The organism is Actinomycetota bacterium (assembly GCA_040757835.1).
In the GTDB taxonomy this organism is placed as follows: Bacteria; Actinomycetota; Geothermincolia; order Geothermincolales; family RBG-13-55-18; genus SURF-21.
Map to the genome: position 1 here is coordinate 1 of JBFLWJ010000002.1, position 56985 is coordinate 56985.

Genomic DNA, 56985 nt, shown 5'->3' on the forward strand with positions numbered 1-56985 from the left:
TGCGGCCTTCTTCGCCTCCGGAGGCGCTGTTTCCGCTTTATGGTCCGGTTTCTCCTTGGCCGCCGCTTTCTTTCTGGGCTTTTCCGCCCTCGGCTTGGCCAGCCGCTTGACCGCTTCTTTCTCTACTCCCTCGCTGATCGATGAGAGGGGGTTCTGGATGTCCTCGCCCATGGCGTGCAGAACCTCCAACAACTCCTTGCTGGAGATCCCCAGTTCCTTGGCCAGCTGGTGGACTCTCTTTCCCGCCATACTCACTCCCCGTTCGACCTCTCTGAGGCCATATTAAACATCAATCACGCCGTCTCTGAAAGGCTTTCGGCCTCACACTCCGTTCTGGTTAACAGGGCTAAACCTCTTCTTCCCCTGGTCCATCCTCGATGGGTGCGTCCCCGCCTCCAGCGGGCTCTTCGCCCTGCGGCTCCCGCCCGGCCCCGCCTTCGTCAACCTCCTCGAGGTCCTTCTCCAGGACCACGCCGACCCCGTCCTCCTCGACGTGTGCGGTGTATCCCTCGCGCTCGTCCCTGGCCTGGGACTCGCTCTTTATGTCTATCCTCCACCCCGTGAGCTTGGCCGCAAGGCGGGCGTTCTGCCCTTCCTTTCCGATGGCCAGAGACAGCTGGCTGTCGGGCACGATCACCTCAGAGAGCTCTTCATCCTCATATACCCGCACTTCTTTGACCTTGGCGGGGCTGAGCGCGTTGGAGACGAACTCGCGTGGGTCCTCCCTCCAGGGTACGATGTCCACTTTTTCGCCCTTCAGCTCGTTGACCACCATGCGTACCCGGGAACCCCTGGCGCCCACGCAGGCCCCCACGGGGTCTATGTTTCGGTCGTGGGAGAGAACGGCGATCTTGGAGCGGTGTCCGGGTTCCCTGGCCACCGCCTTAATCTCCACGTATCCCTCGGCTATCTCGGGGACCTCCAGCTCGAACAGGCGTTTGAGCAGGCCGGGGTGGGTGCGAGATACCAGTATCTGCGGCCCCTTGCTGGTCTTGCGGACCTCCACGATGTATACCTTTATCCGCATACCATGCCGGGGCCTCTCGCCGTACATCTGTTCGGAGACCGGCAACAGCGCCTCGACCTTCCCCAGGTCCACCAGGGTGTAGCGCGCGTCCGATTGCTGCACGATCCCGGTTACTATGTCCCCCGCCTTTTCCCGGTACTCCTCGAACATGAGGTCCCGCTCCGCCTCGCGGATGCGTTGCAGGATGACCTGCTTTGCGGTCTGTGCCGCTATCCTTCCGAAGTTGCTCGGGGTGACCTCTTCCTCGGCCACCTCTCCGGTTTCGCTTTCCACCTCGGCGAAGACGTGTATGGAGCCGGTCTCCCGGTTGACCTCGACCCTGGCCTCTTCTTCCGTCGCGTAGTTCTTCTTATAGGCGGAAAGCAGGGCCGCCTCCAGGGCCAGTATGATGGTCTCCGCGTCTATGCCCTTCTCGCGCTCTATCTGTCTGAGCGCCTCGAGCCATTCAACGTTCACTCCCGTTCCCTCCGTCCCGATCCGCCGACTCTACCAGGGAGAATCGAAGTACAACCGCGTCTTCTTCAGGGCTTCGTAGGGGAAGACGATCTCCTCGCCTTCCGTGAACACGGTTATGCCCTCGTCGTCGGCCTTTTTCAGCCGGCCGCGTATCTTCTGCCTTCCCTCGAACGTCTGTCGCAGCACTATTTCGACCTCCCTGCCCAGGAAGCAGCGGTACTCGCGCGGCTTGCGCAGCACACGCTGCAGTCCGGGCGACTCCACCTCCAGGTTGTAGCTCTCGCTGAAGATGTCCTCTACGTCGAGGTGGCGGCTTATCTCCTCGCTCATCTCCGCGCAGGTATCAACGTCTATGCCACCTTCGCGGTCGAGGCATACGGTGACCACGAGTTTCTTCCCCCGCCTCTCGACATCTACCGATACCAGCCGTAGCCCCGCCTCCTCCATAAGGGGGTCTATGACCTCCTCCAACCTGGCCTCGATATCCTTCAAGGGTTGGCCGTACATGGTACCACCTCATCATCAAATAAAAAGTGGGCACTTGCCCACTCGGCTTCCCTGTCACGCTCTTTTCCATCAGAAGTATAGCATATCACCTTTTTTTCAGGCAACCGAAAGGCAGGCTCCAATAAGGCCTCTCAACAGGTAAAACCTTTGCTGGCATAAGGCGCCGGTTTCCTGCTATGGTGGCGCCCTGCACCTGTTTCTCCCCCGTTTCCAGGCGGCCAATAGGCTATGGCCTCCCGCCTGTGGCGCGCATATAATAGTTAGCGTTATCCAGAGACTAGGAAAGGAACGTGGAATTCCATGGACAGGTTCGAGATGGAGAAGATCCGCAACGTGGCCCTATTCGGTCACGGGGACTCGGGAAAGACCTCCCTGGCCGAGGCCATGCTGTTCAACGCCGGCGTGATCAAGCGCATGGGCCGGGTGGACGAGGGCAACACCGCCAGCGACTTCGATCCCGACGAGCAGAAGCGGGGGATCTCGGTGAGGGCTACTCCGCTGGTGATGGAGTGGAAGGGTTACAAGATAAACCTCCTTGATACCCCCGGTTTCGCCGACTTCATCGGGGAGGTCACCTCGGTTCTGCGGGTGATAGACGGCGCCGTCTTCGTGATCTCGGCCGTGGCCGGCGTGGAAGTGCAGACGGAACTCATCTGGAAGATGGCGGACAAATACGGCTATCCGCGCGTCGTCTTCGTAAACAAGATGGACCGTGAGAACGCCAGTTTCCAGCGCTGCCTGGACCAGTTGCAGCAACTCTACGGGTCCCGTGTGGTCCCCTTCCAGCTCCCCATCGGCGAAGAACACGACTTCAAGGGGGTCATCGACCTGGTGGCCAACAGGGCCTACACCTACGCGGAGGACGGTAAGGCCCAAGAGGTGGAGATCCCCGGCGATATGGCGGACCAGGTCCAGGAGGCCAGGGACAAGGTCATCGAGGGGGCGGCCGAGTCCAGCGACGAACTCATGGAGAAGTACCTCGAGGGCGAGGAATTGGACGAGAACGACGTCATAGCCGCTCTTCTCGGAGGCGTGTCGCAGGGGACCATCGTGCCGGTGCTGTGCGGAAGCGCCACCCACAACATCGCGGTGGAGCACCTCGCGGGCGCCATAGTCAACTCCCTGCCGTCGCCGGCGCGCCTCGCGGAGGTCAAGGGCACCAGGAAGGGCGGCGACGAGGAGGTCTCCTTCCCAGCCAGAGACGATTCTCCCCTCTCCGCTCTGGTCTTCAGCACCATCTCCGACCCCTACGTGGGTAAGCTCACCTATTTCCGCGTCTTCTCGGGCACGCTCACCGCGGACAGCACCATCTATAACCCCAACCGCGACAAGGAGGAGCGCGTGGGGCAGGTCTTTATCGTGCGCGGAAAGAACCAGATCGTAGTGCGCGAGATACCCGCGGGAGACATCGGCGGAGTCGCCAAGCTCACCGAGACCACCACCGGCGATACCCTCTGCGAGAAGGACCGCCCCATCGTGCTGCCCACCATCGACTTCCCTGATCCCATCATGTCCCTGGCGGTGGAGCCCAAGACCAAGGGCGACGAGGACAAGCTCTCGGTGGCGCTCTCGCGCCTCAGCGACGAGGACCCCACCTTCAACGTCCGCCGCGATACGGAGGTGAAACAGACCATCATCTCCGGCATGGGAGAGGCGCACCTGGACATCATGATGGAGCGCATGGCCCGCAAGTTCGGCGTCAACGTGAACACCGAACTCCCCCGGGTCCCCTACAAGGAGACCATACGCAAGAACGCCCGTGCTGAGGGGAAGCACAAGAAGCAGACCGGTGGGCACGGCCAGTTCGGCATCGCCTGGCTCGAGCTGCAACCGTTGGAGAAGGGCGCCGGGTTCGAGTTCGTGGACAAGATAGTAGGCGGCGTGATCCCCAAGCAGTTCATACCCTCCGTCGAGAAGGGAGTGCGCAAGGCCATGGAGGAGGGCTTCATCGCCGGCTACCCCATCGTCGATTTCAGAGCCACCGTCTACGACGGCAAGTTCCACCCCGTCGATTCCTCAGACATCTCCTTCCAGATCGCGGGGGCCCTTGCCCTGAGGGGAGCCATGGCGGATGCGGAGCCGTACCTCCTCGAGCCAATCATGGACGTGGAGATCATGGTGCCGGAGGCATATATGGGCGACGTAATAGGCGACCTCAACGCCAAACGGGGCCGCATTCTGGGCATGGAGGCGGAGGGCGGTCTGCAACTGGTGCGCGCCCAGGTGCCCATGGCCGAGATGCTGCGCTACTCCATCGACCTTCGCTCCATCACGGGGGGGCGCGGCACCTTCAGCATGACGTTCTCACATTATGAGGAAGTCCCCTCCCACATAGCGGCGAAGATCATCGAAGCCTCCAGGGAAGAGAAGAAAGACTGAACACCCCCGGCCTGCGTGAGCAGCGACGCGTAGAGCTGGGGCCATCATTTATACTGGCCCCAGTCGCCATCACATAATGATTGACTTTGGTTCCATGAAATACCCAGGGGCATAGCAACCCCGAACCATCAGGGCCGAAGTTCTCTCACGCTACTCGCCGGTGAGTATCTCCCCCAGCCCTTTGAGCAGCCGCTCGTAAGTCCCGGCCAGGCCTTCGGGCATCACTTTCGCCTCCCCCACCACGGGCATGAAGTTGGTATCGCCTTGCCAGCGGGGGACGATATGCATATGCAGGTGCTCGTCATAACCGGCCCCGGCGGCCTTACCCAGGTTGGCCCCGAGGTTGAACCCCTGGGGCTGCATCTGGCGCTTGATGACCGTGATCATCAGCGTGGTCAGCTCCATCAGCTCGCGCATCTCCTCGGGCTCCAGCAGCTCCAGGTCGCCGACATGGCGGTAGGGCGCGGCCATGACATGGCCGGTGTTATAGGGGTATAGGTTCATGATCGCGAATGCGGAGCTGCCGCGGTGCAGGATAAGCGCTCCCCGGTCGTCGCCCTCCTGCGGTTTGGTGCAGAAGATACAGCCCTCCTCGCGAATGCTCTCGATCTCACGCACGTAGTTTATCCTCCATGGCCTCCACAGCCTCTCCATCAGCTTCCCCAGTTGCTGTCACGGTCCTTCTCCACCACCATGCGCCGTGCCGCGTCCAGGAACCTCTCCAGCGGCACGCCCCTTTCCTCATGGCCGGCCCGGTCTCGTACGGAGACGGCGTTGGCCTCGATGTCCCGGTCGCCCACCACCAGCGTGAAGGGGACTTTCTGCATCTGGGCGCGGCGGATCTTCATGTTGACCGTCTGGCGGTCATCATCGATCTCCACCCTCAAGCCTCCACCGCCCAGTACGCCCGCGACCTGACGCGCGTAATCCAGGTGCCTGTCTGCGACGGGGACGATCACCGCCTGCAGCGGCGCCAGCCAGAGCGGGAACTCGCCGGCATAGTGCTCGATGAGCACGCCGAAGAAGCGTTCGATGCCCGCCAGCACCACGCGGTGTATCATCACAGGCCTGTGCGGCTGGTTGTCAGCCCCGGTGTAGGTGAGATCGAAACGCTGCGGCAGGTTGAAATCGGCCTGCACCGTCGGCCCCTGCCACGACCGGCCGATGGCGTCTTTCAGCTTGATGTCGATCTTGGGCCCGTAGAACACCCCTTCGCCCGGGTCCACGGTATAAGGGATGGCCAGGTCCTCGAGGGAACGCCCCAGGATGGCCGTGGCCTTCTCCCAGAGGTCGTCGCCGCCCACGGCCCTTTCGGGCCGGGTGCTCAGGAAGACCTCGAAGTCCTCGAAACCGAAGGAGCGCAGGGAGTAGAAGGCGAACTCCAGGCACTCGCCCACCTGCTCCTCCAACTGCTCCTCGGTGCAGATGATATGGGCGTCGTCCTGGGTGAACCCGCGCACCCGCATGAGGCCGTGCAGCACCCCTGAACGTTCGTAACGATAGACCGTACCCAGCTCGAAATATTTTATGGGCAGGTCGCGGTAGCTGCGCGGGCGTGTCTTGTAGATGAGCAGGTGCCCGGGGCAGTTCATGGGTTTCACCACGTATTCCGCGCCGTCTTTTTCGAAAAAATACATGTTCTCCCGGTAGTAGTCCAGGTGCCCCGAGACGTGCCAGAGCTGTCCCTTGAACAGGTGGGGCGTGACGACCATCTGGTAGCCGCGCCGCCGGTGCTCCTCCTTGAGGAAGTCCTCGATGATGCCCCTGAGGACCGCGCCCTTGGGATGATAGAAGACCACTCCCGGACCCGCCTCCTCGTGGAAGCTGAAGAGGTCGAGTTCCCTGCCAAGGCGGCGGTGGTCTCGCCTCTCAGCCTCTTCAAGGAACTCGAGGTACGAGGCGAGTTCGGATTCCATGTCAAAGGCGGTACCGTAGATGCGCTGCAGCATGGGGCGGTTTTCGTCTCCCCTCCAATATGCGCCCGCCAGCGAGAGGAGCTTGAAGAAGCGCACCCTCCCCGTGGACGGCAGGTGCGGCCCGCGGCACAGATCGACGAAATCGCCCTGGCGGTAGACGGTCACCCCTTCTTCCTCCATGTCCTCGAGGAGCTCTACTTTGTAATCCTGCCCCAAGTCGCGGAAGAGCTGGATGGCCTCGTCACGGCGGAGCTCCTCCCTGACCAGCGGCTGGTCTCTCTTCACGATTTCGGCCATGCGCTCCTCGATACGGGGCAGCTCCTCAGGGGTCAGGCTCTCCGCAAGATCGAGATCGTAGTAGAAGCCGTCGGCGATGGCGGGGCCGATAGCCAGCTTGGCGCCGGGATAGAGCTCCGTCACCGCCTGCGCCATGATATGCGACGCGGTATGGCGGTAGATGTCCGCGGCCTCCTCGTCGCCCCAGCGGACCACCTCCACGTCCCCTTCCTCCAGGGGCGCCGCGAGATCGACCAGGCGCCCGTTGAGACGGACCGCCACCGCGGCGTCAGCAGCTACGCGGTCGTGTTCGCGCAGCATGTCCAGGATGCTCTGCCCCTCCGGCGCGTCGATCTGCCGCGATCCACCCAGGATTATCTTCAAGCGTTCCTCCTATAGCCTCTCCAGGATGATCTCCAGCTCCACGTCCTCCAAATGCGTGATGGACCCCTCGCTTATGAGGTGAACCCTGAAGCGCAGGTCGTTCCCGGAAGCGCGGGCGTCCTGGCCGAGAAGGGCGATGATCTTCATGGCGTAGGTGACCGCATTGCGCCCACGGGCATGCACGCGTGGGTTCATGCCCCGCCCCAGCATGTCGGAGAGCCCGCGCATGACCTCGGCTCCGTCCGATTCCGGAGTGATGACGGTGGGCTCGACCTCGGCGCTCTTCATCTCCTGTACCTTTAGCGCTTCCGCCTCCTGCCCTATCCTCTCTACCTCCTCGGCGGAGACCATCAGCGCCTCCAGGTCCTCGAAGACGAATCCGCACCTGAGGCAGAACTGCGAGTCAAGTGGGCTCAGGTCGCCGCAACTGGGGCAGCGCAACCTCGCGCCCGCGTGCGCGTCGCGCATGTTCCTCGCGGCCTCATCTATCTCCGTTGACCTCAGCGCCTCCTGGAAGCGCGCGTAGCAAAGGGAGCAGAACTCGGCATCGTCAGGGTTGTCAGCCTGGCATTTTGGACACTTCATCGCCTACCTCCGCTGGTTGTGCCGCCTGCCGCCTCTCCGTGCGGTCCTGCGCGGTATAAGCTCGGTTAAAGCGCCGCGCGGCTCCACGGCGGACAGCCTGCCCCCGTTTCGCCGCGCTCCATTCCCGGGAGACGGTAGGTACCCCGGCCATATGTAGAAGGCCCAACGGACCTCTGGTCATGGTGGGCGCGGAGGGGATTGAACCCACGACCTCTTCCGCGTCAAGGAAGCGCTCTCCCACTGAGCTACGCGCCCGTACCGCTAATATTTTGTGCGATTTACGGTCATTTCGCAACCGGCCTTCTGTTGTCAACACCGCTAAAAGCGCGTGATGTTCATGCCGATTGAGACATATATGGAGAGAGAGAAGGCCCAGGACATATACGACAGGATGTCCCGCAACCGCCTGCGCCTGGCGGCGGCCATCGTGCTCGTCGCCGTCATCATCATGGCATTTTCCGGCCTGGCCATCTACCTGTTGCTCGAGGCGCTCTCCATCGGACTGGATTTCTGGCTGCCCTGGACCCTGTTCTGGCTGCTATGTCTGCTCTACGTGCTGCTGCGTTATGTCGCGGGCGGAAGGTGGCTGCTCAAAGGCGTGGCGATACTGCCCGAGTGGAAGGTGGACAGGCGCCTCAAGGACGCCCTCATGGCCGCGTCCCTGGCCTCAGACATGCTGGACAGCATACGGCTCTACGAGATCCCCGACGACGATATCAACGCTTTCACCCTGGCGTTGCCCGATGGCACCTTCGCGCTCTTCGTCACCCGGGGGGTATCGCGCAAGATGTCGCTGGACGGGCGCGTGGCCGTTATCGCCCACGAGATCGCGCACATGCGGTCTGGCGATACCACCATCTACACCATCATGATCCGCCTGGCTGGACGCAGGTCGCTCAAGAAGATGGTAGGGGGTATGCCCGGCGAGTTCTATGATCCGCTGAAATGGCTTCATAAGCTGGTTGTTACAGCTACATGCTTCGCTGTCGCCGCGTCCATGGTCGTCAACATCTCGAGGGGGGACGAGTTCACTCTCTCCTCGAGCGCCTTTTTCTGGACCATAATCGCCGTTCTCCTCGTTGTCGCGATGGTTGCCCTGCCGCCCGTCATCAGCTCCCTGCTCAAGGTGTTTCTTGACCGCAACCGGGAATACAACGCGGACATGCAGGCCGTATATATCACGCGCGATCCCGGCGCGGTCTACGGCGCCATCAGGATGGCGGCGGAGGACGTCATGGACGTCATCCTGCTCCCAGCCTGCTTCGATGCCCTGCTCTTCTGCCCGGTGGTGAACTACTCCTACTACAAGCCGTTCCGCACCCAGCCCACCATGGCGCAGCGCATGGAACGCCTGCGTGAAGCCTTCCCCGGAGTCACCAAGTGACCATCAAACGAACGGCCCCCCCGCCGGGGGGCCGTTTACGGACTTGGAGGCGGCGACCGGATTTGAACCGGTGATCAAGGTTTTGCAGACCTTTGCCTTACCACTTGGCCACGCCGCCGCATCTATACATCCGCCGCCTTCGCGGCAAAAAGGTAGGCGACCTCTCGCCTACCTGTATTGCTGGAGCGGAAGACGGGATTCGAACCCGCGACCCTCACCTTGGCAAGGTGATGCTCTACCAACTGAGCCACTTCCGCCTGCTTCACACCTCACGATTCTAGCATCGCCCGCCCGGTTGCTCAAGGCCGGCCGGTCTACCTCCTGGCCTCTTTCTGCAGGACCTTGCTGACGATGATCAACCTGCTCGCCCGGTCCTTCAGGGCGCGCTTGAATTCGATGACGCTCTTCTCGAAGTCCGGTTCGGGTTTGTAGGCGTAGATGGTCTCCGCGCCGTCTCCCGCCCTGAACTCGTGCGAGAGGATCCCCTTCGCCGCCAGCCTCTCCAGGAAGGGCTCGATGTCCGAACCGAGCCTGCCGATGCTCATGGCTATGCTGGCGGGAGAACCGACCGTGTAGGGGTTCTCATGGAAAAACATGATCAGATCCCAGGTGATGAACGAATCTACGAACTCCTCGACGAAGTTGCCTACTTGCTGGTCCAGGTTTTCGAAATCTAGCATCGCAGGATCACACCTCGTTAACTCCCGTTTATTTGAAGAACTCCTCCGCCTTCTTCAGGCGGCGCGTAATGTACGGGTTTCCGCTGAGGATACCCTCTCTTCCCTCGAAAACCGCTTTGATCTCTATCCCCGCGGGAGTGATCAGCATGCGCCTGATGCTCTTGTCGTGATCCGAGGCGCGGTGCTTGAGCACGAAGAGCGCGCGCTCGATACTCGAGCTGATCTCCACGTAGCGCAGCTGGATGATGGTGTCCACGATATACGAGAGACCGGCCTCCGCCACTGACATATTGCCGGTGATGAAAGCGTCCTCCTGGGTAACCAGGGCGGTGATGTCATAGCGCAGCAACCCGTTGAGGAACGTGTACATTATCTCTCGCAGCTGTACGGGCTCCTGGGTTATACGCTCCAGCTGGGTCATGGAGTCCACGAAAACCCGCTTGGCGGAGATCTCCTCAATGGTGCGGTCGAAGATCCCTCCCGGCTGCTGGATCTCCCTAAGGAACACGGCGGGGGTGGTGAAAATGGTACGCAGTTTGTCTTCGCGCTCATATGCCCTCAGGTCGAACCCTATGGAGATGGCATCGCGGTATAGCTGTCGCGGGAACTCCTCGAAGGTGATGATCAACCCCGGCTCGTCGTATTCGAGGATGCCCCTGGAGATATACTCCATGCCCACACAGCTCTTGCCGGTGCCTGGGGCCCCCTTGATGACCGCGACGGAGTTGAAAAGCAGCCCTCCACCCAGCATGTCGTCAAGTCCAGAGATCCCCGTCGGCACGCGGTGAGAGTTGCTCTTGCCTGCCTCGGATCCTCCCGCGCCCATCTGTACTCCCCTGACTCTCACAACAGGATGTCATTATTCTACAACATTCACGCCCACCCGACCTAGGCGAAATGGCCAACCTCGCGTCCCATAAAGGTGTCGGGGCGGCTGCGCGCCGCCCCGACCGGTTGAAGGACGAGATGCGATGAGGCTTTTTAATGCAGGAAACATCGATGGCAGAAGGAGTCGTCGATATCCTTCCCCATCTTTCCGCAATAAGCTTTGAACCCCCTGAGCTCCATGGTCTCCCCGTCCCTGATCTCGCGCAGCACGTGGAGTTTGTCGCACCAGAAGAAATCGTCAAGACCCAGCTTCGGCCGTTCCTTCATCCATCATCACCCCGTTTCTATTGTTAAACATTTATATAATATTTTAACAATATTAACTCTAGTATAACCTGTCAACAGGGCTTGTCAAGACTTTTTCTCGACTTTTTTCGCGCTGCCCGTTGTACTTGATAAGCCTGCTTGTGCCCGGTTTTCGGTTACGCATATAATCGATCTCGGTCCAGGACAAAGGAGGGACGATGGCCAAGGACCTCGACAGGATCTTTAATCCCGCTTCCATCGCCATGGTCGGCGCTTCAAACACGCCGGCGAAATGGGGTTCCTTTCTGCTTATAAACCTCATGGCCGGCGGCTATCCGCGTGAGCGGATCTACCCCGTAAACCCCAGGGAGACGACGATACACGGCCTGCAGGCCTATCCCTCTCTCGCATCGCTTCCCACCGTCCCCGACCTCGCCTTCATCACCACCCCTGCCACCACCGTGGCCGGCATCCTCGAGGAATGTGCCCGGGTTGGGACGGACCATATCATCGTCATCTCATCAAACTTCTCCGAGGTCGGCGAGGACGGGGCGCGTCTTGAGCGGGAGGTCAAGGAGACTGCCATAAGGCACGGCCTCACCGTCGTGGGGCCCAATACCATGGGCATCGTGAGTACGCGGCGCAGGATCTTCGCGGTCGGCGCCCCGGTGCAGCTGCACCCCGGAGGCATCTCCTTCGTATCCCAGAGCGGCAACGTGGGGGCCAACATGCTGGGGTGGACCATGAACCAGGGCATCGGTTTCGGCAAGTTCGTCGGCAGCGGCAACGAGGCCCTTCTTCACGCCGAGGACTATATAGATTATTTCGGAGAGGACGATGAGACCAGCCTCATCCTCGCCTATCTCGAGGGCGTGGACAACGGCAGGGATTTCATCGAGATCGTCTCCCGCATCAGCCTCGCAAAACCGGTGATCGTGCTCAAGTCGGGGCGCACCGAGGAGGGCGGCAGGGCCGCCATGTCTCACACCGGCTCCCTGGCCGGCTCTGACCATATCTACGATGCCGCCTTCCGCCAGAGCGGGGCCATCCGAGCCGATACCTCCCAGGACATGCTGGACCTGGCGAAGGCCTTCGAGCGCCTGCCCCTGCCGCGTGGCGACCGCGTGGGCGTGATCACCCTTGGGGGAGGTTGGGGGGTCCTGGCCACCGACGCCACGGCCGCGGCCGGGCTGAAAATGGGTAGACTCGACGCCGAGGTGACCAGGGTGTGCGACGAGATGTTGCCGCCGTTCTGGAGCCATGCCAACCCGGTGGACCTGGTGGGGACCATCTACATGGACACCCACGTGGCTATCCTGGAGGCCATGGCGAAGTCGCCGGAGATGGACGCCATCATCGTCCTGGGCTCCCTGGGGACCGGCACCATCATCGGCCTCAACGTACTGGTCTCCCAGAAGCTGATCATGGATATGAGCGAGGACGCCCTCAAGGGTTTCTTCACCGAGCTCAAGGGGCGCAATATCAGGTTGCTCGCAAGGGCCAAGGAGCTGATGGCCACTTACAACAAACCAATCGTCTTCGTCGAGATGCAGTTCATCGGGGAGGAGAGCCTGCGCGACCTGGAGGCGGGAGAGACCGTCATCTTCACCGCCCCCGAGAAGGCCGCCGCGATCATAGCGAAGATGCTGCAGTACCGCCGCTACCTGGAGAGGAAAGGCGCCATCTGATACCCCCCCATCGCGGGATCGCCGGGACGCAGAACGGCGCCTCCGGTGGAGGCGCCGTTAGACCCGCAAGCGTGACCGTCTCGCCTAGCTCTCCACGAAACGGGGCTTCATCTTCTTCGGGTTCCAAACCGTGTAAATGCCCTCGTCCGGGCAGTTCGGGAGGGGTTCGTTCTCGTCCTTATGCTCGTACTCGTACGCGCATTTGTCGCAATAGTACTTTCCGGCCGGAGCTTTCTCTCCCGTTGTCAGAACCTCATCCGCCATCTGGTTCACCTCCGTGTTTCGATATGACGGGAGGCGTTATCATCCGCCTCGTCAGCAGGCCAGTCTTCATTTTGTTCCGTGGGGCATTATTAGTCAACCCCGAAAGGACCCACGTGAACGCAGGTCGTAGCGCGGTCAGGAACCGCCGATGATGCGGTTCACGGTATCGAGGAGTTCGCCGATGGTAAAGGGCTTCACCAGACAGGCCTCGACCTTCATCTTGCCCTCCCGCTCTATCTCCTCCACCGCCCTCTTCATGGCGGATATGATTATGACCGGTATGTCGCCCATGTCCTCGCGGTCCTTTATCTCCTTGTATACCTCTATGCCATCGACGTGGGGCATCATCAGGTCCAGGAGGATGAGTTCGGGCTTCACCGACTCCAGGCGGGGTATGATCTCGCGGCTCTCGGTGAAACCGGCCACACGATAGCCATGCTTCTGAAGGATGATCGACACGAGGTCGATCATGTCCGGATCGTCCTCGATGTAGGCTATCGTCTTCATTTTTGCATGCTCCTTTTGCCAGCAGCGGCCTCACTATTTATATCGTTTTACTAGCACTTTTGCTTGAGGATGCCCGCCATAAATTACAACATATGGTAATGAGCCGGTCGCCGCTCCGCATCCTCACAGGCCCCGCATGTACTCGGGCCTCAAGAGCTCAGGCCGCTCTATGGCACTGTCTATCATCTGAATGAGCGCGTTCTTGTCCCTGGAGAGCACGCCCTTCAGGGGCAGATAGTTGGAGGCGTGGTTGGTCCTGAACACGCACTCGGACAGCTCGCTCGCCTCCAGGAACAGCCTGAGCTCCCGCAGCAGATCCGCCTGGCCGGGCAGGATGAACTTTCCCGCCTCCTGCTCCCGGTGGAGGGGTGTGCCCGGGACCACCATCAGGGTCAGGGCGCTGAGATAGTCGGGGTCCATGGCCGATACCGCCTGCGCGCTCCTCAGGGCATGGTCTCGGGAGCCCTCCTCTCCTCCCAGTCCGAGGAGGACGATGACCGAAGCCTGCAAGCCGCAAGCCCTGGCCTTGACCACTGCCCTTATCATGTCCTCGCTCCTGTCCCGCTTGCGCACCCGCTCCAGAACGCGGTCGTCGCCACTTTCCAGGCCTACGTACACGATGCCCAGCCCTAGCGCCACCAGTTCGCGCAGCTCCTCCTCGGTCTTGTCGTTGATATCCCTGCCGTTGCCGTATATACCCACCCTCTGCAGGCGGGGAAAGGCCCTGTTGAGTCCCTGCAGTATCTTCACGAGGTCCGCGAAGGGCAGGCAGAGTGCGTTGCCGTCCGCGAGAAAGACGCGGTGCGTATCCGGGACGATCTCCGCGGCCTCGGCGATGTCCGCGAGCACCTCATCTACATCCCGCGGCTCGAACCGCGTCCCGGTATAGGTGGGGCAAAAAGTGCAGGCGTTATGAGAGCAGCCATATGCTGCCTGCAGGATTAGACTGCCGGCCTCGCTGGGGGGCCGGATGACCGTTCCCCTGTATCGCATCCCTCTCCTTCAACCGGAAGTGCCCGAAGGCGACCCCGCCAAATAGTATAGCATGCGCGTAAGGTGGTGGGCGCCGCAAGCGATTACCGGGGCTCCTCCGCCCCGCCACCCCTCCGGGCAGATCCGCCCCGCTCCAGCACCTCGCCAATACTGCGTGGACGGCCGCGAAAGTCAGCCCAGGCCTGGTCCTTGAAGAGCATCTGCTCGAAGCGGTCGTACAGTTCGGCGCTTACCTCGGGGCCTATACGGGCGGTGAAGAAGTTGGCGGAATCGAGGTTGACGTTCGGCTCGTCGGTCTCGTAGTACATAAACCCCGCCTTTTCCAGATACTCGAGGAGCATGCGCCGGTAGGCGTCCTTGCCGAGTCCGCTGGCGTCCAGGTCCCAGTGCCACGCATAACCCGTGCAGATGACGATCTTGTCGTCGAAGAAGTGGTCGCGCAAACCCGTATCCATCATCCTGTTGGCTATGCCCATCCCGCGCCATCCCTTGCTCACCTCGATGGCCATGGCCTCGATGATCCCCGGGACGGCCTGCTTGCCCCACCTCTCGGCGGGACTCGGCGGCGCGATGGCAACGAACCCCACTATCCTGTCGTCCTCAGCGTGGGCGATGATTATGTTGCTCTCCTCCCCGCGCGCGATCCGCTCCAGCGCCTTCTTCTCTCGCGCCGCGGGGTAATTGGGTGCGGCGAAGGCTCCCATCCCTTCGTCCAGGCGCATAGACGCGATCATCGCTGGATCCGCCTTGGCCACGATCCAGATCCGGCCCTTGGGTGTGTCTATGTGGTCCGGCTGTAAAGCCTCGGCGTTCAAACCCGCTCTCCAGTGCTCTATCCGCCATGTCCGCTTGGGTGGAGGATACAATAAGGTTAATCTATAATATACCCGTCCGCTTATCATGGGACCTGCGAGATGGAAACGGAGTATCATGCGCAGCATCATGGCTCGCGGGGCCGGAGATGCGCTAAAGGCCCTGGCCGGGGCAGACCCCCACCATAATATCCACGCCATTAACCAGCTCGACCCTGACCTGAAAGCGCGGATCTATTCCCTGCTCGTACCCGATAAGGTCTTCGATATCTGCAAGATAGACCGCGCGAGCTGGATCAACCCCCTGGGCGAGAGGACCTTCAAGGTGGTGGCGCCGCGCCAGGCGGGCTTCGCCATCATAGAAGTGAGGAAACGCCCCACCGACCACGACTGCGTCTTCTTCCTGGAGATCGCCGATACGCCTTTCTTCAAGGTCGAGATAACCTTCCTGATCATAAACGACCCCCATTCACCCCGCTTCAACACCGACATCGACGACGCGGGACGCAGGACGAAATTCGGTACGGCCCGCCGCAACATACCCGAAGAGGTGCGTGCCATGCGGGCGGGCATGGCGCCGGGACAGGTACGCAGCGGCCTGCATCTGCTCAGGGACTTCATGCCCCTCGTCCTGGGCTTTCTGTCCGATATGGGACAGGATATGCTCGTCGCCGAACCCCTTGCCTACCATGACGCCATCATCTTCGAGAAGCACGGCTTCAATTACGTGCGCGGCAAGAAGAAGATGGAGCGGATAAACCGAGGCTTCCAGCCCGGCGGCGAGCTCTTCGCCCGCCTGGACGGCAGCACCCCCTTCCGGCAACCCGGCGCCGAGAAGACGGTACGCGGCAGGAGCTGGGCCATCCATGACGGTATCCTGGGGGAGTCATGGAGGGATATCGAGATGTACAGGCCCCTGGAGAGCCCCCCGAGCATCTCCACTTTCCCCGGATGGGTCTACTGATTGCCGGTACCTACCGGCAATACAGCAGCTATAATAACAGGATGACGGCGGCTCCGGGCGCTTCGTCGCCGTGGGATTGCCCGAATCGCGGCAGGAGACCGCGCGGGTATAAGTGGGACAGGACGGAGGTGAAGAGATGATAGTCGTCATGTCACAGGACGCCAGTCGCGAACAGATCGACGCGGTGATGAAAAAGATCGAGGAGTTCGGCCTGCAGACCCATCCCATCTACGGGGTGCAGAAGACGGTCATAGGCGTCATCGGCGACGATAAGACCAAGGTCGTGGAGACCATGGCGGGCTATCCGGGTGTCGAGCAGATCATCCCCATCCTCAAGCCCTACAAGTTCGCCTCCCGCGAGACCCACCCGCAGGATTCGGTTATCGAGGTCGGAGGCCTCAACATCGGCGGCGAAAGGGTCGTGGTCATGGCCGGCCCCTGCGCGGTGGAGAGCCGCGAGCAGATCCTCAATTCAGCGCGCCTGGTCAAGATGGCCGGCGGTTCCGTCCTGAGGGGAGGAGCATATAAACCCCGGACATCGCCTTACAGCTTCCAGGGCCTTGGCGACGAGGGCCTGCGGCTGCTGGCCGAAGCCCGTGATGAGACGGGGCTTCCGGTGGTCACCGAGCTGACCGATCCGCGCAAGATCGATATCTTCTGCGAGTATACCGACATCATCCAGGTCGGGGCGCGCAATATGCAGAACTTCGTGCTGCTCACCGAGATCGGACGCAGCGGACATCCCGTGCTCTTGAAGCGCGGCCCCAGCTCGAAGATCGAGGACCTCCTCCTGGCCGCGGAATACATCGTCAAGGAAGGCAACCGCAAGATCATCCTGTGCGAGCGCGGGATCAGCACCTTTGAAACCTATACCCGTAATACCCTGGACTTGTCGGCGGTGGCGGCCCTCAAGAGGCTCTCGCACCTTCCGGTCTTCGTCGACCCCAGCCATTCCGTGGGCATCGCGAACCTCGTCCCCGCCATGTCCCTGGCAGCGGTGGCGGCGGGGGCGGACGGCCTGATCGTCGAGATCCACCCCAACCCCAATGCAGCGTTGTGCGACGGCCCCCAATCCCTCGATTTCGAGACCTTCAGCAGCCTCATGACCAGGCTGCGCAAGGTAGCACGGGCCATAGGCAGGGAGGCGTGAGGGCGGCTCCCGCAGCACCCGGCGATCCATCCGGGATCTTCAGCGCGACTTCTCAGGCCGTATAGAAGGTCAGCCCCCCGGTCTTGAGGATGGCCCGCACGAAATCCCCCTGCAGCTCCTCCTTGACCGGGTGCCGGATCATGAACATGTTGACCTCGACGCGGGAGTCCCTCTCGTCGGTACGCAGTGGATTGGGTATGGTCATATACTCGTGCAGCCTGGAGAGGTCCTCGCTGAGCTCGTCGACCAGGTTATGGTCCTGGTCCCGGTACACCCCGACCAGCGACATCTGGGTTGCGTATTCGAAGAAAACCACCCTGGATATCCCGATGACCTTCTTCTTATAGATGAAGCAGTACACGTCCATTGGGGAGATGACCTCCGCGGCCTGCATCCCGAGGGCGTCAACGGTGCGGAAGCCGGTCACGCCCTTCTCGAAGGCACTGAGGAGCTGGGAGGCCTCCCTGCCCTCGCCGGCTAGGCAGGTCAGCCCCTTGAAGACGACCCCCCCGGCGATGATCACCCGGGACTGGGCGGGCCTGGAAGCCAGGACCCCCTCCCGCAGGAGTTCCGCCTCGCACTCCTCCTCGACGCCCTTCTGGAACCCATCCATATCCACGCCGAAGCTGTAGAAGTTTATCCTCTGCCATCCCTCTATATCGTGGTGGGCCACTATGCCCAGCCCTGGCGCATTGCCGTAGTAATAGAAGAAGGCCTTCTGTCTTATCAAGTTCGAACTCTCCCTTCCGGCGCTGTTCCGTGAGCACCTCAAACAGGTGGCGCTGGACACGCTCCCCGCTCTACTCCAGTTAACCCAATCTATGTTTCTGTGGTCTCACCCCGCATACCTTGATATTATCATTAAATAGTTGGGCACCGCTCGGACACAGAGGACTCCATGTACAGCGCCGATCCCGGTGAATGCGGCGCCCCGGCCAGGGGCCTGAGTTGACTATTCAGGAGGTGAGAACGCTGATACGCTTCTATATCGGCTGGCCGATATTCCGGGTCGTCGCCATGGTCTATCGTTTCCGTAAAAGCGGCTACGAGAACGTCCCCCGTAAAGAGCCCCTGATCGTGGTGGCCAACCACAACAGCCGCAAAGACCCGGTGGCCATCAACCTCGCACTGAGGCGGCCCGTGCGCTACATGGCCAAGAAAGAGGTGTTTGATCCCCGCAACAGCTTGTTCGAGTTCCTCATGGTGAGATTTTTCTTCGCCTATCCCGTCGACCGTGAGCGCCCCGGACCGGACGCCATCCGGAGGACCATATCCTTTCTGGACAGGGGCGACTGCGTGGGCATCTTCCCGGAGGGGACCCGGCATGACGACGAGGCCCTGCACCCGTTCACCCACGGTGCCGCTTATTTCGCCTGGAAGACCGGGGTTAGGATACTGCCCGTAGGGATGACCGAGCGCAAAGGGGAGTATTACCACGTCAACATCGGCAAACCCTTCGAGGTCCCGCAACTCAGGGGCAGACCGCACAAGGTGCTGCCTCAGATAACCGCGCTCATCAGGGAGCGTGTCCTGGAACTCCTCCCCGACGACTGGGAGGACCTCGACGAAGAACCCGCCGGCGAAGCAATACCATAGAGACCGGTCAGCCCGAGAACGACCAGGTCGGCCACGAAAGGCTCTTGCGTGGTAGTGGTGAAAATGCATTCAACCAGCCTCTTGTCCCCAGATAAACAAGCCACGCGCGCCCTCTCGCGGGTCGCAAGCGGAAGGAGGCGAGACGACATCGGGATGAAAATCTCCCCGGCCCGGGGAAATACCGGGTCGGTCTCCGTGAGGCTTTGCGAGCGGGACCGTTACCCGGAAGCCCCGGGCCGGAAGAAAACCTTTCCAAACGGCCTCTTATTCCTCCAACCCGCAATAGGGCGCGTCACACCCCTGCAGCCACAGGTCCACGATCATGGAGAAGAGCACGGGCACGTCCAGGTTGGCCTCCCGGTCCACCGCGACGTCCAGCACGGTAATACGGTCAGAGGCGGCGGCCTCTTCAAGTGCTGGCCGTATCTCTTCCGGGCTCTCCACCCTGATGCCCCTCGCCCCCATGGAGTCGGCGAGCAGGTCGAGGCGGGAATCGCCGAACTCCACCCCGCAGTACCTGCCATCGAAGGCGGCATGCTGCGCCCCCTTGATCATGCCCCAGGCGCTGTCGTTGGAGACGATGTCGATGATGGGCAGCTTCAGGCGCACCGCGGTCTCGATGTCCTGGCAGTTGATCATGAACGATCCGTCGCCGTGCAGGACATATACCGGCCTGTCGGGGTTCGCCAATTTGGCCCCCATGGCATAGGGCAGTCCCACGCCCAGCTGGCCGGTGCCCTCGGCGAAGAGATAGGAACGCGGCTCGTAGACCCTGCCCGCGATGTTCACCCACAGGGCGGTATTACCGCCGTCCATGACCATGATGCCGTCCCGTCCCAGCAGGTCAACGGCGTCAGTGATCAAGCGTAACGGGTGTATGGGTTTGGCATCGGACCTCGCCAGCTCCTCGTACGCGTTCAGCGCCTGCTCCTCCATCTCGCGGTAATCCGATATGAACCCGCGCTCCGAGACCGGACCCGATTTCTGCTTCGCCATCTCGACCATCTGGCGCAGGACCATCTTGGCATCGCCGATGATGCCCAGGTCGAACTGGCGGTTGAGGCCGATCACCCTGGGATCGATATCCACGTAGATGAACTTCTGCGCCGACGGCTCTCCCCACATGTTCGGCTTGCCCCAGAAGTCCAGCTCGGACATGGTGCAGCCCACGTTGAGCACTACATCTGAGCTGGACTCCGCCATGATCGCCCCCATGCCTTTGGGGAGGAAGAGCAGCGGGTGGTCCTCTGGCAGCGTTCCCCTCCCTGACACGCTGGTCGTGACGGGTATCTGCAGGTGCTCGGCCAGCTCTCGCACCTCGTCCCACGCCTTGGATCGCATAACGCCGCCGCCTGCATGGATGAGGGGCCTCTCCGCCGCCAGCAACATCTCCACCGCCGCCTCTACCGCCTCGGGATCACCGTACGGCCTGGTGGAGGTGCGATATCTCGCGGGCGAGATGAAAGCCTCGTCTTCTACCTCGCCATTGGCGAACAGCACGTCCACGTTGATGTCGAGGTGGACCGGACCGGGGCGGCCACTGGTCGCCTCCCGGAAGGCCCACTGCACCATCTCCGGAATGCGGTCGAAGCGGTTCACCAGGGCGTTCCACTTGGTGATGGGACGGAAGAGTGCGACCTGGTCGAGCTGTTGTTGTGAACCCTTGAATGGATAGGAACGGTTTGAGTGGATCTGGGGGGTTATCACCACCATGGGGATGCTGTCGTTGTAGGCGGCATAGACCCCCGTGACCAGGTTGACGGCACCCGGGCCCACCGTGCCGGTACACACTCCAACCATGTCCGAGGTGCGGGACACCGCGTCCGCCATGTGAGCGGCGACGGCCTCGTGGTGGGTCATCACGAATTCCATGCCTCCACGGGCGCCTACGCGCGCGATGGCATCGGTGAAGGTACACAACTGCCCGCCCGGGATGCCGAATACCCATCTGACCCCTTCCTTCAGAAGGGCCCTCACCACCGCTTCGCCCCCGTTGATCAGCGCCATGATCCCCTCCTTCCCGATGGGACGCCGTCACGCACCATGTAGAGGTGAATCGAGTGTTCGTGTATTTGACGTCCCGCCGCCCAGAACAGCAATATGATTATATCGCAAGCCGCGGGGGGTTATCACCGGGCTGGATGCAGCGGGACGCCCGCATCAGTCATTCAGGCGCGCGCCACATAGACAAGTCGCCGTGTCCGCTCCACCGCTCCGCCCAGGCCCGCCGCATCGAAGGCTTCCGCAAAGGTGAACCCCATTCGCCGGAGCGCGTCCAGCATCCAGGGCACCTCGAATGCCCTTTCGCGGTGCTCCTCTACCACGTCCAGGCCGCCTACTCCACGCGCCGTGAACACGATGGTCAGGGTATGGATCATCTCCTTCTCATCCCAGGAGCTCAGCCAGCGCATGTGCTGGCCTTCGACGTCGAATTCCCACGTCTCCGGGTCGCTACCCTCCCTCAGCTGCCACGGGGTGTTCATGTCGAAGACGGCATAGCCGCCAGGGCGCAGAGCTGCGCGGAAGGATGCCAGGGCGCTCTCCACGTCCGCCTCGGCCAGGAGATGGTTCATGGCGTCGGTGGCGCAGTTGACGAGGCTCGCCCTTACGGGCACCTGCAGGTAACGCATGTCCTGCAGCATGTACCTGATGCGGCCGTTCGCCCGCCATGCCGCCGCCTGCGCGAGCATCTGCGGAGAGAGGTCGCTCGCGTAAACCATCGCCCCCCTCTCCGCGAGATACGATGCCGCGATTCCAGTGCCGCAAGCGGCATCCGCGACCACGGAGAGGTCGAACCCGAACCTCTCCTCGAGCAGCTCGAAGTTCTCTCTCCAGTGGTCGAAGGCGAAGCAGCCGACCATGCGGTCGTAGATGTCAGCCGATGCCGAGTAAGGGGGCATTACCTTTCGCCGACGCTGGCTCTCACCGACCGGCATCGCCGCCTCCATCCCCTGCTCTTGCGGACCCCCCGCACGAAAGCCGCCGCGGAATAGTGCCTCGGCTCATCCGGGGGGCAGCCCCGTACCCAGTGATCTGCCCAGCCCGCGTGCCCGCTCGACCGCCCCCGCGACCGAGAGGATATCTCCGGCCTCGTCCACACCCGAGAAGGTCAGCGACTCCCAGTTCTTCACGCCGATGATGAAGAAGAAGTAGGCCATGGTAGGCCTGGTGCACTCAAAGGTCTCCGGTCTGTCCCTGCCGCAGCAGGAGAGGAAGAAACCCCTGCGTTCAATGGCGAAATCATCCTCCACGGGATCTCTCTCCAGCACGTAGCGGATGGACCACTGGCGCTGGCAGCGGTCGATTAACGCCTTTGCCTGGGCGCATATGTTCATAGAGAATATGGGCGCAGCCATGGCCACAGCACCCGCCTGGAAGAGATGGGGATAGATGGTCTGCATATCGTCTTCCTGAACACATTCACCTTCTTTGAAGCAGGCGTTGCAGGCACGGCAGGGCCGGATGTCCATCTGCGCCGCCTGGAAGCTCACGGCCCTGATCCCGCTCTCTGCCGCCCCTTCGACCAGCCTATCCAGGAGCAGCGCGGTGTTACCCTGGGGTCGCGGGCTGGTGTACAGCGCCAGCAGGTAGCGGTTTTCCTCCTTCACGGCCCTCCTCCTTCGCGTTCGTCATTCCCCGAATACCCTGGAGACCGCCCCGGGGTTGCCGGAGAGCTCAGCGAATACCTTGTTCAGGGCGTCAGCGTCGGCGGCTGTGACGGCCATCCCCTGCAGCGCGTCGAGCTGCGGCCCCATCTTTTCCCGCCATTTGTCGTCGTACCTGGAGAGCGATGCCTCGCTGAAGTCGTTCTCCTCCAAGGCCCGCAGCGCGGTGCGGGCGGCGTAGTTGGCGGACCTCACCGCCGATGCCACGCCCTCCAGTATGAATGGCTCCACGAAACTTCCAGCATCCCCCACCAGGAGCGCGCCGGCGGCGTAGTTCCTGCCTATCTGTCCCGCGCTGGGCACCCTCCAGCCCTTCCAGTCGGACACCTGCCTCGCGGCCCGCATCTTCTCCCCATGCGGGCTCTCGCCCACGAACCTGCGCACCATCTCCTCGGCGCTTAGCGTGGAGTGCTCGTACTGGGACATCTGTATGCCAACCCCCATGTTCACCACGTCCCCGTGGCCCGGGTGGGGTGAAAGGCAGACGAATCCAGGGTTGAAGAGAGGGTCGTAATGCACCTCCACGTCCCTCAGCGGCGGATTGCAGCCCTTATAATATGCCCTTCCCGCCAGGTAGACCTGGTCGTAGTCGTCCGCGAAAAGTCCCAGCCTCTTAGCCACCCAGGAATGCGAGCCGTCGGCTCCGATAACTATCTTGCAGCGGTACTCGCGGAACTCTCCCTGATACTTGGCTTTGACCCCGCGTACCTGCGCGTCCTCGACTATCAGGTCATATACCCAGAACTCCTCCCTGACCTCGGCTCCGAGCCGTGCGGCGTTCTCCTTGAGGATGTTGTCTCCCACGCGGCGGGGACAGGTGAGCCCCTTCTGGTTGGGGCCATGGATCACGGTGTAATCGGGGCTCGAGAGCACCACGCCCGGGTAGACGTACCCGGCATGCAGCAGCCTTTCGTATACACCCAGCTCCTCGTAGGTACGGGTGCCGAAGGGACCGTAGATATCGCTGCACGGTTTCTCGCGGGGGAACCTCTCCTTGTCCACCAGCAGGACCTCCGCGCCTGCCTGCGCCAACCTGGCCGCCGCAGTGCTTCCGCCGGGACCAGCTCCCACCACGACGACGTCCCATCGAAAACGCATCATACCTCACCCCCCATAACCGGGCCGCCCATGGTCAGCACGTCGCCGGCCGGACATACGTCCCTGCAGGTCCCGCACCCCAGGCAGAGCGCATGGTCCACCTCGATGTAGCCGCAGCGCATGCAGCGCCTCGCATCTTCCTCCAGCTCTTCGCGGGACGGCGGTAGATCGACCTCGCGAAACGACGACAGCGCTTCTGCCACGTTCAGATGGGGGAGTTCCAATGGTTCCGCCTTTTCCAGCCGTACCGGGAAGATCTTCTCGCGCAGCGGCGCCGGTCCCGGTCCGCCACGCGCCGCCCCGGTCTCCCGACCGCCCAGGTAGGCATCGACGGCCCGTGCGGCCCTCCTTCCCGAGGCCATGGCCTCGACCACCGATCCCTGCAAGGCCACCAAGTCTCCTGCCGCATATACCCCCGGAAGGGTCGTGGCACCGCTCTCCGCCACTATGCTGGGCATGCCCGACGCATCGACTCCCAGCCCCATGCGCTCCAGCAGAGCCGTATCCACCGCCTGCCCCACCGCGAAGATGACTGTGTCCGCCTCGAGGGTCAGGCCCTGGGCACGGTCGATCTCGGGACAAGGTCTTCCCGCCGCGTCGCAGGCTATCTTCTCCACACGCGCGAGTTCCAGCGCTTCCGCCTTCATCCATGCGGATGTAATGCGCACCGGGGCGTACCCGGCGATCAACTGCACTCCCTCGCGTCTGGCTTCATCGATCTCCCAGGCAAAGGCGGGCAACTCGCATTCCTGCTCGATGCAGACCATGTTCACCTCCCGGGCGCCCTTTCGCAGGGCGGTACGGGCCACATCCGTGGCCACGCTCCCCCCTCCGATCACCACGACCCGCTCCCCTGCTTCCACGGGCTGTCCGCTCTTGACCGCCCCCATGAAATCGAGCGCTGTAAACACCCCTTGGAAATCCTGGCCGGGGATGTTCAGTTTCCTTCCATACCTCGCTCCCGTCGCGAGCACCACGGCCTTGAAACCATCCGCGAATAGTTCCTGCAGGGTCGGTGAGACGCCCACGCTGGCCCCATAGGACACCTCGATGCCCTCTCCCAGAGCCCGTGCGAACTCGCCTTGCCATACCGTGTCCGGCAGCCGGAAGGAAGGCACTGCGAGGCGGAGCAGTCCCCCGGGTGCAGTCCCCGCCTCGAAGACGCTGACCCGGTATCCCAGGGACGCAAGGTCCACGGCCGCCACCAGGCCCGCCGGCCCGGCACCGGCCACCGCCACCCTCATATCTATGTTGCGGTGGTATGTCCTCCCCGTCGCCAGTCCGTTCGCCTCGGCCCATGCCGCGACCTCTCTCTTCAGGGCCCTGATGGGCAGGGGCCTATCGATGAGACCGCCGCGTTTGCATTCCTCCTCACAGGGCCGGCTGCAGATCCTCCCCAGCACTCCCGGCAGGGGGTTTAACCCGCTGACCAGTCGCCACGCGCCTTCCCAGTCTCCCTTTGCGACCAGGTTCACATATCCTTCCGGAAAATGGCCGAGGGGACATGCCGCGGCGCAGGACCTCGCGGTCATCGCGACCATATCGCCGGGGAACATAACCGGGCCACGGGCACAGTCGGGGCACAGCCTGCATATCTGCCTCTGCATCTCCCGTATGGCTCCCGTAGGACAAGCCGCGATACAGGTGCCGCAGTTGATACATCGGTCGGTGTCGACGCGGGGCGACGCGCTCTTATGCAGCCGCCGCTCAACCCCGTTGTCCCAGCGCAACATCGGGTCACAGGTCTCTTTCAACGGATCTTTCATGCCACGAACCTCCCTCTACCCCTCCAGCCGTAGATTTTAACACGCCGCAAGGGAAAGGGTTCCTCATGGCGGAAAAAGGATACCGGTGCGGCGCACGTGTCTCGGATCTTCAGGCCACCGGCCCAGATAGCGCCGCCAGGTCGCGATAGAGCTTGTCCAGTTGCTGCCGCAGCCTCTGGTAATAACGCCTCTTGTCGTCGAGTTCGGCGGAGAGCACGTGCATATCATCCAGGGTCTTTCTCTCCTCTTCCTCCAGCTCCTGGACCTGCAGGCGCACCTCCTCCAGGTGTTTCCCCCTCTCGATGGCCGTGGCCACCTGCTTGATGAGGGTGTTGAGGAGAAAGAGGTCGAACTCGCCGAAGGCCTGGTCCTTCTTGGTGTTGAGGTTGAGCACTCCCAGCAGCTCACCCTGGGCGATTATGGGAACGCTGAGTGCGTCGGAGACCTTGCGACGGGTGCGCAACCGGGAATCCATGAGATCGTCCAGCAGGAGCATGCCCTCGCGCCGCTCCGCCACCAGGCCCGCTATGCCTTCGCCTACCTTGACGGCGGCCTTGTTTACGATCTCTTTGCGCAGGCCGAAGGCGGCTTTGATGACCATGGTGTCGCTCCCAGCGGGTTCGATGAGCATTATCGAACCGGAAGTGGCCTCCATCACCTCCACCGCGGCGGCCAGTATGCTCTCCAGGAGGGTGTCCAGGTCCTCGAAGGCCATGATCTGTTCGTTGATGCGCCAGATGAGGTCTAATTCCTTGATCCTCTCGCGATAGCGTTCTTCCTGAGGTACGTCTCTCTCGTCGACCATCTCAACCACCTCGTGAAGGCCAGGACCATGACAGCCTATATATTCGACCTTACTGCAAGCCGGGAAAAACCGCTATAATGGCGTGCCGGGGCATGGCCTGCGGCAACCCTTTATCCGCTTCCTTCCTCCACCCTGCGCACGGCTACCAACGCTGCTCCAAGGGCCCCGATGACCTGGGGGTCCATACCCAGGAGCCTGACCTGGACCCCCAGCTTCTTCTCGAGAGCGGCGATGAGTCCGCGGTTCTTTGCGCACCCGCCGGAGACGGTCACCTGCTCCTCCAGGCCTACCTTGCGGACCATTGAGGCCAGGCGAGCCGCAATGGCCTCGTTGATGCCGGCCGCGATGTCGGAGATCTCCGCGCCCTCGTTGAGCAGCGTTATCACCTCGGATTCCGCGAAAACGCTGCACTGGCTGGTTATCTGGGCCGGTTCACGTGAGCGCAGGGACAGCTCCGACAAGTCGTGGAGGGAGATCTCCAGCACCCGCGACATGGCCTCGAAAAACCTGCCGGTACCAGCGGCGCACTTGTCGTTCATGGCGAAATCCACGACTTTTCCTTTGGGGCTCAGCTTTATAACCTTGCAGTCCTGACCGCCGATGTCGATGAGGGTGCGGTCCTGCGGATCGAGGTGGAAGGCCCCCAGGCCGTGACAGGTTATCTCGGAGACGTTTTCCGAGGCAAAGGGTATGCGCACGCGTCCATATCCGGTGCCCACGATATACGCGAGCTGTTCACGCGACTGCATCCCCGCTTCTTCCAGGGCTTTTTGCAGAGATGTCTCCGCCGTGACCTCGGGGCGCACCGCGCAGGGGATGATGGAGTACCCCAGCGTCTCTCCGTCCCTTATGATCAGGGCTTTCCCCGTGGTCGAACCCACGTCGCACCCAGCCACCACCACCGCACCGTCCATATCCCGCCTGGTCTCCTTTCGTGTCACGGCATGCGCACAACAGGCATGGCCCGCCTGTAATTCTACCAGAACGGGCTGGCCTGGTGAGCCTGGAGCACGTCGGGAGGACCGGCGCCATGGACGTCGGCGGGTGGTGTTAATATGATGCTTGAAGGAGTCGGCCCGTCGAGCGTTGAATAGTTTTTCCAGCGCGGCCTGAGATTTGGAGTTGAAATGGACGTGACGTTTATCGAGGCGAGAGACCTCCCGGATGCATGGTTCCAGTGTGTCTACACCATCTTCGAGAAGGGCAGGGAATACCGTATCGACCGCGGCAGTTTCCAGGGCAATCTGCGCATGGAGTACGACTTCGTAGTGGTGAAGGTCCGCTACCCGGAGACCCGTCCCCTGATACCGGATATCCCGCCCGGCATCGGTCTTCCCCCACCCACGGACATGGAGTACGTCCAGGAATACCTGGAGAAGCTCTGTTCTTCCTGCTCCAAGGCGGATAATGAGGACTACACCTACGGCATGTACCTGGAGGAGCAGGTGCAGGAGGTCATACGCATCTACCGCGAGGAGGGCTTCGGCACCAACCAGGCCTGCATGGCGGTTTGCGACCCGCAGGCCATCTATCTCGAGGACCCGCCATGTCTGCGGCAGATCGATACTCGCATCTATCCCGAGGAGCGCAAACTTCATTTCGTGGTCTATTTCCGCTCTTGGGACCTCTGGGCCGGTTTTCCCAGCAACCTCGCCGGCATCCAGCTCCTCAAGGAGTACATGGCCGACGAGATCGGAGTGGAGCCCGGCGAGACGCTCGCGCTCTCCAAGGGGATGCACCTCTACGACTATGCCTGGGACATCGCCAAGGCCCGGCTGGGAAGGGCCTGAATCAAGCCACGGCGGCGGCACTTTTTTCACTGTTCCACCCGCGCGCACTTCCTATATAATTATGGAAATCGCGGCCGGAAGGGCCGTCCCGGTAACACCGGCTGGCTGCATCCCCGCCGGTCATCTGGAGGAGGTAGCATCATCGAACCGCTTGCCATTGAGCTAAACGAGACCATAAGGGTCCGGGCGCCCCATCTCTACGACGCCCTGTCCTCGCTGGGGCGTGAGCTGTTCTTCCCCAAGGGCATCCTGACGCAGGCGGCGGAGGCTAAGCGGGACGCCGGGCGCTACGATGCGACCATCGGCATCGCCACCATGGAGGGTAAACCCCTCTTCCTCCCCAGCCTGCAGGCGTTGATCGGCCAGCTCGATCCGGAGGAGGTCTATCCCTATGCTCCGTCTTCCGGCATCGCTGAACTCAGGGGCCTCTGGCACGAACATCAGCTTGCGCTGAACCCTGGGCTGGAGGAGAAGAGCTTCTCCATGCCCATCGTGACCAACGGCCTGACCCACGGCCTCAGTATCTATGCCGACATGTTCTGTGACGCGGGAGACGTACTGCTGCTGCCGGACAAGATCTGGGGTAACTACCGCATGGTCTTCGGCACGCGGCGTGGCGCCGATATCCGTTACTCTCCCTTCTTCTCCAGCGGTGGCGGCCTGGATACGCAGGCTTTCCGGGAGGCCCTGTACAGGCTGAAGGACCGCCAGAAGGTGCTGGTCCTCCTCAACTTCCCCAACAACCCCACCGGTTACTCGCCATACCCGCACGAAGCGGCAGCACTGGCGCAGGCGCTGGTGGACTTGGCGGAGGCGGGGACGACGGTGGTAGCGTGCGTGGACGACGCGTATACCGGCCTCTTCTACGAGGAAGACCTGTACGCCCAGTCCCTCTTCACCCTCCTGGCCGATTCGCACCCTCGCCTCACGGCCATCAAGATCGACGGCTCCACCAAGGAGGACTACGTCTGGGGCTTCCGGGTGGGGTTTATAACCTTCTCCCTCCAGACCAGCGACGACCCCCAGCCCGTCTATGAGGCCCTGGAGAAGAAGGTGGGAGGCCTCATCCGCGGGACCATCTCCAAGTGCCCGACCCTGTCGCAGTCTCTCCTGGTGCATGCGATGAAATCGCCGCATTACCGCGAGGAGAAAGCGGAGAAATTCGCCATCCTCAAAGACCGCTATGATGAGATAAGAAGGGTCCTCTCGAGCCCAGACTACGCCTCCGCTTTCCGCCCTTACCCGTACAACTCCGGCTATTTCATGTGCCTCGAACTCCTGCATACCGATGCGGAACGCCTGCGCAGGCACCTTCTGGACGCATATGGGGTCGGGGTCATAGCCATCGGGGACCGCGACATACGCATCGCGTTCTCCTGTCTGGAGAAAGAGCAGATAAAGGACCTCTTTGATATACTTTATAAAGCCGTAGCCGACCTAGATAATCACGGCCTGGGAGACGGGAGGAAATAGATGTCGGAGCATTCGGTCAAATATACGCCCGGGAACAACGGCGCCGACCGCAAGCGCATATATTTCGTGGACGTCACCAACCGGGACGGGGTCCAGACCTCAAGGCTTGGTCTGGCCAAACTGGAAAAGACCATCATCAACATGCTCCTCGACGAGATGGGCATCTGGCAGAGCGAGTTCGGTTTTCCCACCACCCGGCACGAGAAGAACTACCTCTGCGCCAACCTGGAGCTGGTTGAGCTGGGGGCGATACACCATACCCGCCTCTCGGGCTGGGTCAGGGCCGTCTCCAGGGATGTGGAGCTGGCCCGGGAGATGGTGCCCGGTCTGAAGTACATCAACGTCTCCATCTCCACGTCCGAGCAGATGATCAACGGCAAGTGGAACGGCCGCTACGACTTCAACCATGTCGTCGAGCTTATGTGCGAGTCAGTGGCAAAGGCGCATGAACTGGGCTTCGAGTCCATCGGCGTCAATGCCGAGGACGCCTCGCGCACCTCCGACGAACACCTCATCGAGTTCGCCAAAGCGGCAAAGGAGCTCGGCGCCGACCGCCTGCGCTACTGCGATACCCTGGGTTACAACGACCCCTTCACCGTATACGACCGCATAAGGCTTATAGCCGAGGAGACAGGCGTCGATATCGAGCTGCACTTCCACAATGACCTGGGCATGGCCATCGGCTGCTCCGTGGCCGGGGCAAAGGGGGCCCTGGACGGCGGGGTCAACGCCTACATCAACACAACCATAAACGGCATGGGAGAGCGTGCCGGAAACGCTGACCTCGTCTCCTGCATCCTGGCAATCAAGAAGTCAAGCCTCTTCGACGGCGAGGACGTCATGGACGACTCCATCAACCTCATGGCGGCATGGAAGACCGCCAAGTACGCCTCCTATGCCTTCGGCGTGCCAATACCGGTCAACCAGCCCGGTGTGGGGGACAACGCCTTCGCGCACGAATCCGGCATCCATGCCGACGGCGCGCTGAAGAGCCGCCGCAACTACGAACTGTACGACTACGAAGAGCTTGGGAGGGGCGAACCGGAGATCATCGAGACCGGCCGCAATATCACCATCGGTGAGTACTCCGGCATCAAGGGCTTCAGGAACGTCTACGAAAAGCTGGAGGTGGAGTTTCAGAGCGAGGAAGAGGCCCGGGACATCCTCGACCTGGTCAGGTACGCTAACGTGTCCACGCAGAAACCGCTGGTGGAGGACGAGCTGCTGTTCATAGCCCGTTATCCCGACCTGGCCCGAAAGATCCTTACCCTTGATCCCGCCAAGGTCGGGTTAAAGAGCAAAGCCTAGGAGGGGCTGGAGATGTTGGAGGTACCGGAGGAGGTCTTGAGGAAGCTGGCCGCCTACTACAACCTGTTCAAACACGGCCAGTCGTCCGACGAGATCACCCCATGGATACGCAATATCAACAACATGAGCAAGATGGACCTGGAGTACGAGACGCGGGACGCCATCCGCACCTGCAGGGATTTGCGCAGAAAGATAAACGAGCTGGAGTACGAGGGAGAACGCCTCATCCCGGTAAAGAGCAAACGCGATAAGCTGGCGGAGGACCTGCAGCGCGAGTGGACCTACATGAGTTTCTACCTCTATACCCTTTTTCTGCACTCCGGCATCGACGTGACCGAGGACGAATTCGACGAATACCTGCGCGAGGAGACCGGGAGCAGGTCTTTTATCACTAACCTCTCCGCGCACCGCTGAGGCCTGCGGGCGGTCCCGCATCAGCGGCCAGTCTCCCTGGCCTCACCAGGCCTCAATTATTCCGCCGCTGAATCCGATAAGATATTATCTTTGTATTCGCGTAATGAAGGGGTGTTCCGGTTTGGATCCGCGAGAGCTTGCCGAGAAGATCGCTTATCTCATCATCAGGCAGGGTTTCACATACGATGAGGATCTCATGCGCGAGTTCCATGTGGACGACTTCGAGCTGATCAAGGCGAAGAACGTCCTCTGCCGCTATTACGGCATCGCCGTCGAGAAGTGGCACAAGGACGGGGAGGAGAACCGCCAGGCCCTCTTCCTCACCAGGGAATTCGACGGCGAGGGCGCGGAAGACCTCGTCCGTAAGGTCTTTCACGACCCCGACTTCAAGACCAAACGCCGCATCCGGGAGGACGCGCGTAAGAGCGAGCTGCGCGGCGAGGTCAAGGAGCTCTTCAACCTCCTGCAGGACGAGTGGGGCGGTCTCCTGGAAAGCAGCTAGCCCGGAGGCAGGCGTATCCCCGCCACGGGTGAAGCTTGACCCCCCTAGGCGAAGTGCAGGTTTACCTCCATCCTGCCCGGCATGGTCTTTTCCCAGTCGAACTCCACCTCCCTGCCCCGGGAGAGGAAGGACGCGACCACGCCCGCCACGATGGGGTAATTGAACGGGTTCTCTATCCTGACCCTTATGCCATCCTCGATGGGCTCCGTGAATATGGGGTTGCCCATGCCGCGATAGGCGAGGAAGAAGAGGTCGCGGATCCTCTCTTCGGGGCGGCGCCTCTTCCATTCCAGCGCGGGGAGGATGCCGTCCACCATCTCTTTTATCTCCGCGGCTAGGAAGCCGTCGACCCAGTCGCCGTGCTTGGCCTTCAGCTCTGCATGCACCAGGTTGATGCCAGCGACATTGATGAGCGTGACCGGCTCGCCGTTGTAGGTATCAACCATAAGCCCCCGGTCGATGTCCCAGGAGAAGAAGCTGACCGAGAAGGGTATCCCGCACCGCTTGCAGCGCTTGAAGTTGATGTAGCCCGGCAGGGGCACTTCCCAGTTGAACGAATAGTCGTCGATGGCCTCGAAGTCCTCGTTATCCAGGAAAGTCAGGCTGTAGAGTATCTCCCCGTCCTTCTCGCTAACCGCGATGTCCGCCTCCCGGTTCTCGCCGGTATAGGCCGCCCCCAGGATGTCCCCAGCGAAAAAAGTCTTGTTGTAGCAGTGCGTGCACGCCACTTCGGCCTTCTTCCCCCGCTCGTAATGGAGCAACCGCGCATCACCCATACCGAGGATTCGGGCCTGAAGGCACATGAGCTGGTAATACGACTTCCTCGACAGCGGATAGGCGGCGGCTAGCCTCTTCCAACCCACCATGAGCGAGCGCGTGTAGTGGCTGGCATCGAATGCCTTGGCATGGATGAAGGTCTTCTCCATGCCGCTCTCCACCTTCTCCGAGACCCTTTCCAGGATACCGCCGATGAGCTTCGATTCCACGATCACGAGCCTCTGGGAGTTGTCCCTGCTCATGATGCGTCCGTGCTCTTCCCAGATGTGGTTCCTGGATATGGCCATGGGAACGCCGCACTCCTTGCAGGCACGGAGGAAAGGCCTGTACCTGGCGATACTGACCGATGCAGCCGGTTCTTTCACTTATTCCTCTCTCCTTGTTCATGCACCGGACCCGCTACCCGTTGATTCGTCATTTTTCCGCTTTCCATTTTAGTGGAACTTGACAATTCTAACACAAGCTCCTCACCCATCTAACGCATATACCGCCGCCGCCTCCATACGGTTCACAGCGCCAGCCCGTCCTCACGCCATGAAAAAAGATGGGCCGGCATGGCCGGCCCATCTCTCTACTTTGGCCCGGTCTACTTCAACTGCTCGCGCGAGAACCCGAGGAGGCGCCTGGCCGTTATCAGCAGCTGGATCTGGCCGGTGCCCTCGAAGATATCGTTGATCTTGGAGTCCCGCATCCACTTTTCCAGCAGCAGTTCCCTGGAATAGCCGAGGGGGCCCATCAACTCGACCGCCTTCTGGGTGATACGAGTCACCGCCAGACCCGCCTTGGCCTTGGCCATGGAGGACTGCAGATCGTTACGAAGGCCGTTATCCAGCATCCAAAGCGCTCTCCAGGTGAGCAAGCGCGCCGCCTTCAGGTCCGCCTCCATCTGCATCACGTCCCGCTCCAGCGAGGTCATGCGGTGAGGGTTGATGCCGTAGCGCAGTTCGACGCCCTCCTCTGTCAGCTTCTGCCTCATGAAGTCGAGGGATGCCTGTCCGACTCCGATGGCCATGGCCGCCACCAGAGGCCGTGTTGCGTCAAATGTCGCCATGACCTTCTTGAAACCCTCGGTCTTGGTCTTGTCCACCACTTCGGCGCTCCCTAGGATGTTCTCCTTGGGTATGCGGCAGTCCATGAAGGAGATGGATACGGTGTCCGAGCAGCGTATACCCATCTTGTCTTCGATCTTGGTGATCTGCATACCGGGGGTCCCGTGCTCGACTATAAAGGGCTTGATGCCCGCCCTTCCCGCCGACTTGTCGATGGTGGCCCAGACCACCACGAAGCCTTCGGAATCCTCCAGAGCGCTCTTTCCCGAGGTAACGAAGATCTTCTCGCCGTTGATGACCCATTCGTCACCGTCCAGCACAGCCGAGGTCTTGAGGTTGGCGGTATCCGAGCCTGCTTCGGGCTCGGTGATGGCCATGGCCCCCCAGGCGGGCTCCTCTGCGGCGAAACGGGCGAGGAACTTCTCCTTCTGCTCGGGCGTACCGCTCGCCTGTACCGCGGCGCCCCCGAGGCCCGGGCCCGGGAAGGCCAGCGCGATCCCCGCATCTCCCCAGAAGATCTCCTCGACGGTTATTGCGCCGGCGAGGTTGGTCTCCTTGGGCTTCTTTTCCTTGGGCTCCTCGTCCTCTTTCTTCTCTTTCTTCTCCGGGCTGCCCAGGGCGCCGGCGATGCCTCCGCCCATCACCTTCTGTACCATCTTCAGAAGGTCCCAGGGCTTCTCGTGCTCGTTCTCGTCGTACTGGCGGGCGACGGGACGAACGGCCTGCTCCGCGAACATGTGGACCATGTTCTTGGTGGCCTTGATGCGTGGAGAGAGTTCAAAGTCTATCATCTTCCCACCTCCCTATACCATGACGAAGCCTTCGAAGCTGGCGAACCCTCGCGCGTTGCGGAACCACAGTTCCACCGGGTTGTCCCGGACATAGCCGTGGCCGCCCATGATCTGCACGCCGCGGTCGCAGACCATCATGGCCGTATCCGCGGCGTAGTTCTTCGCCAGTGCCGCTTCCTTTTCGAATTCAATGCCGTTATCGCAGCGCCAGGCCGCCTCCCAGGCCAGGAGGCGCGCCGCGTCGACCTCGATGGCCATCTCTGCGATCATGAAGGCTATGGCCTGGCGCGAACCGATGGGCTCCCCGAAGGCGACCCTCTGGGTGGCATAATCGATGGAGTGCTCCAGGGCCCTGCGGCTCATGCCCACCGCCAGCGCGGAAAGGCCAAGGCGCGAGCGTGACAGCACGCGCAGGAAATCGCATCCGGAGCTGCCGCCCAGCCGCGCCGCCGTCGGAACGCGGCAGTCCTTGAAGGTCACGGGATAAGTGGAAAGGGCCTTCACGCCCATGTTCTTCTCCCGCTCCCCGATATTCATACCCTTTGCCCCCCCGGGCACGATGAAGGCGTCGACACCGGAAAAGCCCATGCCGGGCGTAGTTGTCGCAAAGACCAGCAGGTTGCCGGATTCCTGCGCCAGTGGAACCAGGCATTTACTGCCGTTGATGACGTATTCCTCACCGTCGCGCACCGCCGTGGTCTTGAGGGCGGAGGCACAGAAATTGTAGTACGGCTCGATGACGGCGCATGAAGCGGCCTTGTACTCCTCCTCGCAGAAGAGCGGCAGGAGCTGCTTCTTCTGTTCCTCGGTGCCCTGGTCGAGCACGGAGATGGCGAGCACCGAGGGAGCCATGAGGTGCAGGGCGATGGAGAGGTCTCCCCATGCCAGCTCCTCCAGGGCTATCTGGTTGGTGAGGGCGGAGATCTCCTCCCCGAAGCCCTCATACTCCTCGGGGATGCACCCTCCCAGGAGCCCGAGTTCCCACCCCTTGGCGATGACCTCCCCGGGGACGGTCTCCGATTCGTCGCATTCCCGCATGATCGGCTCTATCTGGTCGGTCGCGAAGGAGGCGACGGTCTCCTGCACCATTTTCTGCTCGTCGCTCATCTCGAACGAAACCATAAGCTTCACCCCTTCATCCTACGAAATCTAAAGCGTCGTATGGGTTTCTGCGTCAAAGATATTCCCTCTTCGTTCCTCCTTTCCCGCCATAATGCCCATCTGTTCATTCTGGTTTGCCATCTCATCCGTGCCGTGGCGACAGGCCATCATCGCCCTTCGGCTGCGCGGAGGCGCGAAGATCGCTTCACCCCCGATGCCCGGCAAGTGCGCTGTTGAGTGCCCTGTCGATGTCCCCGGCCTCGGGGATGAGGGCACGGATGTGGTACTCCACCATCATGTCGGCCAGGCTTTCCACGTCCGTCTCGCTCTTGGAGAGCAGGTGCTCCATGACCAGATAGATCGCCGCGCCCATGACGATGGAGGTCACTACCTCCACATCGCATTCCCGCATCATGCCGCGGTCGTACATCATCTGGAACTCGTCAACCAGTTTTTCGCGCGCCAGCTTCGAGAGCTCGTCCACCCTTGCCGAGAAATCCTCATCACGGCCCATGGCCTCGCGATAGACGATATTGGTTAGGAAGGGGTTGTCCTGATGGTACTCGAGGAACCTCAACATGTTGTCCCTCCAGGCCCTGAGCACCTTGCCGCCGTCCCTGAAAGCCTCCTCGAGGTGGCGGTGGTTCTCCTCCAGAAGCTTGGCATAACCTCCGAAGAACTCCTCTATAAGCTCCAGGAATATCTCCCGCTTCGAATCGAAGTAGAGATAGAACGTACCCCTGCCTATCCCGGCGCCATCAACTATATCCGAGACGGAGGCCATGCGGTACCCCTTGCGCGAGAATACCTCCGCGGAGGCCTCGAGAATCTGTTCCCGCCTTTGCTGAGCGGGCAGCCGTTTTTTTGGTACTGACATGTCATTACAATAATATCAGCATCCCTCCCTGTCAAATACGATATCCCCTCCACCTCCCACCCAACTCCCCGATCAATTAGCTCATCCGTGTGCGCACTTCCGTCCGTTCTGTTTACCGCGAGATGGTCGGCGTTGCGTTTAGAGCCTCAGGCGAGCAACGTCAAGGCCGACCTGTCCACGCCGGGGAGGCGAGCGGAGCGCATGCGCTGGTGCCAGTATTTATACTGGCCCCGGTCGCCATTACTTAAGTAGAAGGTCAGTTGCCAGCACTTGGAGCAGGTATGCCAAGTCCATGCTTCCATGGCCGAGGCTCTCTTGTGGCGGCCTTGGCAACAGACAGTCTTATGCAAGCTTTTTGGGCCAGTCGTTGAGGAGCAGGCTGGCCACGGCTATCCCCGAGATCATCGCTCCCGGCACCCCCACGCCCGGATTGGTGCTCTGCCCCGCCTGGTAGAGGCGGTCGACGAGCATCGAGCGGTAGTTGGGACGGAAGGGGCCCATGTTGGGAAGGCTCATCTCGATGCCGAAGAAGGCGCCCTCGGCGACGTTGAGGCGGCGCTCCAGCTCCGTCGGAGGCACGGAGTCCATCCACTCTATGTGCTGTACGAGCCCCGGGTAGCACCTCTTATCCAGGTAGTTGATGCACTCCCACGCCCAGTCGTCGGCGATGTCGTCCCAGTTGTCGTACTTGAGTTTATAGGGGCCGATGTAGATGGTGTACAGGACCTGCTTGCCGGGGGGCGCCAGGTCCGGATCGCCGTGTGAGGGATCGATGACCAGGTACATGCCGTCGCTGGCACGATACAAGAGCCCCCGGTCGTAGAAGTCCGTCCAGATATTGTCCACCCTCGCCCTCTTCTGTGCAACGAGGGACATGTGGGACTTAACGCTGTCGAGCCGCTGCGAGAGCCCCACGTAGAACATCGGCGCCGGTATGGAACAGGGCTGGCGCATGACGGTCCGGGTTACCCACCCGGGGAGGCCGGCGTCCCTCAACAGGTTGAAATAGGTGAAGCGGGAATGGGTGTTGGACACCACCGCTCTGGCCGTCAGCACCTCTCCGTCCGCCAGCTTCACTCCCTTCGCCTCGCCGCCGGTGACGATGATGCTGTCCACTTCCGCCTCCAGGCGCAGTTCGACACCGTAGTCCTGGCCGATGCGGGCGATGGCCCCGGGGATGGAGATCATGCCGCCCTTGGGATAGTAATAGCCCACGTGGCTCATGTAGGTGATCATCGAGAACATCCCCAGGCAGCGGTGGGCGGGAAGCCCGGCGTACATGTTCTCCCATCCGAAGATGAGCTGCAGGGTCGGGTCCTTGAAGTATTTTCCCACCAGCTTCTCCAGGTTGCTCAAGGCCACCTTCTGGCTGGGGATGAAGCCGGGTATGGCTTCCCTGCTGGCGAAGAGTTTCGCGAGGCTGGTCAGCTTGGTGACCTTCCTGATCTCCGGCATGGGGTGCTTCATGAAGCCGAGCATGGCCTTGTGGATCTTTCCCAGGTCCTTGCAGTAGCGGTAGTAGCCGTCCAGGTCCTGCGGGGCTATCTGCCTCACCACCTCAGCCATGGCGTCGAAATCGCGCGGCACGGACACTTCGCTGCCGTCCTCCAGGTAGACCTGGTAAACAGGGTCGATAAGGGTCCAGTCGATGTAGTCCTCCAGGCGCAGGTCGAGCAGCTCGAAGAGTTTGTAGTAGAACTCGTGGGCGATGACGAAGACCGCTCCCACCTCCGGCTTGAAGCCATTGACGTCGTAGTTGGAACAGCAGCCCCCGACCCGCCCGAGCCTCTCCAGCACCAGGACCTTCAGGCCGTCCTTGGCCAGGAGCGAGGCGGAGGTCAGGCCCCCTATGCCGGCACCGATGACGATCACGTCGTAGTCGTAATCCACCCTTATCACCCCTTTAGATAAAGACCCTGAACGGCAGCTCTCGCAGCTCGAACAGGTTCTTCTTTATCCGCCGCCTCTGCTCGTCATCCAGGCCCATGGCCCAGACTGCCCCCAGGCATGCACCCAGGCAAAGGCAGGTGATAAACGGCAGCATGGATCTCAGAGGTGGCCTACCCAACGTCCCCATCTGCAGCCTCCCGCGTCGTACCCCTCCCAGGACGCGCAATATCTTTATATTTCGCCCAGCTCCATACGTCAAGCACGGCAACTGTTCGCCGCGTACGGTTCTCGGAGCGCCCGTTATCCATCTCCCGCTTCGAAGGTCAGCTGTTCCGCCTTGCTCGGCACCGTCAATCCCGCCGGTGTTTTCCAGTACTCCACCGGCCATCGCCTCTCCTCGGCGATGCGCCGTAAGGCGCGTTGCGGGTTCACCGCAACGGGATGGCCCACCGCCTCCAGCAGTGGCATGTCGGTCAGGGAATCGGAATAGAACCAGCAGTCGGCGAGGGAAACCCCCCTGGCATCCGCGTAACGGCGCGCCAGTATCTCCTTTCCCTCGGCGAACGGCATGGGCATCTCGACCTCGTCGGTCAGCCGCCCGTCACGCACCGCCGCTATGGCCGCTATCTTGTCGTCCGCCCCCACCTGTACCCTTACCTTCTCCGACATGTACTCCCCAGCCGCGGTGGCGATCACCACGGTGTGCCCTTTCTTTTTATGCTCCCGTACGCGGTCGATGCCCTCCCTAAGCAGCCGGGGCATGATGTACTGTTCGTAGGACTCGTCCAGCATGGATATGAGCTCGTCCATGCTGTATTTGCCGCACTCCCGGAAGGTCCAGCGGTAGACCTCCTCCCGGGGCAGGCGGTCCAGTCGGTAGAGGACGGTGAACTTGACCGCTTTCCAGATGGCGTCTACCCCCATGCGCCTGGTCTTCACCATGTACTTGACCACCAGGTTTCCGTTTGCCCCGTCCAGGAGCGTGTAGTCCAGGTCGAAGAAGGCTATGGGTGGCGGCATCGGTTCTCTCCTTATGGTGTAAAGACGATCTTGATGGCCCTCTCGCGCCCCTTGTTCAAGGCCGTGTCCAGCGCTTTGGGCCATTCATCAAGGGTAAAGCGGTGGGTGATCAGGTGCGAGAGGTCCACTTTTCCGCTTTCAAAGAGGTCCAGCGCCAACTCGAAATCGTGAACCTTCCTGCCCTCGAACTCATCCTCCTGGTATGCATATATGCCCTTGATGGTAAGCTCTTTCAGCCATACCGGAGTCCAGTCGATCCTCTTTATCTGGGTAATGCCCAGGAGGTTGTAGGTGCCGCCGTTGGCCAGTATCCTCAGCGATGCGTTCAGGGTGTCCGTTGAGCCAACGGCGTCGAAAACGCGGTCCACGCCGCCGATGAGGATGGGTTTGGCCACGGTAGGCGTGTACATCTTGGCCCCGGTGAGCTCGGCGATCCTGCGATAGAACCGCTTGCCCCCGGGCCTGACCACCTCCTCGACCCCCATGTCCCTGGCCACTCCGGAATGGTAGGGGTCGAGCTCGGCCCCGAGTATGCGCACGTCGGGATGGAGTGCCCTGAGCGCGGCGATAGCGCACAGGCCCATGACGCCGTGGCCGAAGACCAGGACCGTCTCGCCCGGCTGGACGTGGTTGTTGAGGACCATGGTCAACGGGGTGGAAAACGGCTCGGTGAGGGCGGCGTTCTCGTCGCTTACCCCGTCCGGCACCCTGTAGACCTGCGCGGAATGCGCTACGCCCATCTCGCTTATGAACCCGGGCAACCCGCTCGTGCTGCCTATGAACATGCCCGGGGACAGGCTGCCCTCTGTCCAGTTCTCGCAGAGCTGGAAGCGCCCCTGTGCACACATGCGGCAGGGGGGGTCGATGCCACGCTGCAGGCACCCCAGTGCGGGCATCACCGTCACGCGGTCTCCTGCCGCCAGCCCCTCTACCGCCTCTCCGACCTCGGCTATCTCCCCGCAGACCTCATGGCCCACCACGAAAGGGTTGGAGGAGAAGGGCTCGAGGGTCAGGCTTTCGTGGCACTTGGCTATGCTCAGGTCGCTGCCGCAGAAGCCCGAGAGCCTCGGCTTGACCTTCACCCAGTCGGGTCCGATCTGGCCCGGCTCCTCGACCTCCCTCACCTGCATGGGCGCCATGGCGGAAGTGAGCACCCGTGGCCAACGGTCGCTCAGCGCGCCGGTCAGCAGGTACCTGGGAATGCTGTAGTCGAACGTCAAAGCCTTCATCACTACCCCTCCTGAACCCGGGTCTTACAATAATCCACCCCGTTATGGTGCATCACTTGCCCGTGAAACTGGGCGGCCTCTTCTGCAGAAAAGAGGTGATACCCTCCACCACGTCGGGGGTACTCACGGCGATCCCCTGCAGCGAGGCCTCGAACTCCAGGGCCGTCTCCAGGTCGGTCTCGAAGGAGCGGTTGAGCATCTTCTTGATCATACCGATGGCCCTGGTCGGCCCCTGCGCGAGCTTGTTGGCCATCTCCATGGCCTCTTCCATCAGCTTCTCGTGGGGGACTACCTTGGCCACCAGTCCCAGTTCCAGGGCCTTTGCCGCTTCGATGGCCTCGCCCGAGAAGGCAAGTTCCTTGGCCTTCGAGAGGCCCACCAGGCGCGGAAGGAAGAAGGTCCCCCCCATATCCACCACCAGGCCGCGGCGGACGAATACCTGGATGAAGCGGGCTTTCTCCGAGGCCACCAGCAGGTCGCAGGCGAGGGCGAAGTTGCACCCCGCGCCGGCCGCGTCGCCGTTGATGGCCCCGATGACCGGCACCTCCATGGTGGTCAGGCCCCGGATGACGGACGAGTAGATATGCGTGGTCAAACGCATTCCCACCGGGGTCGCGGCATCTGCGCGCGCACCGGTCCCGGTCAGGTCGGCACCGGTGCAGAAACCCCTCCCCTCGCCGGTGATCACTACCGCCCGGCAGTCGTCGTCCTGGTGCAGCTCCTCGAACCTGCGTGTGAGGGCGAGCAGGATATTGTTGTTGAAGCAGTTCAGTGACTCCGGCCGGTTCAGGGTGATTACCTCTACCTGGCCCTCCCGTCTGAAGAGTACATCCTCCAAAACAGACCTCCTTATCCGTCCGCCGACGTCGGCAATCCTTCCCGTGCCGCGCCGGACGGCCTCCTCCGGTTATCGTTCAGGGCCAGAAGGTCAACGCCGACCAGCCTGTGAACCGCGTCTTCTATCTCCGCAGCCGTGCGTCTCATGAAATCCATGGACTGCCCCAGGGGGTCGTCTATGGTGAAATTGTGGTCATAGATATGGAAATAGTGGAGGAGGAAGAGGCGCAGGTTATCATTGAGATCGGTCGCTCCCCGCTCCATATCCAGGCCCTCGATGCGTCTTATCCATCCCCGCAGTTCGCATAGCCTCTTCTCCGGGTCAAGCTCTTCGAGCGCGCGGCCCCTCTTCTCTCCCTGGATGACGAACTCCTTGAGGGTGAAGACACGGTCCACGGCCTCCTGGTAGGCCGTGAGAAGGCGCGAGCTGTTGTGCATGGCCATGGTCAGGATCAGATCGGCTTCCTCCACGTCCGCGCGCCTGAGCTGGCGGGCACGGTGTCCCGAGACATCGAAACCCCTCTCTCGCATTACCGTGACTACCTCCACGGGTGGAACCATGCCCTCCTCCGCCTGCAACCCCACCGACGCGATAGCGACATCCGCCGCGCCGTTCGCCGCGGCGAGCTCTCCGGCCATGAAGGCTTCGGCCATGGTGCTGCGGCAGATGTTGCCGGTGCATACGAACAAGATGTTCAAGCAAAGCTCCTTATGGGCTGGAGTGCGTAACTCAGCCGTCTCTGGTCTTTTGCCGGTGTCCCGCTACGAGGCCGCGGAGCTGCATCCATTATCCCCGCCGCCGGCCGATTGCTCAATCTCCGAGCAGCCCGGGTGCGTGCTCGAGGTAGACATCCAGGTCGCCCTGGGAGAAGCAGACGAAGATCACCTTCCGCAGGCCTGGCTCCTCCTCCAGCACTTCCCTGGTCGACCGCAAGGCAATTGGGGTAGCCCTGTCTATGGGAAAACCGTAGGCTCCGGTGCTGATGGACGGGAACGCAATACTCCGGAGCCCGGCTGCCGCCGCGAGCTTCAGGCTGTTGCGGTAGCAGTCGGCCAGCAGACCGTCCTCCCCGCCCCCGCCCCCGTGCCATACCGGCCCCACGGTGTGTATCACGTGCCTCGCTTTCAGCCGGTACCCGGCCGTCATCTTGGCCTCGCCGGTCTCCGCGCCGCCCAGGGTGCGGCACTCCTGCAGCAGTTCGGGCCCGGCGGCGCGGTGGATGGCACCGTCGACCCCACCACCCCCCAGCAGACTGCGGTTGGCCGCGTTCACTATGGCGTCCACATCGCAGGCCGTTATGTCACCTCTGGTGATGGCGACCCTCCCACCCAGGAACTCTCTCAAGCTGAACACCTCCCGTTGCCGTCTTCTCCGGACAGTACCGGTGCCCTGGTCGTAACCGCCCGGCCATAAACATATCACGAGCGGCCTCCGCCTCCCAGGACCGCGTACGTTCCTCATTCATCGCTCGGCCCCCCGTGGAGCATCCCACAAGCCGCCTTGTAGCCCTCGTGCACCGCGTCAAGCAGCCGCCTGGGCGCAAGGGCGTCTCCCACGGACATCACCGTGACCCCGGCTTCAGCGCACGCTTCGGCGAAGGCGCCCTCCGGTATCGAACCAACCGCCCACACCACGGTGTCCGCCTCCAGGAGCCGCTCCGCTTCCCTGGCCCGCACCAGCACTCCCTTGCCGCTTATCTCCACCACCCTCGTGCCCAGCAGCAGCAATCCCTGCTTCCTCACCACGCGGTGCAGGGCGAAACCGTGTGAGGTAAGGGGCGGTACGGGTGGATTGTCTTTCTCCTCCACTACCGTGACCTCTTTTCCCGCAGCCAGGAGGTAGTGCGCCGTCTCCATCCCCACCGGTCCCGCGCCCACCACCACCACCCTCTTACCCGTCGTATCCACCCCCAGCAGTACGCGCCTCGCCTCGCGGTCCATATCCAGTTCGCTGCCGGGGACCCGCGGCAGCAGGGGACACGCACCGCAGGCGTTTACCGCGCCAGCCCACTCCTCACCCGCCATCAGCTTCGTGCACGCGTCGGTTTCGTATTCCGGCCGCACGCCCAGGGAGTCGAGCTGACGCAGGGACCATGCGACCCATTCCGCGTAGGGCTCCTTGCCGGGAGGGCGCGAGGCCGCCCTGAGCTGTCCACCGGCTGTTCCCTCTCTTTCGCACAGCAGCACCTCGGCCCCTGCTGCGGCTAGGGTCAACGCCGCCTGCAGGCCTGCCGGGCCCGCTCCCGCCACCAGGAAGGGTCCCCTGGAAGATGCAGGGCCCAACCGCCGGGACTCCCGGCCGACCAGGGGGTTGATGACGCAGGACGTCGACTTGAACTCGAAGGTCAACCTCTCGATACACCCCTGGTTGCAGGAGAGGCAGTAACGTATGTCTTCGTGGCGGCCCGCGGACGCTTTCGACAGGAACTCCGGGTCCGCGAGATGCTGCCTCCCGAAGGCGACCAGGTCAGCTTTTTCCGCCCGCAGCACCTCTTCGGCCAGGCGGGGGTCGTGTATCTTCCCGGCCACGATCACCGGGCTTTGCACCGCCCTTTTAACCATGGCGGACCTCTCCACGTTGATGCCCGCGGGATGATGCAGCCCGGGGCTGGTCGGGTTGCCCGGCGCGTCGTAGATGCCGCACGATACGTGGAACGCGTCCACGCCGTCCTCCTCCAGCTGCGGGAGCAGGGGCAGTATATAGTCGATATCGTACCCGCCCTTCGCCTCCTCGCTGGCCGAAAAACGGAAGATGACGGGGAAATCCCCTCCCGCTTCCTTCTTTATCTCTCTCACTATCTCGCGGGCGAAACGGAACCGCCCGGAGTCGTCACCCCCATAGGCGTCCTCGCGCTGGTTGGAGTAGAAAGAGATGAACTGGTTGACCAGATAGCCATGGGCACCATGTATCTCTACCGCATCGAATCCCGCCTCACGCGCCCTTCTGGCCGCCCTCGCGAAGCAGCCGACCAGCTCCACTATCTCGTCCCCAGTCAGCTCCCGGGGGACCTGTCCCATGGCGCGGCTGGCGATGGGCGAAGGGGCCACCGGCTGTCCTCCGATGACGGAGGGGAAGGTCTCTCTGCCCGCATGGTGCAGCTGTACCGCAGCCCCGGCCCCCTCCTCCTTGATGGCCGCAGCCAGCCCCGCGAGGCCTGGGATAAAAGCGTCGTCGTCGATCCTCAGCTCTGAGGCGAAAGCCCTGCCGCTGGGATGCACCGCGCAGACCTCGGTTATGATCATGCCCACGCCGCCCCGTGCCCTGGCCGCGTGGTAGGCTATGAGGCGCTCCGTCACCTCTCCTTCCAGGGTGGCGAAGGCGGTCCCCATTGCCGGCATCACCGCCCGGTTGCGCAGCCGCAACCCGCCGATGAGCACGGGGTCCCATAGCGATACGCCCATGTCGGGCCCCTCTCACGTCTCGCTTTCCGCTCAGATCAGGACGATATCTCCCTGCCGCCGTCGATGAGCATCACCTGCCCGGTCACGTACTTCGAGGCCTCCGACGCCAGGAAGATCGCCAGTCCCACCATCTCCTCGGGCTCCGCCATCCTCCCGAGCGGTATAGAGTTGATGGCGGCCTGCAGGATCGCCTCGTTGCCCCATAATGCCTGGCTGAAGTGCGTCTTCACCAGGCCGGGGGCGATGCCGTTCACGCGCACCCCCCGTGGGCCCCACTCCTGTGCAAATACCTTGGTCAGCATGTTCACCGCGGCCTTGGAGATCGAATATACCCCGAGGAAGGGGGTGGGGCAGAATGCAGCCTCCGAGGAGACGTTGATCACCGCTCCCGAGCCCTTGTCGCACATGATCTTTCCCACCTGCTGGGTGAGGAAGAAGAGGCCTTTGACGTTGACCTCCATGATCTTCTCGTAGGCCTGCTCCTCCACGTCACCGGTGCCGCAGAAGATTGGGTTGGTCGCGGCGTTGTTGACGAGTATATCGATGGTGCCGTACTTGTCCAGGGTCCCCTGCACCAGGCGTCCGATACCCTCCATGTCGCCCATGTGGGTGGGTATGACGTAGGCCTCGCCCCCACTCGCCTCTATGCCCTTGCGGACCTCCTCCAGCGCTTCCGCCTTGCGGCTGGCCAGCACCACACTGGCGCCCATCTCGGCATATCCCTCGGCGATGGCCTGGCCGATGCCCCGGCTGCCTCCGGTGACGATGGCCACCTTGCCCTCCAGGGAGAACTGTTCTCTGTACAACTGCATCTACCTCCTTTTACGTATCTTGTACGCCCATCACATCCTCGCCGCGCCCGCGCGCGGGAGTTCACTATGCCAGCTCAAAGCGTCTTGCCCGGGGCCCGCCGCTCACCTCTACCCCGGGTTCTCTTCCCATCGCAACAGTATATATCGCGCGCAGCCAGCCCGCGATGAGGGCATCATCCACCGGGTTCGCCACCTCGATCCGCCATTCGCCACCGTTGAAGTGGGTGGTGACGACCGCCCCCCATCCCCTGAGGCTCATGCGTTCGCGCATCGCCTCCGTTCCGCTCACCTCCGGCGGCAACCCTCCATTCTCGTAAGCATCGCCGGATCCCGCCTGCAGGCTCTTCATGGTCGCGCCGTATATCGCCTCCCCGACCACTCCGGTCCGCACATCCCCGCCGGCGACATCAAGCCGCTCGAAAGCGTCGAAAAGACATGACGGGACCATTGCGACCCGCCTGCCGTCCACTCCCGCCTGGATGCTCCCATGGAGCTCATCCCAACGCCAGTCGGCCATGTGCGTGGGCAGTCCGCACCGCTCGCACATGTTTCCGGCTCCTCCCGGGTGGCTCGCGCCCCTGCGTTTTACGCCATCGCTTATCCGTTGCGTATCGCCGTCCCCTTGTTCCCCCGTCTCCAGCACTAGACGGAAATCCATCTCTCCAATTGTATCTATTGCCATGGCGTAGGATCGGACGTCCATGTCCTCGAGCACCCCCGTCACATAAGCCGCGGTGATGGCCAGGTTGAAAGGCCTGCGCAGGAGCACTGCACCGCCCTCACCCGGATTGAAACGCTCTACTTCGATGCGCCCGAGTCCGAGGAGGAGCGCATCGCCCTCCATGGACTCGAGGATCTTCCTTTTGGCCGCTCCATAACGTGACAGCCTGCCTTTCAAGCCGGTGTGGTCACGGCCGGCCGCCTCCCTTACCGCCTCCACCTCGGCAATCAAGCATGCGTCTCGCGTATGTCTCTCTTCCAGGGAGGCCTGGATGGAACCCGCCGTCTCCTGGTCGAGCAGCGCCAGGCGCAGCGGTTTGGCGCCCCTCAACAGGATCAACCCGCCGGGGCCCCACTCCAGTCCCTCCGCCAGTTTCCCGGGAAGGCCGCATTCGCGGCACCGCGCCAGGGACTGAACCATGTTACCTCCCGTCCATATCCAGGAGCCTTCCGCTCCGTTCCGGGGCGCCTGGGCAGCAGTTCGTGCATAAAACGATTCTACCACCCCCCTGCGGCGGCCCGTAATGAGGCCTGTCCCCGGTACTCTCGCGCTGTGACCGACCATGCCTTATGATAGTCTCAGCCAATGCTGCGGGAGCCGGTGCCGTCGTGAAGGGTGAAAGGGAGCGAAGATGCTCGTGAGGTCCAGGGGAGCGGGCTGCACAAGGATGCGGTCGACGCTCTTTCTGCTGGCAGTCCCTCTGCTCCTCGCCACGGCGATCTTCCTCTGTCCCGCCGGAGCCCAGGCCGAACCCGTCTTCACCTATGGAGCTTTCCATACCGCGATGACCATTAACGCGGACGGATCTCTCCTGGTCAGCTCCAAGGTGAGTTACGACTTCCAGGACCCTTCCGGCACGGTCGGGCTGTTCATCCCCGCGTCCTACGGCACCCTGGTGGAGGCGGAGGTACTGGCCGGAGACGGTTCCCCCCTGCCCAGCGACGCGTGGTCCTACGACACCGGGACGGATGGATATACCCTCTGGGTCGACAGCAGCGGAGCCGGCCCTACCGCTACCTATATCTACCGCTATCTCCTCTACGATGCTCTCATCCAGAGCGGCGACCGCGTCGGCATCTCGTCCTGGGGCGCCGTGCCCGCGGGACGCGGCTCTCCCATCGCCGAGACCTCGGTAACCCTGCATTACCCCGCCGGAGCCGACCCGGCCAACATCGAGTTGAGCGTCGATCCCATTGCATACTCGGGGCAGATATCGCAGCGGTTCATAGGCAGCGACACGGCCGTGGTGGAGGCCGCTTTTCTCGGCGCGGACTCTTACTATTCCGTCACCTCTTTCTGGCCGTCATCCATCATGGACCTGTCCGGACGGGGTTTCGCGGCTGCACAGAGCAAGAGCTGGGATTTCGAGCGCTTTGACTGCGATATATCCGTTAACGAAGACTCCTCGATCACGGTACGCGAGACCCAGGTGGTGAATTTTCGAGGCAGCTTCACCTGGCTGGAACGCTACATCTCCACCGAACCGGCGGACTTCTCCGTCGGGCGCACTTACGGGCGCGCGCGCGTCCATGACATCTCCGTATACGGGCTTGACGGCCAGCCTCTGGACGAGGGCATGTGGAGCGTTGACTCCGATTCAGGCGGCAAAACGGTGCGCATCGAGTTCAACGCCACCGACGAGCAGATGGGCTGGATCATCGAGTACCGCATGACCGGCGTCCTGATCTTTGCCTCCGAATACGACCGCCTGTACTGGAACGCGGTGTCCATCGAGCGCGGAGTACCTATCCGCAACTCCGCCATATCCGTGCATCCCCCTCAGGGCGCGAACGCCGCGGAACTGCAAGCCGACCAATACGTCAACGTCAGCGATCCTCCATCCGGATACGAATCCGGCCTTGACGGCGACGTGCTGTGGTGGCGGGTAGGGAACATACCGCCCTACACCACCTTCACCATCGACGTCGCCTTTCCCAAGGGGCTTGTCGCAATACCCTGGCAGTACGATAAGGCGTGCGGCATCGCCGTCATCGCCGCCTCTTCCTGCATCCTGGCCGCCGCTCTCCTGGCCATGTCCGTCCTGTGGTGGAAGAAGGGGCGCGACATCGGCAGGACCGGCACGGCCATGGTGCGCTACGAACCGCCAGAGGGCCTCTCCCCGGCCATGCTGGGGATGCTCATGCACGAGAAACCCCGCGTACGGGACATCTCGGCGTCCATCGTCGACTTGGCACGGCGCGGTTATCTGACCATCATCGAGGAGGAGAAACGCAGCTTCATCCGGATGAAATCGTACAGCTTCCAGCGGACCAGCCAGGACCTCTCCGGCCTGCTCGAATACGAACGGGAGATCATGGAGGGTCTCTTCGAGGCCGGGGAACGCGTCAGTGAATCCGACCTGAAGAACAAGTTCTACACCCGCGTCAACGCCATCCTCAACATCGGGGTCAAAGACGAGGTGATGAAACGCAAGCTCTTCACCCGCGAGCCAGGGGCATTGCGCTCGCGGTATCTCGCCGGGGGCATCATCATCGCATCACTGGCCATCGCCGCTTTTCTCCTCTTGCCCCGGTGGCTGGACCTGGGGTGGTTCGGCGTGCTCATCCTCGTCTTAGTCCCGGTGGGAGGCATCGTGGCGGGCGTTGGGTGGGCCATGCCGAGCCGCAGCGCGGAGGGCTCCAAGGCGTACGAACACGCTCTGGGCTACCGTGACTTCCTGGAGACGGCGGAAAAACCCGAACTCCAATACATGACCCCGGAGAACTTCCAGTCCAACCTGCCCTATGCCATGGTTCTTGGGGTCGACGAGGCTTGGGCCCTAAAGTTCGCCGATATCTATACCACTCCCCCGCAGTGGTATTCGGGCAGCGGGGCGGCCTTCAGCACCCTGTACCTGACCTCGTCACTGCGGGATATGACCGCGTCCCTGAACAGTACCCTTACCTCTTCTCCTCGCTCCTCAGGTTCGGGAAGTGGCGGGTTCGGAGGAGGCTCATCGGGGGGAGGATTCGGAGGCGGCGGATCTTCCGCCGGGTAGCCGTCCGCAGCTGCTGCCCGGCCGACCATATCTTCCGGATCCGGCATGCCTTTAACGCGATGCCGATGGAGCTTCATAGAGTTGTCTCATACGGGAGGTACTGACCATGGAGGATTGGAAAGACCTGGGTTCGAGCCTGGAGGGCCACCTGCGGCCGTCCACATTCCCCATTGCGGCCCGTTTCCTTGAATCGGGAGAAGAGCCGCCGACGCGGGCGCGTCGTCCACGCGAAGAGACGGGCAGCGAGATAGCGGTGTGCCAGGCGCTCACCCTCACCAGGGAGAGGGGCCTGACCATGCTGCTGGACCTGGAGGAGTCAAGCTGTTCCCTGGCCAACGCCGCCCTGGGGTGGGACACCAGCACCTGTCCCACCTTTATGGCCGCTTTCCTGCGCACCATGAACTATGCCCACGACGAAGAGGCGGCGCGCAAACGGACCGAAGGCATGGCCATGCTGGAACCGGGCAGGTACACCGGGGTTGTGTTCTCGCCCTTGACCCGCACCCGCGTCGAGCCCCATGTCGTGCTGGTCTATGGCAACCCCGCACAAGTGATGCGCCTGGTTCATGCCGTCTCCCACTGGACCGGCGAGAGGGTGGCGGGAGATTTCGGGGGCATCGCGGGTTCCTGCAACGAAGGCCTGGTGCGAACATTCGCTGGCGGCACGCCCAGGGTCGCTCTGCCGGGCAACGGCGACCGCGTATTCGCCGCCACCCACGACGACGAGCTCATCTTCGCCTTTCCGGCACCATGGGGCGAAAGGATACTCGAGGGGCTGGAGGCGACGAGCGCCAGGGGTATCCGCTACCCCATTCCCACATTCATCGACTACCGTCTTCCCTTCATGGACCTCATGGGCAGATTCGCCGAGTAGAGACTTCCGACAGGACGGTCTCTCCGGCGGCGTGGCTACTCGCCGGCGTGATCATGCCCGTGGGGATGCCCGTGTGGGTGGTCGTGGCTGTGCGAGTGGGTATGCTCGTGGCCGTGGGCATGCGCGGATTCCGCCTGCACTTTGACGGCGGCCTCCACGGCGTCGGCGGCCCTCTCCGCCGCCTGGGCCAGTGCGGCAGCGGCCGCGGCCGCGGAATCGGCCACCTCCTCCCAGCCCAGGTTCCCCGCCAGTGCCTCGTACTGCGAGAAAGCGTCCGCCTCTTCTCGCAGTCGTCTCAACGCTTGTCTGAGCGCCACCTTGAGGAGCAGCGGCGCCCGGTCTTCATGTTCGCTCATGGGAAGAGTATATAATACTGGCTATCGGACGTGTAGCTGGCATGAGCGGCTTCGTACAGGTGCGACATCGAGGGGGGGATGAACATGAACATCGGTGAGTGGCCTACCCGTTGGGCGGCACGTTATCCGGACGAGCCCTGCATCAAGTACGGCGACCTGGAGTTGAGCAAGGAACAGTTCAATTCCAGGATCAACCGTCTCGCCCACGCGCTGCAGGATATGGGGGTCAAGAAGGGGTCACGTTTCGCGGCGCTGATGGCCAACAGCAACGTCTTCCTGGAAGTACTGCTGGCCCTGAACAAGCTCGGCGGGATCATGGTGCCCCTGAATTTCCGCCTGGCAGCCCCGGAACTGGAATACATCCTGGGCGACTCGGAACCCATCGGTCTCATCTATTCCCCGGAGTTCGCGGATACCGCGAACGAGCTGCGCGGCAGGGTCCCCTCCATCAAGCAGTTCTACCGTGAGCTCGAAGGGGGCAACGATGCTGATACCCTCTACGAGGAATGGATCGCCGCCATGCCCGAGGACGAGCCGGTGCCCGACGCCGAGGTGACCCTGGACGATTACCAGTTCATCATGTACACGTCGGGGACCACCGGCAAGCCCAAAGGGGCGGCCATCCTCCACGGCAACACACAGTGGAACGCCATCAATTCCATCAACATGTACGCCATGGGCACCTCGGATGTCGGCATAGCGTGTGCTCCCCTATTCCACATCGGCGGTCTTGCGGTCTCCGCCTTCCCCATCCTTTATGTTGGCGGACTGCTCACCATGCAGCGTTTCTTCAACCCCGTGGAGACCCTGCAGATCATCGAGAGGGACCGGGTGACCCTCATGTTCGGGATCCCGGTCATGTTCCTGCTCATGACCCAGGTACCTGAATACGAGACCACCGACTACTCGAGCGTGCGTTTCTTCATCGCGGGTGGCGCCCCTTGCCCCCGCCCCCTCATCGAGACCTGGCTCGAGCACGGCATAAACTTCAACCAGGGATACGGGATGACCGAGACGGCCACCGCCATCACCGCTCTGCGCACCGAGGACGCCCTCAGGAAACTGGGGTCGTGCGGCAAGCCCGTCTTCCATACCGACATCAAGATCGTCGACACCGAGGGCGCTGAGACGCAGCGTGGCGAGATGGGCGAGGTATGGGTGAAGGGCCCCAACGTCATCCGTGAGTACTGGCGTCTTCCCGAAGCGACGGCTGAGTCCATCACCGACGGATGGCTGCATACCGGCGATATGGGATATATAGACGACGAGGGCTACCTCTACCTGGTTGACCGCCGCAAGGACATGTACATATCCGGCGGAGAAAACGTCTATCCCGCCGAGGTAGAGGACGTGCTCATGGCCTTCGAAAAGGTCGCGGATGCCGGTGTCATAGGCATACCGGACGACAAATGGGGCGAGGTCGGCCTGGCGGTGATCGTGCCCACTCCGGGGGTGGTGGTGAGCGAGGAGGAGATCATCGACTTCTGCCGCGGAAGGCTGGCCAAGTACAAGATCCCCAAGAAGGTCGCCTTCGTGGAGGCTCTGCCGCGTACCGCAACCGGGAAGATACTGAAAAAGGAGCTGAAAGCGCAGTTCGCGAACTAGCCAGCCCGCGGCGGCCGGCGGTTGCGCTGACGTCACTCCAGCGCCAGGTCGAGTCCGAGCATCCAGATGTCGGTGAGGTTGCCGCCGGCATCCACCCCCGCCAGCAGGCAGTCGGCGACCTTGAAGACGAGGGCCAGGCCCGGTTTGAGCAGGATATGCAGGGAATAGCTCTCTTCGTGCCAGAAGAAGGCCGGATCCGAGGGGATGAACGTTATGCCCCCTTCGCCCTCCGCGCCCCCTACCAGCAGGACCCCCTCCGCGTCGGGTTCGGGCGGCGGTTCGTCCTCCCGCTTCCACCTGCCCGTCTTGACGTGGCACTGCACCCCCACGAGTTCACCTTCCGCGCCTTCCAGCGCCAGCACCAGCCTCCCAAACGCCAGGGTGCGCACGCCCGCGCGCGGCGCGTCCCCGCGCTCATAGGCCACCATCTCGGGGATCGCCTGGTACATCACGCTGCCCCTTGGCGGCTCCACCTGCGTCAGCAACCTGACCCTGGGCGGCCCCTCAACGTCCATCTTCTCCTCCTCGTCCGTGCGACCTGCCAGCGGCCCGTCAACCATGTGCGAGCATGCAGGATTTCCATATATAATACCTCGCAGGCGCGGAAGATATCTGAGTGGGCGGAGGTGACGGCTGTGGACGACATAGAAAGAGTGAGGAATACCCTGGTCGAACTGGACATCGACAACATTCAGGATGTGATCCGTGAAGCCCTGGATGCCGGCATACCGCCGCTGGATATCGCCCTCAGGGGCCTTGGGGAGGGCATGAAAACCATAGGCGAACTCTTCCAGTCCGAGGAGTATTACCTCGCGGACCTGGTGCTTGCCGGCGAGACCATGAAAGAGGGCATGGCCGTGCTGGATCCCCACCTGGCTGCTGATGCCTCCTCCACCAAGGGCCCGGTGGTGGTGTTCACGGTCAAGGGCGACATCCACGACATCGGCAAAAACCTGGTCGTGACCATGCTCTCCTCGGCGGGCTTCAAGGTCATCGATCTGGGGGTGGACGTACCGGAATCACGAGTGGTCGAGGCGCTGAAGCAGAGCGGCGCATCCCTGGTGGGTATGTCGGTGCTGATCACGCCCATGATCGCCTCCATCGGCGACGTCGTTGACGCCATCAGGGAAGCGGGACTGCGCGATAAGGTGAAGATCGCCATCGGCGGGGCATGTACCACCCCTGAGCTGGTGGAGAGGTTCGGCCTCGATGCGCTGGGTAGGGATGCCGTGGACGCCGTGCGCATCTTCGAGGAGTGGTCGCCGTAACACCAAACCCCGGCCGCGGCCGGGGTTTTATGCTGGTGTCGGAGGGGGGACTTGAACCCCCATGAGGAAATTCCTCACTAGGCCCTCAACCTAGCGCGTCTACCGATTCCGCCACTCCGACTCGCTTGCGGCTGACCCGCTACGGACCGGAGACATCTTCCTCCATCTCTTTCTCACCCGGTTTGAGTCTCCGATTACGAAAACCAGTATATACTCTCTCTCTTCTATGGTCTATTATGCGCGAGGCATAGAAGATGTCCTTGGACACGTACCCGTACTTGCCGATCACCACCACGCGGTCCCCATCATCAAGGGGAGGCGGGAAGCGGAAACCGCGGTAAAACCAGACCTTGGTGCTGTGGCCCTCTTCCTCGACGAGGTCGAAATTGATGTCAAAGGTAAGGGTCTTGGACTTGCGGTCGGACCTCTTGGGCATAAGCGTCGGTAACGGATATGTGGATACGTTGAGGATTATGCCCCGCTTAGAGATCTTCGCCAATTAATTCCCTCCAACGCCCAAAGTGGTCACGGCTCCGCCTCGCGTCGGCATTATCACTATTCTATCGTCCCTGCTTCCTGCCGTCTTGAGCCCTTGTGCTGTTGCCGATCAGACCTCGAGTAGCCCCACGACCTCTTCCCAGATGCGCACGGCCAGCTCCGCCTTGGGCATGAGGTCCAACTCCGCTACCCTTCCATCGGTAAAAAGCAGCACCGCCTGGTTGGTGTCGGAATCAAACCCGGAACCGCGCGCCGTGACGTCGTTTGCCACCAGCATGTCGGCCTTCTTGGCCCGCATCTTCTCCCGCGCATGCTCCATCAGGTCCCCTGTCTCGGCGGCAAACCCCACCAGGACCTGACCCGGTGCCTTCACCTCGCCCAGATGCATCAGTATATCCCGTGTCGGCTCAAGCTCGATCACGAGACCGTCGCGTCCCTCTTTCTTTATCTTCTCGGCACTGCGTCTTGCCGGAGTGAAATCAGCCACGGCGGCCGCCATGACCACCACGTCGCACTCCGGAGCGAGAGCGGTCACTTCGTCCCACATCTCATCGGCGGTCTCTACCGTTATCACTTTCACGCCGCGCGGAGGGGCGAGTTGTGAAGGCGCGCTCACCAGGACCACATCCGCTCCCATGCGCCGGGCCGTCTCCGCCAGCGCATATCCCATCTTGCCGCTGGAGCGGTTCCCAACGAAACGCACGGGATCGATGGGTTCCCTGGTCCCTCCCGCCGTTACCAGTACCTGCCTGCCCTCAAGGCTTTTCTTCACCCCCATAATCTGCAGGGCAGCCTCGACGATGATGGCGGGCTCCGACATCCTGCCCTCTCCCTCCTCTCCGCAAGCGAGTGCTCCGCTCTCCGGTCCCACCGTTCTCACGCCGCGGCGGCGCAGCACCTGGAGGTTGTCCTTCGTGGCGGGATGTTTCCACATCTCTACGTTCATCGCCGGGGCCACCAGTACCGGAGAGCGCGTGGCGAGGAGGGTTGTGGAGAGGAGGTCATCGGCGAGGCCGTGGGCCATCCTCGCGAGCAGGTTAGCCGTCGCCGGTGCCACCACCACGAGATCGGCATTCCTGGCCAGCGTGATGTGCTGCATCGGCGGCCATGTATCCTCGAACATGCCCACGGCCACCGGGTTGCCGGTGACCGACCTGAAGGTCGCCGGTCCCACGAGCCTGGTGGCATGTTCGGTCATGATCACCCTGACGTCGAATCCGAGTGCGGTGAACCGGCGTGCGACATCGACCGCCTTGTAGGCGGCTATCCCGCCTGAAACACCAAGTACTATACAGTTCATCTGGAAGGATATCGCGGGCCCCTAACGTTCATTTCTACCGTCTTCGGGGTGTTCGAACTCCAGCTTGTCGGCGGCTATCTCCTCGAGGGCCAGGGTCAGCGACTTATTCGACGCCGACCTTATCTGTGGCCCGGCATCGTGCCCCAGACCTTCTCCCAGGTGACGGAAGTAGTTGTTGATCTGGCGCGCTCGCTTCGCGGCGGTTATGGTCAAACCAAACCTGGAGTTATCGATCCAAAGCAAGAGATCATCGATCCTGGTCTTCATCAACACGCGACTGAAACCTCCCGTCTTCCTTCAATCTTTTCTCTGCAGCGGACTTTCCTTTTCATATATAGCACAAAAATCCTCCACAGCGCGATAGAGCTGGTCATTTACCACCACGTACCGGTAATCGCCCTTCTCCCTGCTCTCCATGGAGGCATTGCGCAAACGTCTCCGCAGTTCCGCCTCGTCTTCCGTGCCGCGTTTTCGCAACCTCTCCTCGAGCACCTGGGCGGAGGGGGGAGCAACGAATATGGCGACCGCGTCCGGCACCTTCTCTCTCACTTGCCTGGCGCCCTGGACATCGATCTCCAGGACGACGTCCCTTCCGGCGTCCAACATGTCCAAAACCCCGCTCCTTGGGGTGCCGTACAGCTTGCCGTGGACCTCCGCCCACTCAAGGAAGTCGCCCGCTGCCGCCATCTCCCTGAAAGCGTCCTCGGTCAGGAAGAAGTACTGTACGCCGTCCACCTCTCCCTCCCGGGGCTTCCTGGTGGTGGCGGACACCGACAACCAGGCAGTGGGATAACGTTGCAGTAATGCGGCGATGAGCGTGCCTTTCCCCGCGCCGGATGGGCCGGCGACGACAAAAAGACGTCCCTGGGGCATTATTCCACCTGCAGGTTATTCCTGTTACGCCAGCGGGATCTCGTCAGCGCCGGGGATGACCGCCCGATCAGGCGAACTTATCCTTGAGGGCCGCTACCTGCTTCGGTCCCAGGCCTTTCACCCGACGAGAGGTAGAGATGCCGATCTCCTCCATGATCTTTGCCGCCCGCAGCTTTCCGACACCCGGCACTGACTCGATCACAGACTTCACGGTCATCTTGCCATATATCTCATCGTCCGCCTTCTTCAAGATGTCGCTTACCTTCAGTTGGCCCGCCTTGAGCTTTTTCTTGATCTCTGCCCTTTCCTTCCTTACCTTTGCCGCTTTCTCCAAGGCTGCCTTGCGCTGTTCTGCTGTCAATTCCGGGAGCTTTTGTTTGGCCATTATATCCCTCCTCGAGTCAAAGCCTTCCCTACAGCAACAATCGAACCTAGTATAAACCTCCTTTTACCTGCATACAAGCGATATTCAAACCTTTTAGCAGGTGCTCCGCGTCACCGCAGCACATCACCCGAGCCTTCTGCTGCCAGGAGTTTCCAGTTCAATCCCCTTCCGGCATAGCGGACATCCGTCCGCCGTCCAGGTCGCGGCCTCCAGTCTCAGTAGTGCCTTGCAGGTCACGTCGAAACCGCCGCCTTCACCCCTTGCTATCAGGGCTCCCACCCCGACGACACTGCCTCCCGCCGCCTTCACCACCTCCATTAGTTCCCGCACCGAGCCTCCGGTGGTGATTACGTCCTCGACGATCAGTGCCCTTTCTCCCGCCTTTATGGCCTGCCCGCGCCGCAGCGCAAGCCTCCCTTCCACCCTCTCCCCGAAGAGCATGCGCTTCCTCATAGCCATGGCGACGAGGTAGCCGATGATTATGCCTCCCAGTGCCGGGCTGACCACCACGTCGATGTCCTCCGCACTGAAGTCCTTGGCTATCTCCCCCGCCAGGCTCTCCGCGAGCTGCGGGTGCTGCAGGACCCTGGCGCATTGCACGTAGGTATCGCTATGCAGCCCGGAGGTGAGGAGGAAGTGGCCCTTTCGCAGCGCCTCCTCTCCCTCCAGGATTTCCATTACCTCCCACTGGTTCATCGCGTCTCACCCCTTCCTCACGACGGTTCCGGCTGCGACTTTGCCACAGCGGACATCACGTCCCGGTGCCGGAAATCCCGTCAAATATCCGCGCCTGTTCAAG

At 62.0% G+C, this 56985-nt stretch carries 59 protein-coding genes and 4 tRNA genes (1 of these 63 only partly in view); 15 read left to right on the top strand and 48 right to left on the bottom strand.

The annotated features are described in order from the left end of the window. The 3 genes from AB1384_02225 to rimP form a co-directional block, all read right to left on the bottom strand. A partial coding sequence (locus tag AB1384_02225; GenBank protein MEW6553088.1) for a translation initiation factor IF-2 N-terminal domain-containing protein occupies window positions 1-249 on the bottom strand: 249 nt, incomplete at its 3' end. A gap of 97 nt (window positions 250-346) precedes the next feature. Beyond that, complete coding sequence (gene nusA / locus AB1384_02230) at window positions 347-1483, bottom strand: transcription termination factor NusA (protein ID MEW6553089.1); 1137 nt, start codon at window positions 1481-1483, stop codon at window positions 347-349. A 30-nt stretch (window positions 1484-1513) separates the two neighbouring features. Then, a complete protein-coding gene (rimP, locus tag AB1384_02235; GenBank protein MEW6553090.1) occupies window positions 1514-1990 on the bottom strand; it encodes a ribosome maturation factor RimP in 477 nt (158 codons plus the stop codon). A gap of 300 nt (window positions 1991-2290) precedes the next feature. Between rimP and fusA the strand changes: the two genes are divergently transcribed. Next, entirely contained in the window at window positions 2291-4369 is a 2079-nt protein-coding gene (gene fusA / locus AB1384_02240) for an elongation factor G (GenBank protein MEW6553091.1), read from the top strand. Window positions 4370-4519: 150 nt separating this feature from the next. On the opposite strand, the gene AB1384_02245 is transcribed toward fusA, so the two are convergent. The 4 genes from AB1384_02245 to AB1384_02260 form a co-directional block, all read right to left on the bottom strand. Further along, window positions 4520-5023: an HIT domain-containing protein gene (locus AB1384_02245; GenBank protein MEW6553092.1), complete on the bottom strand. Its 504-nt coding sequence runs from the start codon at window positions 5021-5023 to the stop codon at window positions 4520-4522. Then, complete coding sequence (gene thrS, locus AB1384_02250; GenBank protein MEW6553093.1) at window positions 5023-6945, bottom strand: threonine--tRNA ligase; 1923 nt, start codon at window positions 6943-6945, stop codon at window positions 5023-5025. Before thrS ends, AB1384_02245 begins: the two co-directional genes overlap by 1 nt. A gap of 9 nt (window positions 6946-6954) precedes the next feature. Then, on the bottom strand, window positions 6955-7530 hold the full coding sequence (locus AB1384_02255) for a zinc ribbon domain-containing protein (GenBank protein ID MEW6553094.1): 576 nt from the start codon (window positions 7528-7530) through the stop codon (window positions 6955-6957). Between the two features lie 180 nt (window positions 7531-7710). Continuing rightward, window positions 7711-7785 (bottom strand) — tRNA-Val (locus AB1384_02260). 100 nt (window positions 7786-7885) lie between these two features. On the opposite strand from AB1384_02260, the gene AB1384_02265 reads away from it, so the two are divergent. Beyond that, window positions 7886-8914: a M48 family metalloprotease gene (locus tag AB1384_02265; GenBank protein MEW6553095.1), complete on the top strand. Its 1029-nt coding sequence runs from the start codon at window positions 7886-7888 to the stop codon at window positions 8912-8914. Between the two features lie 44 nt (window positions 8915-8958). On the opposite strand, the gene AB1384_02270 is transcribed toward AB1384_02265, so the two are convergent. From AB1384_02270 to AB1384_02290, 5 genes are all read right to left on the bottom strand, one after another. After that, window positions 8959-9032, bottom strand: a tRNA-Cys gene (locus AB1384_02270). Window positions 9033-9095: 63 nt separating this feature from the next. Beyond that, window positions 9096-9171, bottom strand: a tRNA-Gly gene (locus AB1384_02275). 57 nt (window positions 9172-9228) lie between these two features. Then, complete coding sequence (locus AB1384_02280; protein ID MEW6553096.1) at window positions 9229-9594, bottom strand: hypothetical protein; 366 nt, start codon at window positions 9592-9594, stop codon at window positions 9229-9231. A 28-nt stretch (window positions 9595-9622) separates the two neighbouring features. Next, window positions 9623-10420 carry an ATPase domain-containing protein gene (locus AB1384_02285; GenBank protein MEW6553097.1) on the bottom strand — a complete coding sequence of 266 codons (798 nt, stop codon included), beginning with the start codon at window positions 10418-10420 and terminating at the stop codon, window positions 9623-9625. Window positions 10421-10575: 155 nt separating this feature from the next. Then, the gene (locus tag AB1384_02290) at window positions 10576-10749 is read right to left on the bottom strand and encodes a hypothetical protein (protein ID MEW6553098.1); all 174 of its coding nucleotides are present in this window, start codon (window positions 10747-10749) and stop codon (window positions 10576-10578) included. A gap of 197 nt (window positions 10750-10946) precedes the next feature. Here AB1384_02290 and AB1384_02295 point away from each other — a divergent pair, with 197 nt between their 5' ends. After that, a complete protein-coding gene (locus AB1384_02295; protein MEW6553099.1) occupies window positions 10947-12416 on the top strand; it encodes a CoA-binding protein in 1470 nt (489 codons plus the stop codon). A gap of 84 nt (window positions 12417-12500) precedes the next feature. Here AB1384_02295 and AB1384_02300 read toward each other — a convergent pair whose 3' ends face one another. The 4 genes from AB1384_02300 to AB1384_02315 form a co-directional block, all read right to left on the bottom strand. Next, window positions 12501-12680: a hypothetical protein gene (locus AB1384_02300; GenBank protein ID MEW6553100.1), complete on the bottom strand. Its 180-nt coding sequence runs from the start codon at window positions 12678-12680 to the stop codon at window positions 12501-12503. A gap of 135 nt (window positions 12681-12815) precedes the next feature. After that, window positions 12816-13187 carry a response regulator gene (locus tag AB1384_02305; GenBank protein ID MEW6553101.1) on the bottom strand — a complete coding sequence of 124 codons (372 nt, stop codon included), beginning with the start codon at window positions 13185-13187 and terminating at the stop codon, window positions 12816-12818. A 123-nt stretch (window positions 13188-13310) separates the two neighbouring features. Further along, window positions 13311-14180, bottom strand: a complete 870-nt coding sequence (locus AB1384_02310; protein ID MEW6553102.1) for a radical SAM protein — start codon at window positions 14178-14180, stop codon at window positions 13311-13313. Between the two features lie 83 nt (window positions 14181-14263). Next, on the bottom strand, window positions 14264-14914 hold the full coding sequence (locus AB1384_02315) for a GNAT family N-acetyltransferase (protein ID MEW6553103.1): 651 nt from the start codon (window positions 14912-14914) through the stop codon (window positions 14264-14266). 196 nt (window positions 14915-15110) lie between these two features. Here AB1384_02315 and AB1384_02320 point away from each other — a divergent pair, with 196 nt between their 5' ends. Together AB1384_02320 and aroF are read left to right on the top strand one after the other, a co-directional pair. Then, window positions 15111-15956, top strand: coding sequence for a hypothetical protein (locus AB1384_02320; GenBank protein ID MEW6553104.1), 846 nt, complete (start codon window positions 15111-15113; stop codon window positions 15954-15956). 136 nt (window positions 15957-16092) lie between these two features. Beyond that, window positions 16093-17106 (top strand): 3-deoxy-7-phosphoheptulonate synthase, encoded by a 1014-nt coding sequence (gene aroF, locus AB1384_02325; GenBank protein MEW6553105.1) that lies wholly within the window; start codon window positions 16093-16095, stop codon window positions 17104-17106. A gap of 52 nt (window positions 17107-17158) precedes the next feature. Here the strand turns inward: aroF and AB1384_02330 are convergent, their stop codons facing one another. Then, window positions 17159-17836 (bottom strand): hypothetical protein, encoded by a 678-nt coding sequence (locus AB1384_02330; GenBank protein ID MEW6553106.1) that lies wholly within the window; start codon window positions 17834-17836, stop codon window positions 17159-17161. 218 nt (window positions 17837-18054) lie between these two features. Here AB1384_02330 and AB1384_02335 point away from each other — a divergent pair, with 218 nt between their 5' ends. Further along, the gene (locus AB1384_02335) at window positions 18055-18702 is read left to right on the top strand and encodes a lysophospholipid acyltransferase family protein (protein ID MEW6553107.1); all 648 of its coding nucleotides are present in this window, start codon (window positions 18055-18057) and stop codon (window positions 18700-18702) included. 264 nt (window positions 18703-18966) lie between these two features. On the opposite strand, the gene AB1384_02340 is transcribed toward AB1384_02335, so the two are convergent. From AB1384_02340 to AB1384_02370, 7 genes are all read right to left on the bottom strand, one after another. Further along, window positions 18967-20709, bottom strand: a complete 1743-nt coding sequence (locus AB1384_02340) for a thiamine pyrophosphate-binding protein (GenBank protein MEW6553108.1) — start codon at window positions 20707-20709, stop codon at window positions 18967-18969. A gap of 161 nt (window positions 20710-20870) precedes the next feature. Continuing rightward, complete coding sequence (locus AB1384_02345; protein MEW6553109.1) at window positions 20871-21638, bottom strand: class I SAM-dependent methyltransferase; 768 nt, start codon at window positions 21636-21638, stop codon at window positions 20871-20873. Between the two features lie 66 nt (window positions 21639-21704). Then, on the bottom strand, window positions 21705-22310 hold the full coding sequence (locus tag AB1384_02350) for a flavodoxin family protein (protein ID MEW6553110.1): 606 nt from the start codon (window positions 22308-22310) through the stop codon (window positions 21705-21707). Window positions 22311-22331: 21 nt separating this feature from the next. Next, window positions 22332-23468, bottom strand: coding sequence for an NAD(P)/FAD-dependent oxidoreductase (locus AB1384_02355; protein ID MEW6553111.1), 1137 nt, complete (start codon window positions 23466-23468; stop codon window positions 22332-22334). Continuing rightward, window positions 23465-25231 (bottom strand): FAD-dependent oxidoreductase, encoded by a 1767-nt coding sequence (locus tag AB1384_02360; protein ID MEW6553112.1) that lies wholly within the window; start codon window positions 25229-25231, stop codon window positions 23465-23467. Before AB1384_02360 ends, AB1384_02355 begins: the two co-directional genes overlap by 4 nt. A gap of 109 nt (window positions 25232-25340) precedes the next feature. Then, window positions 25341-26036, bottom strand: coding sequence for a GAF domain-containing protein (locus AB1384_02365; GenBank protein MEW6553113.1), 696 nt, complete (start codon window positions 26034-26036; stop codon window positions 25341-25343). Between the two features lie 110 nt (window positions 26037-26146). Then, entirely contained in the window at window positions 26147-26950 is an 804-nt protein-coding gene (locus AB1384_02370) for an acyl-CoA dehydratase activase (GenBank protein MEW6553114.1), read from the bottom strand. A 213-nt stretch (window positions 26951-27163) separates the two neighbouring features. On the opposite strand from AB1384_02370, the gene AB1384_02375 reads away from it, so the two are divergent. The 5 genes from AB1384_02375 (at window position 27164) to AB1384_02395 (ending at window position 31523) form a co-directional block, all read left to right on the top strand. Next, window positions 27164-27826: a thymidylate synthase gene (locus AB1384_02375; GenBank protein MEW6553115.1), complete on the top strand. Its 663-nt coding sequence runs from the start codon at window positions 27164-27166 to the stop codon at window positions 27824-27826. Window positions 27827-27982: 156 nt separating this feature from the next. After that, the gene (locus AB1384_02380) at window positions 27983-29299 is read left to right on the top strand and encodes an aminotransferase class I/II-fold pyridoxal phosphate-dependent enzyme (GenBank protein ID MEW6553116.1); all 1317 of its coding nucleotides are present in this window, start codon (window positions 27983-27985) and stop codon (window positions 29297-29299) included. After that, complete coding sequence (locus AB1384_02385) at window positions 29300-30607, top strand: homocitrate synthase (GenBank protein MEW6553117.1); 1308 nt, start codon at window positions 29300-29302, stop codon at window positions 30605-30607. Window positions 30608-30619: 12 nt separating this feature from the next. After that, window positions 30620-31021 (top strand): hypothetical protein, encoded by a 402-nt coding sequence (locus AB1384_02390; GenBank protein ID MEW6553118.1) that lies wholly within the window; start codon window positions 30620-30622, stop codon window positions 31019-31021. 121 nt (window positions 31022-31142) lie between these two features. Next, window positions 31143-31523, top strand: a complete 381-nt coding sequence (locus AB1384_02395; protein MEW6553119.1) for a hypothetical protein — start codon at window positions 31143-31145, stop codon at window positions 31521-31523. Window positions 31524-31567: 44 nt separating this feature from the next. Here the strand turns inward: AB1384_02395 and AB1384_02400 are convergent, their stop codons facing one another. The 14 genes from AB1384_02400 to AB1384_02465 form a co-directional block, all read right to left on the bottom strand. Further along, on the bottom strand, window positions 31568-32665 hold the full coding sequence (locus AB1384_02400; GenBank protein MEW6553120.1) for a hypothetical protein: 1098 nt from the start codon (window positions 32663-32665) through the stop codon (window positions 31568-31570). Between the two features lie 221 nt (window positions 32666-32886). Next, window positions 32887-34140 carry an acyl-CoA dehydrogenase family protein gene (locus tag AB1384_02405; protein MEW6553121.1) on the bottom strand — a complete coding sequence of 418 codons (1254 nt, stop codon included), beginning with the start codon at window positions 34138-34140 and terminating at the stop codon, window positions 32887-32889. Between the two features lie 12 nt (window positions 34141-34152). After that, window positions 34153-35262 carry an acyl-CoA dehydrogenase family protein gene (locus tag AB1384_02410; protein ID MEW6553122.1) on the bottom strand — a complete coding sequence of 370 codons (1110 nt, stop codon included), beginning with the start codon at window positions 35260-35262 and terminating at the stop codon, window positions 34153-34155. A gap of 184 nt (window positions 35263-35446) precedes the next feature. Then, window positions 35447-36118, bottom strand: coding sequence for a TetR/AcrR family transcriptional regulator (locus AB1384_02415; protein ID MEW6553123.1), 672 nt, complete (start codon window positions 36116-36118; stop codon window positions 35447-35449). A gap of 342 nt (window positions 36119-36460) precedes the next feature. Then, window positions 36461-38008 (bottom strand): phytoene desaturase family protein, encoded by a 1548-nt coding sequence (crtI, locus tag AB1384_02420; GenBank protein MEW6553124.1) that lies wholly within the window; start codon window positions 38006-38008, stop codon window positions 36461-36463. A 13-nt stretch (window positions 38009-38021) separates the two neighbouring features. Beyond that, window positions 38022-38195, bottom strand: coding sequence for a hypothetical protein (locus tag AB1384_02425; protein MEW6553125.1), 174 nt, complete (start codon window positions 38193-38195; stop codon window positions 38022-38024). A 113-nt stretch (window positions 38196-38308) separates the two neighbouring features. Continuing rightward, entirely contained in the window at window positions 38309-39028 is a 720-nt protein-coding gene (locus AB1384_02430; GenBank protein ID MEW6553126.1) for an HAD-IB family hydrolase, read from the bottom strand. Between the two features lie 11 nt (window positions 39029-39039). After that, window positions 39040-40257, bottom strand: a complete 1218-nt coding sequence (locus tag AB1384_02435; GenBank protein MEW6553127.1) for an alcohol dehydrogenase catalytic domain-containing protein — start codon at window positions 40255-40257, stop codon at window positions 39040-39042. A 52-nt stretch (window positions 40258-40309) separates the two neighbouring features. Further along, window positions 40310-41095, bottom strand: coding sequence for an enoyl-CoA hydratase-related protein (locus tag AB1384_02440; protein MEW6553128.1), 786 nt, complete (start codon window positions 41093-41095; stop codon window positions 40310-40312). 11 nt (window positions 41096-41106) lie between these two features. Then, complete coding sequence (locus AB1384_02445; GenBank protein MEW6553129.1) at window positions 41107-41793, bottom strand: hypothetical protein; 687 nt, start codon at window positions 41791-41793, stop codon at window positions 41107-41109. Window positions 41794-41905: 112 nt separating this feature from the next. Beyond that, window positions 41906-42439 carry an O-acetyl-ADP-ribose deacetylase gene (locus AB1384_02450; protein ID MEW6553130.1) on the bottom strand — a complete coding sequence of 178 codons (534 nt, stop codon included), beginning with the start codon at window positions 42437-42439 and terminating at the stop codon, window positions 41906-41908. Between the two features lie 113 nt (window positions 42440-42552). After that, window positions 42553-44496: an FAD-dependent oxidoreductase gene (locus AB1384_02455; protein ID MEW6553131.1), complete on the bottom strand. Its 1944-nt coding sequence runs from the start codon at window positions 44494-44496 to the stop codon at window positions 42553-42555. A 35-nt stretch (window positions 44497-44531) separates the two neighbouring features. Then, window positions 44532-45308 (bottom strand): glucose 1-dehydrogenase, encoded by a 777-nt coding sequence (locus AB1384_02460; GenBank protein ID MEW6553132.1) that lies wholly within the window; start codon window positions 45306-45308, stop codon window positions 44532-44534. A 64-nt stretch (window positions 45309-45372) separates the two neighbouring features. Then, window positions 45373-46449 (bottom strand): hypothetical protein, encoded by a 1077-nt coding sequence (locus tag AB1384_02465; protein MEW6553133.1) that lies wholly within the window; start codon window positions 46447-46449, stop codon window positions 45373-45375. A 211-nt stretch (window positions 46450-46660) separates the two neighbouring features. On the opposite strand from AB1384_02465, the gene AB1384_02470 reads away from it, so the two are divergent. Then, window positions 46661-49027, top strand: coding sequence for a DUF2207 domain-containing protein (locus tag AB1384_02470; protein ID MEW6553134.1), 2367 nt, complete (start codon window positions 46661-46663; stop codon window positions 49025-49027). Between the two features lie 106 nt (window positions 49028-49133). Beyond that, window positions 49134-49901, top strand: a complete 768-nt coding sequence (locus AB1384_02475; GenBank protein ID MEW6553135.1) for a DUF169 domain-containing protein — start codon at window positions 49134-49136, stop codon at window positions 49899-49901. Between the two features lie 35 nt (window positions 49902-49936). Here AB1384_02475 and AB1384_02480 read toward each other — a convergent pair whose 3' ends face one another. Further along, a complete protein-coding gene (locus AB1384_02480; GenBank protein MEW6553136.1) occupies window positions 49937-50257 on the bottom strand; it encodes a hypothetical protein in 321 nt (106 codons plus the stop codon). An 84-nt stretch (window positions 50258-50341) separates the two neighbouring features. Between AB1384_02480 and AB1384_02485 the strand changes: the two genes are divergently transcribed. Further along, window positions 50342-51862: a long-chain fatty acid--CoA ligase gene (locus AB1384_02485; GenBank protein MEW6553137.1), complete on the top strand. Its 1521-nt coding sequence runs from the start codon at window positions 50342-50344 to the stop codon at window positions 51860-51862. A gap of 32 nt (window positions 51863-51894) precedes the next feature. Here the strand turns inward: AB1384_02485 and AB1384_02490 are convergent, their stop codons facing one another. Beyond that, the gene (locus AB1384_02490) at window positions 51895-52377 is read right to left on the bottom strand and encodes a hypothetical protein (GenBank protein ID MEW6553138.1); all 483 of its coding nucleotides are present in this window, start codon (window positions 52375-52377) and stop codon (window positions 51895-51897) included. A 120-nt stretch (window positions 52378-52497) separates the two neighbouring features. Between AB1384_02490 and AB1384_02495 the strand changes: the two genes are divergently transcribed. Continuing rightward, entirely contained in the window at window positions 52498-53130 is a 633-nt protein-coding gene (locus AB1384_02495; GenBank protein ID MEW6553139.1) for a corrinoid protein, read from the top strand. A gap of 33 nt (window positions 53131-53163) precedes the next feature. Here AB1384_02495 and AB1384_02500 read toward each other — a convergent pair. The 8 genes from AB1384_02500 to pyrF form a co-directional block, all read right to left on the bottom strand. Next, window positions 53164-53251: transfer RNA gene (locus AB1384_02500), tRNA-Leu, on the bottom strand. An 18-nt stretch (window positions 53252-53269) separates the two neighbouring features. Beyond that, window positions 53270-53629 carry a hypothetical protein gene (locus tag AB1384_02505; GenBank protein ID MEW6553140.1) on the bottom strand — a complete coding sequence of 120 codons (360 nt, stop codon included), beginning with the start codon at window positions 53627-53629 and terminating at the stop codon, window positions 53270-53272. A 108-nt stretch (window positions 53630-53737) separates the two neighbouring features. Beyond that, window positions 53738-54928, bottom strand: coding sequence for a bifunctional phosphopantothenoylcysteine decarboxylase/phosphopantothenate--cysteine ligase CoaBC (coaBC, locus tag AB1384_02510; protein ID MEW6553141.1), 1191 nt, complete (start codon window positions 54926-54928; stop codon window positions 53738-53740). Window positions 54929-54949: 21 nt separating this feature from the next. Beyond that, the gene (gene rpoZ / locus AB1384_02515; protein MEW6553142.1) at window positions 54950-55195 is read right to left on the bottom strand and encodes a DNA-directed RNA polymerase subunit omega; all 246 of its coding nucleotides are present in this window, start codon (window positions 55193-55195) and stop codon (window positions 54950-54952) included. Window positions 55196-55225: 30 nt separating this feature from the next. Then, window positions 55226-55801 carry a guanylate kinase gene (gmk, locus tag AB1384_02520; protein MEW6553143.1) on the bottom strand — a complete coding sequence of 192 codons (576 nt, stop codon included), beginning with the start codon at window positions 55799-55801 and terminating at the stop codon, window positions 55226-55228. 67 nt (window positions 55802-55868) lie between these two features. Beyond that, window positions 55869-56186 (bottom strand): integration host factor, actinobacterial type, encoded by a 318-nt coding sequence (gene mihF / locus AB1384_02525; GenBank protein MEW6553144.1) that lies wholly within the window; start codon window positions 56184-56186, stop codon window positions 55869-55871. 123 nt (window positions 56187-56309) lie between these two features. After that, on the bottom strand, window positions 56310-56882 hold the full coding sequence (gene pyrE, locus AB1384_02530) for an orotate phosphoribosyltransferase (protein MEW6553145.1): 573 nt from the start codon (window positions 56880-56882) through the stop codon (window positions 56310-56312). 98 nt (window positions 56883-56980) lie between these two features. Next, a protein-coding gene (gene pyrF / locus AB1384_02535; GenBank protein MEW6553146.1) for an orotidine-5'-phosphate decarboxylase crosses the window boundary here: on the bottom strand, window positions 56981-56985 show its 3' portion. Its footprint extends 721 nt past the window's final position; only the last 5 of its 726 coding nucleotides appear in the window; its start codon lies off the right edge, out of view; its stop codon occupies window positions 56981-56983.

Coding starts and splice junctions, on each gene's coding strand:
- AB1384_02490 (MEW6553138.1), bottom strand. CDS start 52,377: ATGGACGTTGAGGGGCCGCCCAGGGTCAGGTTGCTGACGCAGGTGGAG.
- gmk (MEW6553143.1), bottom strand. CDS start 55,801: ATGCCCCAGGGACGTCTTTTTGTCGTCGCCGGCCCATCCGGCGCGGGG.
- AB1384_02460 (MEW6553132.1), bottom strand. CDS start 45,308: ATGCAGTTGTACAGAGAACAGTTCTCCCTGGAGGGCAAGGTGGCCATC.
- AB1384_02465 (MEW6553133.1), bottom strand. CDS start 46,449: ATGGTTCAGTCCCTGGCGCGGTGCCGCGAATGCGGCCTTCCCGGGAAA.
- fusA (MEW6553091.1), top strand. CDS start 2,291: ATGGACAGGTTCGAGATGGAGAAGATCCGCAACGTGGCCCTATTCGGT.
- coaBC (MEW6553141.1), bottom strand. CDS start 54,928: ATGAACTGTATAGTACTTGGTGTTTCAGGCGGGATAGCCGCCTACAAG.
- AB1384_02455 (MEW6553131.1), bottom strand. CDS start 44,496: ATGGGCGTATCGCTATGGGACCCCGTGCTCATCGGCGGGTTGCGGCTG.
- AB1384_02285 (MEW6553097.1), bottom strand. CDS start 10,420: ATGGGCGCGGGAGGATCCGAGGCAGGCAAGAGCAACTCTCACCGCGTG.
- AB1384_02480 (MEW6553136.1), bottom strand. CDS start 50,257: ATGAGCGAACATGAAGACCGGGCGCCGCTGCTCCTCAAGGTGGCGCTC.
- AB1384_02310 (MEW6553102.1), bottom strand. CDS start 14,180: ATGCGATACAGGGGAACGGTCATCCGGCCCCCCAGCGAGGCCGGCAGT.
- AB1384_02265 (MEW6553095.1), top strand. CDS start 7,886: ATGGAGAGAGAGAAGGCCCAGGACATATACGACAGGATGTCCCGCAAC.
- aroF (MEW6553105.1), top strand. CDS start 16,093: ATGATAGTCGTCATGTCACAGGACGCCAGTCGCGAACAGATCGACGCG.
- AB1384_02425 (MEW6553125.1), bottom strand. CDS start 38,195: ATGGGGACGTTGGGTAGGCCACCTCTGAGATCCATGCTGCCGTTTATC.
- AB1384_02470 (MEW6553134.1), top strand. CDS start 46,661: ATGCTCGTGAGGTCCAGGGGAGCGGGCTGCACAAGGATGCGGTCGACG.
- AB1384_02340 (MEW6553108.1), bottom strand. CDS start 20,709: ATGGCGCTGATCAACGGGGGCGAAGCGGTGGTGAGGGCCCTTCTGAAG.
- AB1384_02435 (MEW6553127.1), bottom strand. CDS start 40,257: ATGAAGGCTTTGACGTTCGACTACAGCATTCCCAGGTACCTGCTGACC.
- AB1384_02280 (MEW6553096.1), bottom strand. CDS start 9,594: ATGCTAGATTTCGAAAACCTGGACCAGCAAGTAGGCAACTTCGTCGAG.
- AB1384_02405 (MEW6553121.1), bottom strand. CDS start 34,140: ATGATAGACTTTGAACTCTCTCCACGCATCAAGGCCACCAAGAACATG.
- AB1384_02390 (MEW6553118.1), top strand. CDS start 30,620: ATGTTGGAGGTACCGGAGGAGGTCTTGAGGAAGCTGGCCGCCTACTAC.
- mihF (MEW6553144.1), bottom strand. CDS start 56,186: ATGGCCAAACAAAAGCTCCCGGAATTGACAGCAGAACAGCGCAAGGCA.
- rimP (MEW6553090.1), bottom strand. CDS start 1,990: ATGTACGGCCAACCCTTGAAGGATATCGAGGCCAGGTTGGAGGAGGTC.
- AB1384_02365 (MEW6553113.1), bottom strand. CDS start 26,036: ATGGTCGACGAGAGAGACGTACCTCAGGAAGAACGCTATCGCGAGAGG.
- AB1384_02320 (MEW6553104.1), top strand. CDS start 15,111: ATGCGCAGCATCATGGCTCGCGGGGCCGGAGATGCGCTAAAGGCCCTG.
- AB1384_02375 (MEW6553115.1), top strand. CDS start 27,164: ATGGACGTGACGTTTATCGAGGCGAGAGACCTCCCGGATGCATGGTTC.
- AB1384_02255 (MEW6553094.1), bottom strand. CDS start 7,530: ATGAAGTGTCCAAAATGCCAGGCTGACAACCCTGACGATGCCGAGTTC.
- AB1384_02355 (MEW6553111.1), bottom strand. CDS start 23,468: ATGATGCGTTTTCGATGGGACGTCGTCGTGGTGGGAGCTGGTCCCGGC.
- AB1384_02410 (MEW6553122.1), bottom strand. CDS start 35,262: ATGGTTTCGTTCGAGATGAGCGACGAGCAGAAAATGGTGCAGGAGACC.
- AB1384_02370 (MEW6553114.1), bottom strand. CDS start 26,950: ATGGACGGTGCGGTGGTGGTGGCTGGGTGCGACGTGGGTTCGACCACG.
- rpoZ (MEW6553142.1), bottom strand. CDS start 55,195: ATGAAGACCAGGATCGATGATCTCTTGCTTTGGATCGATAACTCCAGG.
- AB1384_02345 (MEW6553109.1), bottom strand. CDS start 21,638: ATGCCGGTCGGTGAGAGCCAGCGTCGGCGAAAGGTAATGCCCCCTTAC.
- AB1384_02245 (MEW6553092.1), bottom strand. CDS start 5,023: ATGGAGAGGCTGTGGAGGCCATGGAGGATAAACTACGTGCGTGAGATC.
- AB1384_02485 (MEW6553137.1), top strand. CDS start 50,342: ATGAACATCGGTGAGTGGCCTACCCGTTGGGCGGCACGTTATCCGGAC.
- AB1384_02475 (MEW6553135.1), top strand. CDS start 49,134: ATGGAGGATTGGAAAGACCTGGGTTCGAGCCTGGAGGGCCACCTGCGG.
- AB1384_02295 (MEW6553099.1), top strand. CDS start 10,947: ATGGCCAAGGACCTCGACAGGATCTTTAATCCCGCTTCCATCGCCATG.
- AB1384_02290 (MEW6553098.1), bottom strand. CDS start 10,749: ATGAAGGAACGGCCGAAGCTGGGTCTTGACGATTTCTTCTGGTGCGAC.
- AB1384_02385 (MEW6553117.1), top strand. CDS start 29,300: ATGTCGGAGCATTCGGTCAAATATACGCCCGGGAACAACGGCGCCGAC.
- AB1384_02360 (MEW6553112.1), bottom strand. CDS start 25,231: ATGAAAGATCCGTTGAAAGAGACCTGTGACCCGATGTTGCGCTGGGAC.
- AB1384_02305 (MEW6553101.1), bottom strand. CDS start 13,187: ATGAAGACGATAGCCTACATCGAGGACGATCCGGACATGATCGACCTC.
- AB1384_02415 (MEW6553123.1), bottom strand. CDS start 36,118: ATGTCAGTACCAAAAAAACGGCTGCCCGCTCAGCAAAGGCGGGAACAG.
- AB1384_02300 (MEW6553100.1), bottom strand. CDS start 12,680: ATGGCGGATGAGGTTCTGACAACGGGAGAGAAAGCTCCGGCCGGAAAG.
- AB1384_02315 (MEW6553103.1), bottom strand. CDS start 14,914: ATGATCGCGTCTATGCGCCTGGACGAAGGGATGGGAGCCTTCGCCGCA.
- pyrE (MEW6553145.1), bottom strand. CDS start 56,882: ATGAACCAGTGGGAGGTAATGGAAATCCTGGAGGGAGAGGAGGCGCTG.
- AB1384_02430 (MEW6553126.1), bottom strand. CDS start 39,028: ATGCCGCCACCCATAGCCTTCTTCGACCTGGACTACACGCTCCTGGAC.